The 57671-nt window shown below is 41.9% G+C and carries 49 protein-coding genes, 3 tRNA genes and 1 riboswitch (2 of these 53 running past the window's edge); of the genes, 30 read left to right on the top strand and 22 right to left on the bottom strand.

The features are described 5' to 3' along the window. The 5 genes from NVS78_RS04670 to NVS78_RS04690 form a co-directional block, all read left to right on the top strand. Positions 1-549, top strand: the 3' portion of a protein-coding gene (locus NVS78_RS04670) for a RagB/SusD family nutrient uptake outer membrane protein (RefSeq protein ID WP_286358127.1). The gene continues 912 nt to the left of window position 1, outside the view; the window shows 549 of its 1461 coding nt (coding positions 913-1461); its start codon lies off the left edge, out of view; its stop codon occupies positions 547-549. A 12-nt stretch (positions 550-561) separates the two neighbouring features. Continuing rightward, positions 562-1254 (top strand): DUF4843 domain-containing protein, encoded by a 693-nt coding sequence (locus NVS78_RS04675; protein WP_286358128.1) that lies wholly within the window; start codon positions 562-564, stop codon positions 1252-1254. A gap of 22 nt (positions 1255-1276) precedes the next feature. Next, the gene (locus NVS78_RS04680) at positions 1277-2632 is read left to right on the top strand and encodes a hypothetical protein (RefSeq protein WP_286358129.1); all 1356 of its coding nucleotides are present in this window, start codon (positions 1277-1279) and stop codon (positions 2630-2632) included. Positions 2633-2857: 225 nt separating this feature from the next. After that, positions 2858-5476, top strand: a complete 2619-nt coding sequence (locus NVS78_RS04685) for a zinc-dependent metalloprotease (protein WP_286358130.1) — start codon at positions 2858-2860, stop codon at positions 5474-5476. Positions 5477-5481: 5 nt separating this feature from the next. Then, a complete protein-coding gene (locus NVS78_RS04690; RefSeq protein WP_286358131.1) occupies positions 5482-6768 on the top strand; it encodes a thioredoxin family protein in 1287 nt (428 codons plus the stop codon). Positions 6769-6801: 33 nt separating this feature from the next. Here NVS78_RS04690 and NVS78_RS04695 read toward each other — a convergent pair whose 3' ends face one another. The 5 genes from NVS78_RS04695 to NVS78_RS04715 all read right to left on the bottom strand — a co-directional run bounded on the left by NVS78_RS04695 (position 6802) and on the right by NVS78_RS04715 (position 11032). After that, positions 6802-7353, bottom strand: coding sequence for a 2-oxoacid:ferredoxin oxidoreductase subunit gamma family protein (locus NVS78_RS04695; protein ID WP_041504130.1), 552 nt, complete (start codon positions 7351-7353; stop codon positions 6802-6804). 82 nt (positions 7354-7435) lie between these two features. After that, positions 7436-8203: a thiamine pyrophosphate-dependent enzyme gene (locus NVS78_RS04700; RefSeq protein WP_041504131.1), complete on the bottom strand. Its 768-nt coding sequence runs from the start codon at positions 8201-8203 to the stop codon at positions 7436-7438. Positions 8204-8206: 3 nt separating this feature from the next. Next, the gene (locus tag NVS78_RS04705) at positions 8207-9292 is read right to left on the bottom strand and encodes a 3-methyl-2-oxobutanoate dehydrogenase subunit VorB (protein ID WP_041504132.1); all 1086 of its coding nucleotides are present in this window, start codon (positions 9290-9292) and stop codon (positions 8207-8209) included. Positions 9293-9311: 19 nt separating this feature from the next. After that, positions 9312-9539 carry a 4Fe-4S binding protein gene (locus NVS78_RS04710; protein WP_041504133.1) on the bottom strand — a complete coding sequence of 76 codons (228 nt, stop codon included), beginning with the start codon at positions 9537-9539 and terminating at the stop codon, positions 9312-9314. Positions 9540-9712: 173 nt separating this feature from the next. Then, a complete protein-coding gene (locus NVS78_RS04715) occupies positions 9713-11032 on the bottom strand; it encodes a pyridoxal phosphate-dependent aminotransferase (protein WP_286358132.1) in 1320 nt (439 codons plus the stop codon). A gap of 253 nt (positions 11033-11285) precedes the next feature. On the opposite strand from NVS78_RS04715, the gene NVS78_RS04720 reads away from it, so the two are divergent. The 9 genes from NVS78_RS04720 (at position 11286) to NVS78_RS04760 (ending at position 22971) form a co-directional block, all read left to right on the top strand. Then, on the top strand, positions 11286-12503 hold the full coding sequence (locus NVS78_RS04720) for an ABC transporter permease (protein WP_286358133.1): 1218 nt from the start codon (positions 11286-11288) through the stop codon (positions 12501-12503). Beyond that, positions 12500-13264 (top strand): energy transducer TonB, encoded by a 765-nt coding sequence (locus NVS78_RS04725; RefSeq protein ID WP_286358134.1) that lies wholly within the window; start codon positions 12500-12502, stop codon positions 13262-13264. Before NVS78_RS04720 ends, NVS78_RS04725 begins: the two co-directional genes overlap by 4 nt. 64 nt (positions 13265-13328) lie before the next feature. Further along, entirely contained in the window at positions 13329-14009 is a 681-nt protein-coding gene (locus NVS78_RS04730; protein WP_286358135.1) for a ComF family protein, read from the top strand. 312 nt (positions 14010-14321) lie between these two features. After that, positions 14322-14726: an MSCRAMM family protein gene (locus NVS78_RS04735; protein ID WP_286358136.1), complete on the top strand. Its 405-nt coding sequence runs from the start codon at positions 14322-14324 to the stop codon at positions 14724-14726. 193 nt (positions 14727-14919) lie between these two features. Continuing rightward, complete coding sequence (locus tag NVS78_RS04740; protein ID WP_286358137.1) at positions 14920-16845, top strand: Ig-like domain-containing protein; 1926 nt, start codon at positions 14920-14922, stop codon at positions 16843-16845. Next, positions 16846-17607, top strand: coding sequence for a DUF3108 domain-containing protein (locus tag NVS78_RS04745; protein ID WP_286358138.1), 762 nt, complete (start codon positions 16846-16848; stop codon positions 17605-17607). Between the two features lie 46 nt (positions 17608-17653). Then, entirely contained in the window at positions 17654-18655 is a 1002-nt protein-coding gene (locus NVS78_RS04750) for a DUF4837 family protein (protein ID WP_286358139.1), read from the top strand. Between the two features lie 19 nt (positions 18656-18674). Beyond that, on the top strand, positions 18675-19817 hold the full coding sequence (locus NVS78_RS04755; protein WP_286358140.1) for an exo-beta-N-acetylmuramidase NamZ family protein: 1143 nt from the start codon (positions 18675-18677) through the stop codon (positions 19815-19817). A 46-nt stretch (positions 19818-19863) separates the two neighbouring features. Then, positions 19864-22971 carry an AsmA family protein gene (locus NVS78_RS04760; RefSeq protein WP_286358141.1) on the top strand — a complete coding sequence of 1036 codons (3108 nt, stop codon included), beginning with the start codon at positions 19864-19866 and terminating at the stop codon, positions 22969-22971. 8 nt (positions 22972-22979) lie between these two features. On the opposite strand, the gene NVS78_RS04765 is transcribed toward NVS78_RS04760, so the two are convergent. The 10 genes from NVS78_RS04765 to NVS78_RS04810 all read right to left on the bottom strand — a co-directional run bounded on the left by NVS78_RS04765 (position 22980) and on the right by NVS78_RS04810 (position 32571). After that, positions 22980-23822: a hypothetical protein gene (locus NVS78_RS04765; RefSeq protein ID WP_286358142.1), complete on the bottom strand. Its 843-nt coding sequence runs from the start codon at positions 23820-23822 to the stop codon at positions 22980-22982. Next, positions 23812-24546, bottom strand: a complete 735-nt coding sequence (locus NVS78_RS04770; protein WP_059026494.1) for a hypothetical protein — start codon at positions 24544-24546, stop codon at positions 23812-23814. The genes NVS78_RS04765 and NVS78_RS04770 overlap by 11 nt, the downstream gene beginning before the upstream one ends. A 45-nt stretch (positions 24547-24591) precedes the next feature. Further along, positions 24592-25770: an AIR synthase related protein gene (locus NVS78_RS04775; protein WP_286358143.1), complete on the bottom strand. Its 1179-nt coding sequence runs from the start codon at positions 25768-25770 to the stop codon at positions 24592-24594. A gap of 171 nt (positions 25771-25941) precedes the next feature. Next, positions 25942-26655, bottom strand: a complete 714-nt coding sequence (locus NVS78_RS04780) for a LytR/AlgR family response regulator transcription factor (protein ID WP_286358144.1) — start codon at positions 26653-26655, stop codon at positions 25942-25944. A 12-nt stretch (positions 26656-26667) separates the two neighbouring features. Further along, on the bottom strand, positions 26668-27753 hold the full coding sequence (locus tag NVS78_RS04785; RefSeq protein ID WP_286358145.1) for a sensor histidine kinase: 1086 nt from the start codon (positions 27751-27753) through the stop codon (positions 26668-26670). 66 nt (positions 27754-27819) lie between these two features. Further along, positions 27820-29040, bottom strand: coding sequence for an ABC transporter permease (locus NVS78_RS04790; protein WP_286358146.1), 1221 nt, complete (start codon positions 29038-29040; stop codon positions 27820-27822). A gap of 17 nt (positions 29041-29057) precedes the next feature. Further along, a complete protein-coding gene (locus NVS78_RS04795; protein ID WP_286358147.1) occupies positions 29058-29798 on the bottom strand; it encodes an ABC transporter ATP-binding protein in 741 nt (246 codons plus the stop codon). A 20-nt stretch (positions 29799-29818) separates the two neighbouring features. Beyond that, positions 29819-30997 carry an efflux RND transporter periplasmic adaptor subunit gene (locus NVS78_RS04800; protein ID WP_286358148.1) on the bottom strand — a complete coding sequence of 393 codons (1179 nt, stop codon included), beginning with the start codon at positions 30995-30997 and terminating at the stop codon, positions 29819-29821. A 17-nt stretch (positions 30998-31014) separates the two neighbouring features. After that, positions 31015-32340 (bottom strand): TolC family protein, encoded by a 1326-nt coding sequence (locus tag NVS78_RS04805; protein WP_286358149.1) that lies wholly within the window; start codon positions 32338-32340, stop codon positions 31015-31017. Positions 32341-32497: 157 nt separating this feature from the next. Then, positions 32498-32571 (bottom strand) — tRNA-Asn (locus NVS78_RS04810). 395 nt (positions 32572-32966) lie between these two features. Between NVS78_RS04810 and NVS78_RS04815 the strand changes: the two genes are divergently transcribed. The 9 genes from NVS78_RS04815 to ribH all read left to right on the top strand — a co-directional run bounded on the left by NVS78_RS04815 (position 32967) and on the right by ribH (position 44286). Then, positions 32967-35063: an alpha-L-fucosidase gene (locus tag NVS78_RS04815; protein WP_286358150.1), complete on the top strand. Its 2097-nt coding sequence runs from the start codon at positions 32967-32969 to the stop codon at positions 35061-35063. A gap of 17 nt (positions 35064-35080) precedes the next feature. Further along, positions 35081-35398, top strand: coding sequence for a YggL family protein (locus NVS78_RS04820; protein WP_286358151.1), 318 nt, complete (start codon positions 35081-35083; stop codon positions 35396-35398). A gap of 149 nt (positions 35399-35547) precedes the next feature. Next, positions 35548-37584, top strand: a complete 2037-nt coding sequence (locus NVS78_RS04825) for a M13 family metallopeptidase (RefSeq protein ID WP_286358152.1) — start codon at positions 35548-35550, stop codon at positions 37582-37584. Positions 37585-37895: 311 nt separating this feature from the next. Next, positions 37896-38636 carry a DUF169 domain-containing protein gene (locus tag NVS78_RS04830; protein ID WP_286358153.1) on the top strand — a complete coding sequence of 247 codons (741 nt, stop codon included), beginning with the start codon at positions 37896-37898 and terminating at the stop codon, positions 38634-38636. 6 nt (positions 38637-38642) lie between these two features. Continuing rightward, positions 38643-40454: a DUF3810 domain-containing protein gene (locus NVS78_RS04835; RefSeq protein ID WP_286358154.1), complete on the top strand. Its 1812-nt coding sequence runs from the start codon at positions 38643-38645 to the stop codon at positions 40452-40454. A 54-nt stretch (positions 40455-40508) separates the two neighbouring features. Next, positions 40509-40630, top strand: a riboswitch (FMN riboswitch). A gap of 69 nt (positions 40631-40699) precedes the next feature. After that, positions 40700-41815 (top strand): bifunctional diaminohydroxyphosphoribosylaminopyrimidine deaminase/5-amino-6-(5-phosphoribosylamino)uracil reductase RibD, encoded by a 1116-nt coding sequence (ribD, locus tag NVS78_RS04840; RefSeq protein ID WP_286358155.1) that lies wholly within the window; start codon positions 40700-40702, stop codon positions 41813-41815. 53 nt (positions 41816-41868) lie between these two features. Next, positions 41869-42519, top strand: a complete 651-nt coding sequence (ribE, locus tag NVS78_RS04845; protein WP_286358156.1) for a riboflavin synthase — start codon at positions 41869-41871, stop codon at positions 42517-42519. Positions 42520-42546: 27 nt separating this feature from the next. Then, positions 42547-43809, top strand: coding sequence for a bifunctional 3,4-dihydroxy-2-butanone-4-phosphate synthase/GTP cyclohydrolase II (locus tag NVS78_RS04850; RefSeq protein WP_286358157.1), 1263 nt, complete (start codon positions 42547-42549; stop codon positions 43807-43809). A 15-nt stretch (positions 43810-43824) separates the two neighbouring features. Further along, positions 43825-44286 (top strand): 6,7-dimethyl-8-ribityllumazine synthase, encoded by a 462-nt coding sequence (gene ribH, locus NVS78_RS04855; protein WP_041504155.1) that lies wholly within the window; start codon positions 43825-43827, stop codon positions 44284-44286. 79 nt (positions 44287-44365) lie between these two features. On the opposite strand, the gene tpx is transcribed toward ribH, so the two are convergent. The 4 genes from tpx to NVS78_RS04875 all read right to left on the bottom strand — a co-directional run bounded on the left by tpx (position 44366) and on the right by NVS78_RS04875 (position 50550). Beyond that, on the bottom strand, positions 44366-44875 hold the full coding sequence (gene tpx / locus NVS78_RS04860) for a thiol peroxidase (RefSeq protein ID WP_286358158.1): 510 nt from the start codon (positions 44873-44875) through the stop codon (positions 44366-44368). Between the two features lie 137 nt (positions 44876-45012). Beyond that, positions 45013-46857, bottom strand: coding sequence for a membrane protein insertase YidC (gene yidC / locus NVS78_RS04865; protein WP_286358159.1), 1845 nt, complete (start codon positions 46855-46857; stop codon positions 45013-45015). A 55-nt stretch (positions 46858-46912) separates the two neighbouring features. After that, positions 46913-48508 (bottom strand): CTP synthase, encoded by a 1596-nt coding sequence (pyrG, locus tag NVS78_RS04870; protein ID WP_286358160.1) that lies wholly within the window; start codon positions 48506-48508, stop codon positions 46913-46915. Positions 48509-48690: 182 nt separating this feature from the next. Further along, entirely contained in the window at positions 48691-50550 is a 1860-nt protein-coding gene (locus tag NVS78_RS04875) for a DUF349 domain-containing protein (RefSeq protein WP_286358161.1), read from the bottom strand. Positions 50551-50762: 212 nt separating this feature from the next. Here NVS78_RS04875 and NVS78_RS04880 point away from each other — a divergent pair, with 212 nt between their 5' ends. The 7 genes from NVS78_RS04880 to NVS78_RS04910 all read left to right on the top strand — a co-directional run bounded on the left by NVS78_RS04880 (position 50763) and on the right by NVS78_RS04910 (position 54599). Then, positions 50763-51671, top strand: coding sequence for a lysophospholipid acyltransferase family protein (locus NVS78_RS04880; protein WP_286358162.1), 909 nt, complete (start codon positions 50763-50765; stop codon positions 51669-51671). 37 nt (positions 51672-51708) lie between these two features. Continuing rightward, a complete protein-coding gene (locus NVS78_RS04885) occupies positions 51709-52713 on the top strand; it encodes a glycosyltransferase family 2 protein (protein WP_286358464.1) in 1005 nt (334 codons plus the stop codon). 76 nt (positions 52714-52789) lie between these two features. Beyond that, a complete protein-coding gene (locus NVS78_RS04890) occupies positions 52790-53353 on the top strand; it encodes an RNA polymerase sigma factor (RefSeq protein ID WP_059026470.1) in 564 nt (187 codons plus the stop codon). A gap of 21 nt (positions 53354-53374) precedes the next feature. Next, complete coding sequence (locus NVS78_RS04895) at positions 53375-53770, top strand: hypothetical protein (RefSeq protein WP_286358163.1); 396 nt, start codon at positions 53375-53377, stop codon at positions 53768-53770. 12 nt (positions 53771-53782) lie between these two features. Then, positions 53783-54244, top strand: a complete 462-nt coding sequence (locus NVS78_RS04900) for a hypothetical protein (RefSeq protein ID WP_286358164.1) — start codon at positions 53783-53785, stop codon at positions 54242-54244. 90 nt (positions 54245-54334) lie between these two features. Then, positions 54335-54425, top strand: a tRNA-Ser gene (locus NVS78_RS04905). 100 nt (positions 54426-54525) lie between these two features. Beyond that, positions 54526-54599: transfer RNA gene (locus tag NVS78_RS04910), tRNA-Pro, on the top strand. Between the two features lie 693 nt (positions 54600-55292). On the opposite strand, the gene NVS78_RS04915 is transcribed toward NVS78_RS04910, so the two are convergent. From NVS78_RS04915 to NVS78_RS04925, 3 genes are all read right to left on the bottom strand, one after another. Further along, a complete protein-coding gene (locus NVS78_RS04915; RefSeq protein WP_286358165.1) occupies positions 55293-55817 on the bottom strand; it encodes a hypothetical protein in 525 nt (174 codons plus the stop codon). An 11-nt stretch (positions 55818-55828) separates the two neighbouring features. Then, complete coding sequence (gene yidD / locus NVS78_RS04920) at positions 55829-56983, bottom strand: membrane protein insertion efficiency factor YidD (protein WP_353620713.1); 1155 nt, start codon at positions 56981-56983, stop codon at positions 55829-55831. Positions 56984-57385: 402 nt separating this feature from the next. Continuing rightward, on the bottom strand, positions 57386-57671 hold the end of the coding sequence (locus NVS78_RS04925; protein WP_286358166.1) for a DUF3871 family protein. Its footprint extends 764 nt past the window's final position; only the last 286 of its 1050 coding nucleotides appear in the window; its start codon lies beyond the right edge, outside the window; the stop codon is at positions 57386-57388.

A 57671-nucleotide genomic window follows, 5' to 3' on the forward strand; every position in this document is an offset into this window, starting at 1 on the left:
AATTTGTTTTTAGCGAGTGAATTGGGAGCGGGAGATGTTTTATGGATAAAAAAAGGAATAAAAGATTTTTATGAGATAGGAAGTGCTTCTGCAGATGATAAAGACAAACGTTTTAATGCATTTTTTACGGAAGAGAAAAAAGACGGAGGTAATTATATTTTTACAAGGTTGTTAGGAAAAGAAGAGAAGGCTTATAATTTCACGGGGGTATGCCTGATTCGTCTACCTGAGATGTACTATATATTAGCTGAAGTAAACTATGAAAAAGATAAAGTTAAGGCATTAGGATATTTGAATACGGTTCGGAGAACGCGAGGTATAAAAGATATTCCATTGTCTCAAATATCTTCGTCTAAAGAGTTTCAGGCTATACTTGTAAAAGAGAGATGTAAAGAATTTTGGGGAGAAGGGCAGGTGTTTTTTTCGTATAAACGAGATCATATGCCTTTTATGAATGCGACTAACGATTCTGAGGTTGCCCCTTCTTCTGCTATTTTTAATCTGCCTTGGCCGAAGAACGAACAAGAATATGGAACTACTAATCAATAACGCGAATAAGTGATGAAAGTGATATTTTATACTTTATTAGTAACGTTCGGCATGGCTGCTGCTGGATGTAGTGACAACGGAGATAGCGGTTTTTACGATAACGTGTACCGTGTTTACTTTCCGGAAGACAGTATCCTGTATAGTTTTGGAGATAAGCCCGTGGAGATGACCTCTTACACGGTAAATGTACCCGTAAAGATATTGGGATTACCTGCGCGGGAAGGGATGAAGATTAGAATCTCTGTTGATGGAAAAGCGACGACGGCTCCTGCGGAGGCTTATCGTGCCATACCTACGGAGCTATCGGTAAAAAAAGATTCCGTGATGGCTTATGTGCCTGTGGAGTTGATCCGGGCGAATATTCCCTCCGAATCCGATACCACTTTTCGAATCGTGTTAAGATTGGAGCCAAACGAAGATTTCGGGTTGGGTGTGAAAGAGAGCTTACAAACAGTGGTCGTATTCGGTGGTTTTCTTGCTGAACCGGAATGGTGGCGCGGTATGCAAGACTATTTTTGGGGACCATTCCAAAAAGAGAAGTATCAAAAGATGATGGAGATATGGGGCGGCCCGATTTCGAATGATGATTTTATGAGAAAGATGGCGAAAGTTGTAACTGTCGCGAAAGAGATGTATGACTATTTTCAGGCACATCCCGAGTATGGAATGGAGTTTCCTCCCTTTATTTCCTGGCCTTATGAATGATAATTATTAAAATAAATAATTTATGAAAAAGTTTATATATATCATATTAAGTATGCTTGCAATGGTCTCTTGTATTCATGACGAATCCGGTTTGGGTGGAAAGTCCATTTCTCGTCTGTCATTCGTACAGGCCTTGCCGAAAGAGTATCTTGCCGAAAAATTGAGTCAGTTTGTATTAGAGGCTCCCGAAGTAAAACAGGAAAGTCAGGATAAACCCTTGTCTTACGAGTGGCAGATTGACTATGAGGTCGTATCCACGGAAAAAACTTTATCTTACGATTGTAATACAGCCGGGGAGTTCCCGTGCCGTTTGAAGGTATATAATGAGGATGGTGCACTTTTCTACGAGTTTGCCTTAAAAGTACCCTATCCTTATGAGGAAGGAGTTGCTGTTTTAAGTGCTTATAAAGGTGAATCGATGGTCTCTTTTCGTAATGTAATTCAAGGTAAGAAAGTCTTTCAGAAAAATGTTTATCGTTTGAATAGTCCGCTTGTCGCTTTGGGAAAAGAGCCGAAATCCATATTATATAATGCTGATTACGCCTCGATCTATATCGCCACGGAAAATCCGGTGAGAGTAGTGAGGGCGGACGCCAGAACGATGGAGGTCCAAAATGTTTTGAAATACCCGGAGCCTCGGGTCGAGCGGATGATTGAAAAGGGGAAAAACGAAATCTATTTCGTTGGAGGCGGACGTTTTTTAAGTATGGATTGTAAGTCGGAGAATTATGTTAATACGTTTCAACAATTCCTGACTCATCCGATGATGGGGATGTTGCCCGGTGCGTATGTAGCTAATCATATCTTGTATTATGCCGGATCTTGGTCTTCGAAGGAGATCATTTTTGACCAGACCAGTAAATCTTTTATTCAGGAAGATTACATGATGATGCAAGTATATGATGATATTTCTTGCGAAATATTATTGGATGCCTTACCGGCCAAAAACTTCGGAGAGGGCGTTATTATTTTTAAAGATGATGCCGGGCAGATCAGGGTTGCTGATGTCGGGATTGAAGATCCGAATGTTTATAAACAATACCCGGAAATGTTCGGAAATATGACGGAAAATAGTCGTTTCCTGACCAGTAAGAAGGAAACTCACCTTTATTATTCACACGAGAATGAAATATATATTTACGATTATCAATCAAATGGGAATTTTCCTACTCATTCAGCTTATTCGGTAGGAGAGGTCGGGGATGTGATTAAGGATATGGTATTCGATCCGGATGAAGAGAAACTTTACGTGGCCTTGGATGCTGTATCGGGCGATTATAAGGGATGTGTCTATTGTTATGATGTAAAAACCAGAGAGCTTTTGTGGCATGAAAGAGGGGTGGCAGGAGCGATCGTTCAGATGATTTACAAAAAATAAAGTTTTAAGAGAAGATTTTTAATGTAATAATATTCTGAAAACCAGTGATTCAGTGATTTTGGAGATTTATCTCGAATCACTGAATCATGGAATCTCTTAATCAAAAACTGGTGTTTTTTTTAACTTTTGTTGTGTCGACTGTATGAAGTTCCATATGGAGAGGGTTTTATGTGTTTGAATGGGAGGATTAACCTTTGGATGTTTAATAAAATAAATTGTATTTATATGAAAAAATGGATTTTGGTAATGGCTGTTTTGATGACGATTACCTCGGTTGGTGATGTGTATGCATTGGGACGAAAGAAGAAAAAAAAGAGATTGGCGGAGACAGAGGTAAAACAGGCAAAGCCATTAACGCCTTACGAGAAATTATTTGAGGATAAAAAAATCGAGAAGGCCGGAGATAAGTTTTTGCGGTTGTATAAGATGGAAGATAAGTTGTATGTAGAGATTCCGCTTCTATATCTGAATCGAGAGATGTTGATTGCCTCCACTTTATCGGAAACAACGAGTACCTTGGGTGGAAAAATAAGTATCGGGTATAAAAATTATGATCCATTGCTTGTGAAATTTACGATGGAGGACAGTACGGTATATTTGCGTAAAGTGAATGCTTTGACAACTTACGACCAGGATTTGAAGAAAGCGGTCGAACGAAATTTCGGGGATCCGATACTTTATGCTTACAAAGTTTTGGCTTATAAGCCTGATAGTACGGCTGTTGTGGTCGATATGACGGATGTGTTCGGCAAAGAGGGGCGTTTACAGGAGTTGAAACCATTGCCTTATTCTTCAGGGATGGTAATGTTGCAAGGCTTTTTGCGCGAGGATGCTTCCAAGATAGCAGAGATTAAGTCGTTTGACGATAATCTATGTGTGAAGTCTTATTTCACGTATGATGTCACTCAAATGGAGATGGGAATGCCCGTGTCAGAGAAAGAGCCGGTTACGGTAAAAGTTACCCGTTCGCTATTGTTGCTTCCCGAACAAAAGATGCGTCCCCGGATTAGCGATGCTCGGATAGGGATATTTTTGACGGAAAAACAACGCATTTCAACCCGGGAAGATCACATCCAAAACTATACGCTGGCGAATCGCTGGCGTATAGAACCCAAGGATAAAGAAGCTTGGAAAAGAGGAGAACTGGTGGAGCCCGTGAAGCCGATTGTTTTTTACGTGGATGATGCCTTCCCCGAATTGTGGAAAGGGCCTCTGAAAGAAGGGATTATGCGTTGGAATCAGGCTTTTGAAAAAATTGGTTTGAAGAATGTGGTTCGGGCTGTTGATTTTCCGAAAGATGATCCCGAGTTTGATCCGGATAATTTGAAGTATTCCTGTGTACGTTATCTTCCTTCTACGGTGGAAAATGCCATGGGGCCTTCTTGGGTAGACCCGAGAACCGGGGAGATTATCAATGCTTCGGTTATCGTGTGGAATGATATTGTGAAAGTAATTAATAATTGGCGTTTTATTCAAACAGCTCAGCTTGATGAATCGGTGCGGAATAAAAAAATGCCGGACCATATTATCAAAGAGTCTATCGCTTATGTCGTTTCACATGAGATTGGCCATTGTTTGGGATTTATGCATAATATGGGAGCTTCTTCAGCCTATCCGGTTGATTCGTTGCGTTCCGTGTCTTTCACGCAAAAATATGGAACTACGCCTTCTATAATGGATTACGCCCGATTCGATTACGTGGCTCAGCCTGAGGACAAAGGAGTTCGTTTAACATCTGTTGATTTGGGAGCTTATGATGAGTTTTTGATAAAATGGAATTATCAACCGGTTCTGGAGGCAAAAACGGCTTTGGAAGAGATGCCTATCGTGGAAAAGTGGGTGGATGAAAAAGTGGGAAATCCTGTTTATCGTTATGGTATACAACAAATGGCTTCATGGGGAATTTGGGACCCGAGAGCATTGTCTGAAGATTTAGGAGATAATGCCATGAAGGCCGGAGAGTATGGTATTAAAAATTTGAAATTTATCTTGTCTAATTTGGGTACATGGATCAAAGACGATGAGGATTTTGCACATCGGGAAATGCTTTATCAAGGGATTGTCAGCCAATATATGGGTTATTTAATGAATGTTGTGTACAATATCGGAGGTATCTGTTTGGAACACGTGAAAGAAGGAACCCCGGGCAAACCGCATCTTTCTGTGCCTACCGATATACAACGATCGGCGCTTCGTTGGGTGATTCGACAAATTAAGCATTCGGACTGGTTGACTCGTCCGGAACTGAAGCAACGGATGAAACTTCAGGTAGATTTAGCTGCTTACGTGCGTACGGCGGCCATTCGTCAGTTATTGAATCGTTATCGTAACGTGTTATTGTCCGCTCATGTGGCGGAGAGGGACCCGTATACTGTAAAACGTTTTTTGGATGATTTTTATCAGGAAGCGTGGAGTAGTACGTTGAACGGTCGTCTATTGACCGAAACGGACCGGTTGATGCAAAAAGAGTTGACTTATATGGTTATCGGTCAACTTGCCTCTCAGACAGGTGGCGGCGGAAAGATGAGAGGAGCGGTGTCTGCCTCTGTGAAAGGAGGTGGAGCTTGTTGTGTGAAGGAGTTGTATCCTGATAAGGCTTGTTTTGCTCCACGGGGATCGACTGTGGAAAGGGATTGGCCGTTGAAGCGTTTCGGGTCCGGATACGGCTGGGTACTTCCTATTGAGACAGAAGTGATTGACAATTCGAAGATTTATTTTTACGATTTAGCTCTGCGCGTGCAGAAATTATTAATAAGTCAAGTGAATCAGGTATCCGGGAGTGCTAAATTGCACTATCAGTCTTTATTATTCGAGTTGAACCGTTCTTTAAAAACAACTAAATAGAAGGTATGCGAGTTATTTTAATATTTTCGATGTTACTCCTTATTCCTTGGGTATCCAAGGGGCAAGGAATACGTTTCTTCGAGGGAACGTACGATGAGGCGTTGGCCGAGGCGAAGAAACAAAATAAACTTTTGTTTGTGGATGCTTATGCCGATTGGTGTGGCCCTTGTAAACAGATGGCTGAGAAGGTATTCACCTTAAAAACTGCCGGAGATTATTTTAACAGGCATTTTATCTGTTATAAATTAAATATCGATCATCCGGAAAATAAGTCTTTTGTTAGAGCTCAGCAGATAAAGTCCGTGCCTGTCCTGTTTTTCGTCAATGGGGGCGGAAAGGTAGTGAAACAACAATTGGGCGGGTTGAACTTGTCCATGCTGCTTCATTTGGGGCAAGAGGTTTTGCACGAGCAAAAAACACCGGAAGAACTTTATGAGGCTGTTCGAAAAGATCCTAAGGATTTTGTCTCTCAGCAAGCTTTACTTTTGGATTATTCACGTTTTATGTGGGGATTGGAAGAAGGGAAGAAAGAGATGTGGAATGATCGCGTGAATATGTTATTTACGGAATATTGTAAACGTAAAGGATTGGAAAATATGATAAATGAAACGGATTTTCTGATTATTTCCCAGTATCATAAAAAGGCTGTAAAATCCGATCTTTTTATGAATTTTATGGTAAAACACTGGGAGCCTTATAAGCAGGTAATGGATTCGTCTCTTCTGGCTCGTTACCTGGTAGGTATACATCGGGAATATTTGCACGCGTTGGCTCGTGCGGGAGATACAGATTATCAAAAGGAGGCCAAGCGCATATTAGGGGATATGATGCCAATGTATCGTAGTCAGGGAATTCCGGCAGAAATGATGTATGAAGGGATGAAGCATGTACTCGATATGGATTATGCAATCTATTTTGAGAAAGATGTAGTCCGATACGTTCGAGAAGTAGAGGATTATGTAAAACAGTACGGAATGACATCCGCTTCGGATTATTTGAGGTTTACCGAGTCGATGTTTGAGGGATTGGGGGACATAACGAGTGAGGTAGCTTATAAACAAGGGTTAAATTGGTTGAATATTGCCGGAAAAGAGCCAATTATAGATAATCAACTCCCCGTGCGGATCGTGTTGTTAAAAGGCGATTGTTATAAAGGGCTGGGTGAATACAAAAAGGCAAGAATATGTTATAATCAGGCTGAATCCTTGATTCGTCAAATCAAGAATGAAGAAACGGCCAAAAGTTATAGGAATAAGGTTGTACAGAAGTTGAAGGATTTAGGTATTAGGTAATAAAAAACCTCGCCGACCGGCGAGGTTTTTTATTTACAGTTGATTTACGACTTCAACGTGTTGCATTCCCGTTTGGATAGCCTCGATATTCATCGGGATCATCTTGTGATGACGGGGAGGAAGCGATTTTTGTAGCCCTTTTTCAACATTGTCCAACTTCACGATGGGTTTTACTTTTAAGAAACCGCCTAAGACGATCATGTTGAAGATTTTCGGATTACCGGCTTCAACGGCAAGAGCAGTACCTTCGATTTTGTAGATGTTGATGTCTTTTCTTGTCGGTTCGTGAGTAATTCCGTTCGGGTCATAAATCAGGGTTCCGCCGGGTTTTACCATCGCCTCGAACTTATCCATGGATTGTTGGTTAAGAACGATGGCGGTATCGTATTTGGTCAAGATCGGGGAACTGATGCGCTCGTCGCTCAGGATCACGGTCACGTTGGCAGTACCTCCGCGCATTTCCGGACCATAGGAAGGCATCCAGGCAACTTCCTGATCTTGCATAATTCCGGAGTAAGCTAAAATCTTTCCCATGGAAAGAACTCCCTGACCTCCGAATCCTGCTATAATAATTTCTTCTGTCATAGTTTTAAAATTTACGATTTGCGATTTATGATTTGCGATTCAGACAAGTAATCTACAACCGTCGATCTAAAATCTACAATTATTAAATGTCTTTCATGTCTCCTAACGGATATTTGGGGAACATGTTCTCCACCATCCATTTGTTAGCCTGAATCGGATCCATCTTCCAACCGGAGTTACAAGTACTTACTACTTCCACGAAAGAAGTTCCTTTGTCTTTCTTCGTGTTTTCGAAGGCTTTTCGGATGGCAGCTTTTGCTTTTCTAACAGCAGCAGGAGTATGAACAGCCTGACGAGTTACATAGCAGGTTCCGTCTAATTGAGCGATCAATTCGGTAATTTTCAAGGGGAAACCGTTCAATTTGGCATCGCGTCCGTAAGGAGTGGTAGCGGTTACTTGACCCAATAGCGTCGTGGGAGCCATTTGTCCTCCGGTCATACCGTAAATGGCATTGTTGATAAAGATAACGACGATGTTTTCTCCCCGGTTACAAGCGTGCATGATTTCACCGCAACCGATGGAAGCCAAGTCTCCGTCTCCCTGATACGTGAACACGTATTTTTCAGGGTGGACGCGACTGATCCCGGTAGCGACGGCCGGAGCCCGTCCGTGAGCAGCTTCAGCCCAATCGATATCCAAATAGTTGTACGCGAGTACCGAACAACCTACCGGGGATACACCGATGGTTTTGTCCTGAATACCCATTTCCTCGATTACCTCCGCAACAAGCTTATGAACTACCCCGTGTAAACAACCCGGGCAATAGTGCATAATGTTATCGGTAAGTACAGGAGTCTTCTTGTAAACAAGATTCTCTTCCTTAATTATATCTTTTAATTCTATTGACATAGCTTATGCTCCTATAATTTGTTTTTCAAGTGCTTCAACGATCTCTTCAGGTGTCGGGATCACTCCACCGAAACGGCCGAAGTGTTCAACCGGGATTAATCCGTTCACGGCCAAACGAACGTCTTCTACCATTTGTCCGGCGCTCATCTCGACCGTAAGAATTCCTTTCACTTGTTTTGCCAGTCTGGCGATCTCTTTCGTCGGGAAAGGATACAGGGTGATCGGGCGAAGAATACCTACTTTGATACCTTTGGCTCTGGCCAATTGAACGGCCTTCTGACAGATACGGGAACTGGAGCCGTAGGCCACGAACAGATATTCTGCATCTTCTGTGCTTATCTCTTCGAAACGTACCTCGTTTTCTTCCATCTCTCTGTATTTAGCCTGGAGTTTGTGGTTGAATACCTCTTGTTTGTAAGAATCCAGCTCCAAAGAAGTGATGATGTTATGCTTGCGATTCGGTTTTTTACCGGTCAAAGCCCATCCTTCAGACATTTTGGAAATTTCTTCTTCGGTCCAACGGGGTTTATATTCGCTTAACTCGACTTTTTCCATCATCTGACCGATAACACCGTCAGCAAGGATCATGGCCGGGTTACGATATTTGAATGCCAAGTCGAAGCCAAGACCTACGAAATCGTTCATCTCCTGTACGGATGCCGGAGCCAATACGATGAGACGATAGTCTCCATGTCCACCGCCCTTGGTTGCTTGGAAATAGTCACTTTGTGCCGGTTGGATGGTTCCCAATCCTGGGCCTCCGCGTACAACATCCACAAGAAGGCAAGGAATTTCGGCTCCTGCCAGATAGGTTACACCTTCTTGCATTAACGATACTCCGGGGCTGGATGACGAAGTCATCGCTTTTTTACCGCATGCTGCGGCTCCGTATACCATGTTGATAGAGGCCAATTCACTTTCGGCCTGCAATACGACCATTCCTGTCTCCTCCCATGGTTTTCTTAACATGAGAGTCTCCATGACTTCGGATTGCGGGGTAATAGGGTATCCATAATAAGCGTCACATCCGCAACGAATGGCTGCTTCGGCTATTACCTCATTACCTTTCATTAATTTTACTTCTGCCATTTTCGGTAGTTTTTATTCTTTATTGTACATTCATTTTGTAAACGGTGATTACTGCATCAGGACATACCATACCACAACTGGCACAACCGATACATGCTTCCGGGTTTACCATCTCAGAGTAATGGTATCCTTTACCATTCACTTCTTTGGCAAGTCCAAGTGTCTTCGTGGGGCACGCCTCCACGCATAGGCCACATCCCTTGCATTTTTCTGTATCTACGACTACAGCGCCTCTAAATTTTGCCATAACTGAATAGATTATGATTTATAAATTATTTCGGTGTTTATCTTTGATTTTGTAACAAATTTTCGGGTATAAAATTAAAAACTAAAATCGAATAGTAAAAATAGTTTGCCATAAATTTAACGTTGTTTTGAGTTTATTTAATGAATGTCTTTTATACCTGATTCTCTGGGGGCCTATTTTATCGCGTGATCGGCTTGAAAGGCCTTTAAACGTTCTTCCAATGCCGGCATTCTGTCCAAAGCTGTTTGAGAAACACATGCTCTTAGTCCTTGTTTTTTTGAACCCGTGTCTCTTAAAGGAATAGCCGATATCCCGTAGTACAGAATCTCTTTGGTTAACTCGGCTCCGGTCATTCCCGGATAGATGATGGTGAAGTAGAAGCCGTCGGCAATAGGTTGATCGATGTCTTTGTCATAAACGATTTCGAATCCGTATTGGGTGAAGAGGGTTTTCATGGCATGTGCCCGCTCCGCGTATTCGCGAACCCCGTCCAAAATATTTATTCGGCCTTCATTAGCGGCTTTTAAGATGGCACTCATGGCGTATTGACAGGAGTGCGTCGTCCCGGAAGAGAGGGTATAGATAATCCGGTTGACAAGAGTATAACCTAACGTTCCCAGCCCTCCGAAACGCTGTTGTAAGTTTTCGAATTTACGATTGTAAAGTGCATCGGATATACACATGATTCCCAAACGTTGTCCGGCGTAACTGAATAACTTCGAACCTGAGATCATGACGATATAGTTCGAGGTATATTTCGCGACGGTAGCCTGGAACGGCGGAACGCCCGGTTTGGAAAGATCCTTGCGGAAGTCCATGGCAAAATAGGCTAAATCCTCCAAAACGATTACATCGTATTTATCGGCTAATTGTCCGATGATCTGCAACTCTTTTTCCGTAAAACAGATCCAGGCGGGATTGTTCGGGTTGCTGTATAGGATGGCTGCGATATTGCCTTTTGAAAGATGTTCCTCTAATTTTTCCCGTAATTTATCCCCTCTGTAATTATAGACATCAAACGATTCGAACGGTTTACCGATTACTTGCATCTGCGTTTTCTGAACAGGAAATCCCGGATCGATAAATAATACGGTATCTTTGCCTTTTTGACATTCGGTCACCGCCATGAATGATGCGTAGCACGCTTGCATGGATCCTACGGTGGGAACAATACCTTCCGGTTTGATCTCTATATCCATGAAATTTTTCACGAATTTGGAACCCTCTTCTTTGAATTCTTTATGCCCTTCGAGCATGGGATAGAATTGGGCTACACCTTGCCGGAGAGCGTCGATTTCGGCCTGAATGCCGATTGACGAGGGAGGAAGACCCGGTACTCCCATCTCCATGCGAATGAATTTTTCTCCGCTTTCGTTTTCGACCATATTTACTACTTTTACGATATCCCGGATCGTTGCGTCTTCCATGTTCCGGATTCCGCAGAGTTCCAGTTTCTGGTCGACAATTTTCGTGTCTATTAGATTGTTCTGCATACGATATTTGATATTTATCTGGATTTTATTTTCATCTTTTCGCGTAGGTGCAAGTTTAATAAAAATTTATCAGGATAATTCTCGAAATCGTTTTAAATTTGAAGCGAGAATGACTAAAATAATTTAATTTTAAATTATAGATTCTGTTAAGGTGTCAATGCGACCAATAGGAAGATGTTCGGGGAAAGCTTCTCTTTCTTTTGTAGGCCGTAGAAATTTGTTTACTTTTGTCTGAACGTTAAAACGATATTTCGTGAATATAGAGTGGTTTATTGCACGCAGGTTATTAAAAGGAGACGCGGAGAAATCCGTGTCCGTTCCCATCGTTAAGATCGCGATCGGCGGGATTGCCTTGGGGCTGTGCGTGATGTTGCTTTCTGTATTTATCATCATCGGCTTCAAGCATGAAATAACGTGGAAATTATCCGGTTTTACGTCGCATTTGAATATCGTGCCTTATGAAACGTCGAACGGGGCGATTTTGCGGGCTGATTCCCTGATGGCAAGATTGAAGCGGATGGACGGGGTAAAAGAGGTGTACGGTTATATCGAGAAACCCGCGATATTGAAAAGCAAATCGGAAATTCACGGAGTGGTCTTGAAAGGTGTGGATTCTACCTACGACCAAGTTTTTTTTCAACGGAATTTGAAAGAGGGTAAAATGCCTGATTTTTCAACGTCTAAAGCTTCTGAGGAAATATTGATCTCGGCTTTTGTCGCGGATTATTTGAACGTGAGCGCGGGGGATAAGATTATCGCTCATTTTGTGCAGGAACCTCCTCGCGCGAGGGCTTTTAGGGTGTCGGGAATTTATGATACCGGGTTCAAGGAATACGACGACGTATCGGTATTGGCGGATCGGAGGCATCTTGCTAAATTGAATGGCTGGGAGCCGGGACAGTTGGGGGGAGTTGCGGTGGAGTTATTCGATGTGGAGAGGGTAAACGAGTATGGGGACCGGGTGGACGATTTGCTTTATGATATGAACGAGAGTTGTGAGGTGAAAACATTAGGAGATATTGCACCGCAGATATTCGATTGGCTGAACCTGTTGAATGTGAATGTTTGGGTTATTTTGGTTCTGCTCGTGACCGTGGCGGGGTTTAATATGGTGTCCGGCTTGTTGATTTTGATTTTGGATAAGACAACCTTAATCGGCATATTGAAAGCTCTCGGTTGTAAAAATATATCCTTGAGGCGTTTATTTTTATACATTTCTGCCGGATTGATCGTGAAAGGTATGATTTGGGGAAATTTGCTGGCTTTTTTATTGGCGGGCATACAATATTATTTTGAAGTGGTGAAATTGGATCCGGTCACGTACTACATGAGTACCGTGCCGATCTATTTTAACGGATGGTATATCTTGTTTTTGAATATAGGTGTAATTGTGGTAACATTGCTTATGCTGGTTGTGCCGACGATGCTGATATCTAAGATTAATCCGATAAAATCAATCCGGTTCGAATGAAAATAGAAAGTTGGGATACGTATTTGGGAAAATGGAAAGAGTTTATTTATATCCATAAACACGGTTTGATGGGGACTCTTATTTTCCATTTGTTGCTGGCGATCGGGCTGTTGAGCATGGGAATATCTAAAATGAACGTGCATAAGGAGGTCGAGATTGTACTGGAGATGCCGGAACCGGAAGTCGTTCAACAGATGATAGAAGAGAAAAAAGAGCTCGTTCGTCAACGGGCTAATGATGAAGTGGAGGAGATGTTGCGTTCGATTGCCGTAAACGAGGACGTGAAAAATGAAAAGCGATCCGATAGCGATCCGGTAGAAAACGTGCAGGAGTATATCAAAGAGATACAGGAGGAGTTGAAAGGAAGCTACGGTAATCGTTATCGGGCTAAAAAAGATAAACATTATAAGACGGATAGCTTGCAACACGCGAAAGACGAACGACAACGAAAATTGGATTCCTTGCAATCGATCGTTTACGTGGGAAAGAGCAGTGTTTCGTATAAGTTGGAAAAACGATATAAAGTTTTTTTACCCATACCCATTTTTAAATGCGAATACGGGGGAAAGGTGGTTGTGGCTATTGTCGTAAACCGAAAGGGACGCGTGGTGAAGGCGGAAATCATAGACAAGGAGTCTAAACAAGATGATTGCCTGAGGGAAGTGGCAGCGGATGCTGCCTTGCGCTCCCGGTTTAATCAAGATGACAAAGCTCCTGAACATCAGTCGGGAACAATCACGTATAATTTTGTAAAACAATAGTACGGATAAAACCAAAAGGAAACCGGAGGGGAAGAAATAAAAATGTGATTTAACAAGATAAAGTATGACTCTCGTTTCCTATTTTTCAGCTTTCGTGGATCTGTTTTATCCCCGGATGTGCGAAGTTTGTAAAGAGGTGTTGGTTACAGGGGAAAAACATATTTGCTCCGCGTGTCTGTATGATTTCCCGTACAGTTACGGTTTGCATGACGATCTGTTTCTGCAATTCGATCAGGTATGCCGGATGAAATCGGTCTACTCTTTGTTTTATTATAGTCGATACAGTGACTATCGAAATTTGATTTTTGCCGTAAAATATCGTTCCAAGCGAAAGGTCGGGTGTTTTCTGGGAGCCATGCTGGGAGAACGAATCGTCGGAGGAGAGGAGTTCGACGGGATTATTCCTTTACCTCTTCATCCGAAACGGGAAAAGAGGCGAGGTTTCAATCAGGCCAGGGAGATCGCGGTCGGAATCGCGGAGGTGTTACAAGTACCCGTGATGGATCATGTTGTTTCCCGGGTTGTCAATAATCCCTCCCAAACGGGGTTGACGGTTGAGCAACGGGCTGAAAACGTGAAACGGATTTTCCGGTTGAACGAAGTTGCCCTGTTGTGCGGGAAGCATATTTTAGTAGTCGATGATGTGATCACGACAGGATCAACCTTAACCTCGTTTCTTAAAGTATTAAATGAAATTCCCGGTTTGACGGTAAGTGTGGCCTGTCTTGCCGTGGCAAAGGAGTAATTGTGTTAATTTTTTATATTTATTGTTTTGATTTCTGGATTTAATTTTTTATTTTTGAACAACTGATAAACCAAAGGGGGGATAAAAATTGTTTTCTGGTCATCTCATCTATTTTTTATTGTCCGTGGATGCAAGTTTTTCTCTCCTGATAAATTAAAAAACATGCGGGTGGCATCCTGATTCGCGAATGCATACGCGTGCGATAGGGACAGCGAGCCCCGTGCGGATCGTGTTCATTGATGTTTATTATTAGGGGATGTAAAATAGAAATATAATATGGAATCTTATTTTATTAATCTAAATTTTGCAGCCATGAGAACGATGATTTTGAAAGCAACTTGTATCTTATTTTTCCTTTCCGTTTTCGGTCTTTATACTTTAGCGAATAATGCGGTGGAGAAGAAAGGTGTAATCGTGGTGGAGGTGATGGATAGTAATTTGAAATTTCCGATATCTGGAGCGGAAGTGAAGCTCTATGAACATACGGATAAGGGTTGGGTTGAGGTCGGTAAAATGACGACCGGGCGGGGCGGCGAGGTTGTGTTCGCTAATTTGAAGGTAGGAGGTAAATACAAGGTGGAAGTCTCTAATGCCGGTTATAATTCGCAGGCTCATGAATTCTTGCGATTAAGTGAAAAGGAGAATGTCTATTTCTTTTTGACCGAAAAAAGTAACGAGTTCTGTTTGGGAAATTTGATTGTTTTATCTATTTTTTAAAGAGACTTGGTGGGGTGCTCGGTGGGAGCATATCGTGAGTAGTACTGGAGGGGGGAAAGAGTGGGATATCTTCTGTTTTCTTAAATAGAAATACCATGTCGTAAAAAAAGCGATTAATTTTAAGGTTTATAGGAATGGAGGAAAGGTAGTCCGAACTTTTTTATAAATTTGTAGAATTAATTTTAGGAGGATTATGAGTAAGTTTTTTTGGAATGCTTTTTGTTTTGCGGCTATTGGCGTGTCGTTGATCATATATGCTTGTGCTAACAGGGGTTATCCGGAAGGTGGAATAAAGGATGAAATTCCTCCCAAGGTGATTAAAGAAGAACCTGCCTCTTTTACTGTCGATTTTAATGCGAAGCGGGTAAGTATTTACTTCGATGAATTTGTACAATTGAAGGAGATCAATAACAAGTTTGTAATGTCTCCCCCTGCTAAAAAGAATCCAAAGGTTAGTTTACGCGGAAAGTATATCGTTGTGGATCTGAGTGCCGACACGCTGAAGCCGAATACTACTTATACATTGGACTTTGCAGACGCCATCGTGGATAATAATGAAGGAAACCCGTTAGGGTATTATCGTTATGTTTTTTCCACGGGTAGTACCATTGATTCTATGGAATTAAGCGGGAAGGTAATTGATGCTCAGACTCAGTTGCCTTTGCTCAATGCCATGGTGTTGTTTTATGAAAACCATGCCGATTCCGCGGCTATATTGGAATTACCCAGTTACCTGGCGCGTACGGATAGCGCCGGAATGTTCCGGGTAACGAATATAAAGGATGCCGTGTACCGGGTGTTGGCTATCGAGGATGCCAATCGGGATAATAAATTTACGCCTGAGAATGACCGGGTCGCTTTCGTGGATACATTGGTAAGACCCGTGATGAGCCGGGTGATGAGATGGGATACGATACGGCCCGATACGACCAAAATAGAAGTAAGGCATTCGAGAAAAGGCGAGCTGAGTGTTAAGCCGTTGACCAGGGATACGGTCGTGCAACGGGAATACATATTGTATGGCCCTTCTAATTTGTTTATGAGCATGTTCGAGGAGGAACCTACCCAATTGTATTTGGATAACGAACTTCGGGAGGAACGGGAGCGATTGGAGTTTTTGTTTAGTATTCCGGGGGATAATCGGTTAAAAGCTAAATTATTGGGTTTGCATTTGCTGGATGGTGTGGATGAGGATTGGTATATTACGGAACGTTCGGCAGGTAACGATACCTTAAAGTTATGGATAAAGGATTCCTCTGTTTATAAAATCGATTCATTGGTGGTGGAGTTGACCTACATGAGGACGGATTCTTTGCGTCGTATGGCCTGGACAAAGGATACGGTCAAATTGAACTATAAGGATAAGGTATTATCCAAGAAAAAGAAGAAAAAAGACGATGAAGAGGAAGATAAACCGGAGTTGAAATTTATAGAATTTACTTCGAATATAGCTCCGGTCTTTGATTTGAACCGAAATATCGTGTTGGATTTTGATAAGCCGATTCGGCCTTCCGAAATGGAGAAAATAAAACTTTTTGAGAAAGTGGATTCGAATTGGGTGGCTATTCCTTTTGAGGTAAGACAGGATAGTTTAAAAATCCGTCGGTTTTACTTGGATCATAAGTGGAAGCCGGAGACGGAATATCAGCTGACAATCGATTCCATGGCCATGCATAACATGTATGGATTGTATAACAAAAAAGTTGAAAAGACGTTTAAGACAAAAGCAGAAGAGGATTATGGAAAGATCTTTTTGAATGTTACGGGAGTTGAGATGCCTGTCGTTGTACAACTTTATCAAGGAAGCGATAAAGATTTGAAGATATTGCAGGAGAAGCAGGTCTTTGAAGATGGTAGAGTGACGTTCGATTATTTGAACGAGGGGACCTATATGATTCGGGCGATCATGGATAGAAATGGAAATGGAAAATGGGATACCGGAAATTATTTAAAGCGAATTCAGCCTGAGGAGATAAAATATTTCCCCTTGGACTTTAAGATAAAACGGAATTTTGACGTGGAGCAGGAGTTCGATGTAAAGAAGACCTACGTGAGGGAGGACCCGAGCAAGAAGAACAACGAAGATGAAAAAAATAACAAGAGAGGTAGGAACAGATAAATGAAGACAACATTATTGATCGGTGTATTATTCTTTAGTTTGTCTCTTTTTTCACAGGAGAAGGATAAGCCATTGGAAAAACTGACTTATACCGGGTATTATAATTGGGGGTTCGTATGGATCAAGGCCGGTTCTGTCGAGTTTACTCTGACTCCTTCCGATAAGTATCCCAATGCCCAGCGACTGTTTGCCGTGGGAAGTTCCAATCCTTCTTGGGATTGGGTTTTCAAATTACGGGATACGTTGATTTCTTATCACGATAGTCTTACTTTTATGCCCTATGAATTTTCGAGGAAGGCGCATGAAGGAAATTACCATAAAACATTCGATTATGTTTGGAATTATGACAATGATGTTATCTATTCGGAGATAGAACGGATCGGAAAATATGTCCGGAAGGATACGATCCCCTTACAGGAAGGAACCTATGATATGCTTTCCGTGGCTTGGTTAGCCCGTAACTTGGATTTTGCGAAGTATAAAAAAAACGACATGATCCCGATACGTATTTTGATCGATGAAAAAATTTATGAACTTTATGTGCGCTATTTGGGACGGGATAAGGTAAAGACAGGAAAGGGAAAGCGGTCGTGTCATGTTTTTTCTCCTTTGTTGGTGGAAGGAGAAGTATTTAAAGGGGGAGAAAATATGAAAATTTGGGTGAGTGACGATGAGTATCGGGTACCGGTAATGGTAGAGGCGAAGATTTTGGTCGGTTCGGTGAAAGGGATTTTAGATGAAGCGAATAGTGTTTATTGGTAACTGGCGTTTTTTGTTTTGGAAGAATCGGAAATTAACAATTTGACATATGAAGAAATTTATAATTATTCTGGTATCCGTCGTACTTTTTGCAAGTTGTAAAAACGCGATGAAGAACATGTCTCCAGCGGTCTCCGGAAAGGTAAACGAGATCTTGGTGATAGCTGATAAAAACGTTTGGGATGGACAGGTCGGGGATTCCATTCGCGCATGGTTTCAACAGGATCAGGAAGGATTACCGCAAGTAGAACCGCTTTTTGATATGCTGAATTTGCCGGAATTGCATTTTGATAAAAATATAAAGGGACATCGTAATATCCTGAAAGTAGAGATTTCTCCTTCTATTGATTCTGCTTCTATTCAATATATGAATAGTCCGTGGGCCAAAAGTCAGGTGTATTTTAAAATAAAAGCTCCTAATAATAAGGAGTTCATGGATATTTTTGAAGCGAATAAGAGAAGAATGTTAGGGGTATATACGAAGGCGGAAAAGGATCGGCTGGTTTCTATTTACAAGCGGACGGCCGATTCCCGTATATTCAATCTTTTTAAAAAGAAGTACGATATTTTATTGTATTGCCCTACCGGATACTATGTCAATAAGGATACTACCGGATTTGTCTGGATATCCAGCGAGACGACCCGGGATAGTAAGGGGATTTGTTTCTTTACCGAGGAGTATAGAGATCAGAATCAGTTCAACGACCGTGTGATTATCGAAACGGTAAATGAAAAATTGAAGCAATTTATACCCGGTCCCCTGAAAGGTTCTTATATGGCAATTGATACGGATATACGCTATACCGCGGTGCAATACGATTATCAGGGGAATTACGCGATAATGATTCGGGGGTTGTGGACTGTGATAAATGATTTTATGGCAGGGCCTTTCGTGTTAAATGTTGTTTTGGATCAGGAGCATAACCGCATAATCTATCTGATGGGGTATGTATATTATCCTAATGAGAATAAGCGGAATATGGTTAAACAGGTTGAAGCCATTCTGAATACGATGGAGATTAACTACGAAGAACCGAAAAAAGAGAAATAAGCACATGAAATTTTTGATTATGTTGTTAATAATAGCATCCGTCGGTACGGATGCTATTTGCGTAAATATTCGAAACGGGATAGAGCGGTATGAACTCTATCGCGAAACATTAGAAGGAAAGCGGGTAGGGATCGTGGCCAATCACACTTCCATGGTAAAAGAACAACATAGTGTTGACTTTTTGCGGGATAAAGGGGTTGAATTGGTTCGGATCTTTTCGCCGGAACACGGTTTTCGGGGGGAGGCGGAAGCGGGTCGACTGACGGGGGATTATACGGATGCTAAAAGTCATTTGAAGGTTATATCGTTATATGGTAAAAAGAAAAAACCTACCGCAAAAGATCTGCAAGGAATAGATTTGATGGTATTTGACATTCAGGACGTAGGTGTCCGTTTTTATACTTATATCTCTACGCTTCATTACGTTATGGAGGCTTGTGCCGAGAATGGAATACCTTTGCTCGTAATGGATCGGCCGAACCCGAATGCTTTTTACGTGGATGGCCCGGTATTGCAAGAGCCGTATGCTTCTTTCGTGGGTATGCATCCGGTTCCTGTCGTGTACGGGATGACGATAGGGGAGTATGCGCTTATGATTAATGGGGAGGGATGGTTGAACGGAAAACGAAATTGTCGGTTGACGGTTGTGCCTTGTGAAAACTGGAACCGGGAAGAGGCGGTGGATCTATCGCGAAAACCTTCTCCGAATTTGCCGGATTCTGTTTCTGTTATCTTGTATCCTTCGATCTGTTTTTTTGAAGGTACGGTTGTAAATGAGGGTAGGGGAACTCTGACCCCTTTTCAGGTTTTCGGGCATCCGGATTTGAAAAACATGTCATATTCTTATATTCCTCGCTCCATAAAAGGAATGAGTGAATCTCCTAAGTGTGAAGGACAATTGTGTTATGGTATGGATTTGAGAAATGAGTATCGTACTATTTGGGAACAAAAAAGGATCAATTTGGCTTGGTTGTTGTTAGCCTACCGGAATTACGAAGGAGAAGAGTCTTTTTTTACGTCGTTTTTTGATAAATTGGCAGGAAACGATTCGCTCCGAAAAGCGATATTATCGGGAGAGAGCGAAGAGGAGATTCGGGATTCTTGGCAGACGGATTTGCAAGCATTCCGTGAGATACGGGTAAAATATTTACTTTATAGATGATTGAAATAGTTGTAAAGGTCATTGTAAATTAAGTTAGTGGAAGGTTATGAAAGAGAAAAAGAGAAAGAGTATCGTATGGCGTTTGGTAAAATGGACGGTTATTACCTTGTTTTCTTTGTTGATATTAGTAAGTATCGGAGTAGGTATACTTATTCATTTTATTTTCACTCCGCAAAAATTGACTCCTGTTGTCGAGAGGATTGCTAATGACATGTTAAACGCGAAGGTACATTTCGATTCGATCGAACTTACTTTTTTCTCTACGTTTCCCAATTTTGGTTTGGATGTTCGGCATGGAGAGGTGGTAACGAAGGTTTTTCAAGATAGTGTATCGATGTATGTCTCTACCGATTCGTTGATGAGCTTCCAACGTTGTTTGATGACGGTAGATCCTATGGCTTATCTGTCTCGTAAGGATGTTGTGATAAAAGAGCTATTGATCGAGAAACCCCGGATATACGCTTACGTGAATGAAGAGGGAGTGCCCGGTTGGGATGTAATGAAAATAGCGAATACTGATTCTTTACCGGAAGTGACTCCCGATACCTCTTCCGTGAAGACGATAAATTCCATTGATATAAAGAACGTGCGTATTAAGGAAGGTATGTTGATATTCGACGATCGGGCGAATCAGGTATACGCGAGGATGGAGAATCTCGGGGTCGGAATAGACGGCGCCTTTGCCCGCCGTAAGTCTCGTCTGGATGTCGAGATACAAATGGAGAACCTTTTGTTCTGGCAACAGGGAGAACTGTTGGTCAAAAACGTTACTTTGGGTCTCAAGAGCGGAATGAGTATTGACAGGGATTCATTGTTGTACACGTTGGATCGGGCTGTTATGAATATCAACGGATTGAAGTTCGGTTTGGGAGGTGAGTGCCGGGGAGATTCCGTTACCCGCACGTTAGATGTGGATATGAAATTCGGTATGCAGGTTCCTTCTCTGAAAACGGTACTGGATCTGGTCCCTCCCGCGATCTTAAAGCGGGATAAAAAAGCGGAGGTCGAAGGAAGCGTGTTATGCAACGGAACGATAAAGGGAATATACGGGAAGGATCGGATTCCTATTATTACGAGCCGTATAAGAATTAATGATGGAGCGGTTCGTTACGAGGGAATGCCTTATGCCTTAGAGAAGTTGGAGTTAGATGTGGAGGGGCAGGTGGATTTGCAACGTCAGCAACCTTCGTATGTCAAAGTGAGCCGGCTCTATTTGAAAGGTGCTTCCACTGAAGTGGATTTGAGCGCGGAGATACAGGACTTGATTACGGCGCCCCGGTTGCTGTCGAACATAAATGCCGTGGTCGATTTTACTTCTTTGACTCAGATATTTCCGTTGGAGGAAGGAGTCTCTATGAAAGGAGAATTGAATTCGGTATTGAAGGTGAATATACTGTTGTCGGATATAAAGTCCGCAAATTACGGAAGAATGGATATTCGGGGAGGATGCCGCTTGAAGGATGTGGTGTTGAAGAGTGAGAGGGATAGTTTTCTGTTCCGTTCGAAATCCATCGGGTTGGGTTTCGGTACGAACATGAAAGACGATACGATATGGCAGGGAAAAAATCTGCTTAACGGTATCTTCGGTTTTGATAGCGTGGACATCAATATGAAAGAGCGGTTGGTGTTTCATATGGATACTTCTTACGTGCACGTGAAAACCTCTCCCTTGCGAGATACGACGGCGGTAGCTTCCATGTCCGCGAACATACGTTTCGGTCGGATCAGACTTACGGTGGATGATACGCTTTCCCTGATGATGGGTAACAGCAAGGCGAAGCTCTCTTTAGGTCCTTCTCCGTCGGATAAAAAGGTCCCTCAGGCAAAGGCGAGTGTGGAGATGGATAGTTTGCGAATTCGGGCGTTAGGCAATCGGTTGAGGATGGAGAAGGCCGGTTTCGATTTGACGAGCGTTATGAATAAAGAGGATAAGCGGATCTGGAAGACTTCCGGTGTAATCGGTTTTCGAAATTTAGGCGTGTATACGCCCATGTTTCCGTTACGGATGAGGATGCCCGCTACGAAAATCACTCTGGCTCCCGGTCGTATCGAATTGAATGGAGCCCAATTGAGAATAGGACATTCGGATGTTTTGCTGACAGGAGCCGTCTATAATCTTGCCGATGCTTTTTTGCATAAAGGTGAATTAAAGGCTGAGCTGGCCGTACGATCAAAAATGATAGACTGTAATCAATTGATGAAAGCGATGGAGGTCGGAGAGGCGAATCGATCTAAAATCTGGGGGATAAACGAGGAAGAGATGAGTGAGGAGGAGTTGGAGGAGTTGGATCTTTCGGCCGATTCTACTTACGTGGCTGATAGTACGATGGCTGTTTTTGTCGTTCCTCCCGGTATCGATTTTAAGTTCGAAACGCAGATCAATAAGGTTTTGTATGGTAAATTGGAGTTGGACAGTATCCATGGAGAGATGATCATGCGCAATCAGTGTATTGAATTGTCCGACCTGAGTTTGCGTTCTATGGCGGCTGATATGAAGACGACGATGTTGTATAAAGCTTCCACTCCGGAACGGGCTTATGCCGGTTTTGATTTGCGGATGGATGATATTCATGTCGCTTCGTTGATTAACTTCATGCCTTCTCTGGATACCTTATTCCCGATGTTGCGATCTTTCGAGGGAATGGTTGATTTTCATATTGCGGCGGAAGCGGATTTGGACTCCACGATGATGATCGATCTGCCTACTTTGCGTGCAGCGGCTTATTTGGACGGGAAGGATTTGGTGTTGTTGGATGGTGAAACTTTTGCCGAAATATCCAAAATGTTGATGTTTAAGAATAAAAATCGGAATATGATCGATAGTGTTTCGGTCGATTTTTTGATTAAGAACGGGGTCATAGAGATATTCCCTTTTATGATAGAGATGGACCGATATAAAGTGGCTGTCGGAGGGGAGCATCATATTGACATGACTTTTAAATATCATGTTTCTCTATTGAAATCTCCCATACCTTTCAGAGCGGGGGTCGATATTTCCGGTTCTTTGGAAAAGATGAAGTTCCGGATTACGAAAGCGAAGTACAAAGATATTTTTATTCCTTCACGAAGGGCGAAAGTGGACAGTACGCAACTTAACCTGCGTAAACAGATCCGGCAATTGCTGCAATCCGTCAAACAGGCGGCTGACGAATAAACTTGTTGTTAAGGGAGTCGTTCGATCTTAATAAAGGCTCTGTCGTCGAAGGAATTATTCCCTTTTTTCAGTCCTTTGGTGGACTTGAAGAGATGGTAGCATAGCGGGTCGTTCTTCAGGATATATTCCAGGTATGCTTCCGATTCGGATAAGGAGGGAAAGAGTTTGGGGTAGCCGTCTGTGGCCAAAATCAAGTATGGGGAGTCCGAACCGGTCAGAGAGATGTTTTCCACTTGCGTGGGAGCAATGGGAGAACCGTCCAGAACACCATAAGAATACATGCTATCGGGGAAATGGTTTTGAAACAGGGTTTGCTCTTTTAAGTATTCGAGAATCTTTTCGCGTCCTCTATCTTTAATCAGTAGCTCTTCCGTACTCATGCCTTGCCTGATGCAACTTTCTGTTATGAAAGCTCTTAAGTCGGAAAGGATCGTATCGATGATTTTAGTTTTTCTGAAAAAGGTATTATCAATGATGGCCTGACAATCTCCGACAGACCATACTTCGTTATGGTGATCCGAATAGATGATGAGGGAGGCGTTGAGTTTATCTACCGGATGTTTTTCCATGTGGTCCGTCATGCCGACTCCGGCGTAGAAAGAGTGAAATTGCTTATTAATTTCAGAAATAAAAGAAGGGAGTGTGATATCGTTCGGCATGGAACGAACGACTTTTTCGATCAATTCTCCGGCAATCACGCCCTGGGTTTTAGAGTCGAAATCGATATCGGATTTACTGGTTGCACCATCGATCAAACACGCGAAATGATCGGTGACGACTATTCTGTCTTCACATTTTGAGATATCCCGTGATTTCCCAAGGATAAATTTTTCGATTACTTTAAAACTCATATTCCTTAATCTTTTTAATACAAACGGGGAATCCGTCCAATACGTCGCATTCGACTAAAAGTACAATGTTTTTTTTGCCTTTCGATATTATTTTTTGTGAGTTGACGTGTATCTCGGTAAAATAATTGGCAGCGGCAATTGTGCCATAGGTATGACATCCCGTGAACAGGCAGAAGGTACTTTTTGAGGCCGGGGAAGAGAACGGATTGATACCCCGGATAACTACCCCGTAGTCTTTGATGACTTTTTGATCTTCTTCTATACCGTTGTATTCCTCTACCCCCTGATCGGTTTTCCAAGAGATCGTATTTTCTGTTTGATAAACGATATCTTTTGCCTCCCGGAACTTATCCAAAAACAGTTTGGAGATGATGTTGTTTTTGGGACCGCCTAAGATAATGATGTCTTTTTCTATTTTCTTTTGAACCTGATCGTCGGAGAAAAGGATATTGTCTATTTTGATATTATAGGCTTTACTTAAGGATTCGACAGCGTGTCCCAATGCCCTGACTTGTCCGATACCGGTCGCCGGTCTGAGGTATTTTCCCGTGTTCGTTTTGGTGGATGTTGCCGTACAAATAATCAGCTCTTGCGGATGCGAGATCCGCCAGAGTTTTTTAACCGGTCTGACGGTGTTGACCGTACGATATACCCAGGAAGCAAGGCTTCCCAAAAAAACAAATGCAATGCTTGAACCGAAGTTGACCAAAAAATCTTCTATCATTACGCGTCGGTTTTATGATACAAGATCACGTTTTATGCCCCGTGTTTATAAACCATCATAGTAAAATTTTCCGAATTCACTGATAATGGTAAGCTCATTCTTTTCACTGTCGTAACAACGTCCTACGATTTGCGCGTCGATATTGAAACGTTGGGAAATAGCGATGATTTCATCCGCAATCTCTTCATTTACATATATTTCCATCCGGTGACCCATGTTGAATACCTTGTACATCTCCTCCCATGGCGTGCCGGATTGTTCCTGTATCAATTTGAATAGAGGCGGAACGGGGAAAAGATGATCTTTTACGATATGCATTTTTTCGACAAAGTTCATCACTTTGGTCTGGGCTCCGCCGGAACAATGCACCATGCCGTGTATCTCTTTCCGGTATCTATCCAATACCTGCTTTATGACCGGAATATAAGTCCGCGTCGGGGATAATACCAGTTTTCCGGCATCTATTCCTAATTCCGCTATTTTATCCGTTAGTTTGCATTTCCCGGCGTATACCAGCTCTTCGGGAACGGCATTGTCATAACTTTCAGGGTACTTGACGGCCAGGTATTTGGCAAAAACATCGTGTCGGGCGGAAGTAAGTCCGTTAGACCCCATACCGCCATTGTACTCGCTTTCGTAAGTCGCTTGGCCGTAAGAGGAGAGGCCTATAATGACATCTCCGGCTTTTATCCGGTCATTCGAAATAACATCTTTCCGCTTCATCCGGCAGGTAACCGTGGAATCCACGATGATAGTCCGTACGAGATCTCCCACATCGGCGGTCTCTCCCCCCGTGGAGTAAATATTTACTCCTAATTTTCGGTACTCTTCGATTAATTCTTCCGTTCCGTTGATGATAGCGGCGATGACTTCACCGGGGATCCGGTTTTTATTTCTTCCGATGGTAGAGGATAACAAGATATTGTCCACGGCTCCAACGCAGAGAAGATCATCGATATTCATGATTAAAGCATCCTGCGCGATACCTTTCCATACCGAAATATCTCCGGTCTCCTTCCAATAGAGGTAAGCCAAAGAGGATTTCGTACCGGCTCCGTCCGCGTGCATGATATTGCAATAGCTTTTTAAACCGCCTAAATAGTCGGGGACAATTTTACAGAATGCCTTTGGAAATAGGCCTTTATCCAAATTTTTGATAGCATTATGGACATCTTCCTTAGAAGCTGAAACTCCCCTCTTATTGTATCTTTCGTCTTTTCTCATAACGGACAGAATCGATAATTTGTGATGTTAATGATATTATTGTCAGGAAATTAATTCTCCTTGCTTGCACGTGCGTACACTCTTTTTGTCTTTTGCAAAGTTAGGATAATTTTCAATAATAATCGAAACTATGTTTAGAATTTACTCGGTGGATACTTCCGGGAATTGCTCTTAATTTAAGGCTCTTCGTTCCAATAATTCCGTAAAATGATCTTTATATGAATCCGATACGGGAATATAGAGTTTACCGAAAACGATCCGATTGCGTTCGATCGTTTTGATCTTGTTTATATTGACGATATAAGAGCGATGTACCCGGATAAAAGTATCGGAGGGAAGGTATTCTTCGATTGTTTTCATGCTCATCAGGGTAAGAATACTTTTTTCCGAATCGTCGGTTTGTATTTTAATGTAGTCTTTCACTCCCTCGATGTACAAAATGTGTTGTAGTTCTATTTGGATGAGTTTATAGTCGCTTTTTACAAATATACTTTCCGGATTTTTGCGGGGTGCGGAGCCTCGTGTCATTTCATACCAGTGCAATGCTTTCGTGGCGGCTTTAAAAAATTCGGCATAGTTGAAAGGTTTTAACAGGTAATCCAACGCATCGACCTTGAAGCCTTCTATGGCATATTGCTCGAAGGCGGTAGTGAAAATGACTTTTGTTTTATTTCCGATCATACGGGAGAGTTCCAGGCCGTTCAAGTCGGGCATCTGTATATCCAGAAAGGCTACTTCTATCGATTCCTTCTCCAGTAAAGAGATGACATCCAAAGCATTATCGCATCGTCCGACAAGGTGCAGGAAAGGGGTTTTCCGGACATAACTTTCCAACAGATCCAAAGCTAAAGGTTCATCGTCTACGATAATACAATTTAATGTCATATCAGTTGAATATTAGAAGTTAATAATGAGTCGGGCCATGAAACGGTCGTCTGCTTTTTCGATTTTTAAAATGTATTTTCCCGGATAGAGTAGTTGCAAACGTCGTTGTAAATTTGGGATTCCGATTCCGGAACCGCTTCTGTCTTCGTCATTTTTAGGAAAATAACTGTTTTCCACGATACAACTTACTCTTTGTGGTTCCTGCAATTCCATTCGTATACGGATAAAAGAATCTTGAGTATTGCTTATCCCGTGTTTGAAGGCATTCTCGATCAATGTGATAAAAAGTAACGGGGCAATCATGACGCCTTTCCCCTCTTCCGGTATGTTTACTTCCAGGCGAGTGTGTTTGGGGAGGCGCAGGCTCATCAGTTCGATATAGCTTTTCATGAATATGAATTCCCGGTCTATGGGAACGAGATTTTGGTTGTTATCATACAACACGTGACGTAACAATCGGCTCAGATCGTGAATTGCGAGCTGGGCCCGTTCCGGGTCGATGGCAATCAACGAGTAGATGTTATTAAGCGTATTGAATAAAAAATGAGGATTTAATTGACTCTTCAGGTTTTTTAGTTCCGCTTCTGCCTTTGCTTTTTCCAACTCTCTTTTTTCACCCTCTGTTTTATACCAGTTACTGGTCATTTTGATGGCCATGCTTAGGGCAACCGTGAGCCCCATTAATAGCATGTCCCGACTTAAAAAAAGAATGCGGGGTGGTTTGGGAAGTACTTTTCGTAAGGCTACTACTTCTTCCGGTTCGGGAGGGCTGATGTAGGTACGATAAAACTCTTGCCAAAAATGTAAAAGTAGTCCGAGTAGTATGATAACTAACAGGTTGATCACGATAAAACGGAAAATCTTTTTAGGGAAAAGAATATGATCGATAAAACAGAAATAGTTGGCATAGAAAACGATCATGCAGGATAGCGGTAAAAGAAAATATCCTAAATACCATCTTAACGTGACGATGAACTGATGATCGTTTCTGGTAAAGAATAAGGGAAAAGCGAAGAAGATTCCCCAGCCGATCACGTGAATGGCTACTAATAAATGCTTCCGGTTACCGATTTTCTGCATATCGTCTTTATTGAACATAAGCAAAGCTACTGATTTACGCTATATGTTTTGCTATTTACGGTAAAAACTTTCGTTTTGCCCTTATTATTCGTATCGAATGGCATCTATGGGATCCAAGTTAGAAGCTTTCTCTGCCGGATACCATCCGAAAAATATTCCGGTGGCCGTACAAACCAAAAAGGATAAGACGACCGAATAGATTTGAATATAAACGGGCCATCCGATGACGTATTTAATGACCATGGAAGAGCCGATACCGAGGATGACGCCGATAATTCCTCCGGTAACGCTAATGATAACTGCTTCTATGAGGAATTGGAAAAGGATATGTCGTCCTTTGGCCCCTATGGACATCCGGAGGCCGATCTCCCGCGTGCGTTCGGTAACGGAGACGTACATGATATTCATAATGCCAATACCTCCCACTAACAGGGATATCCCCGCGATACAGGCCAGAAGTACGGTCATTAAATCGGTCGTCGTGCTAAGCATAGAGCTGAGTTCTTCCTGTGAACGGACATGAAAATCGTCCTCTTCTCCGGTAGGAATCTTGTGATTTTGACGGAGAACTGCCCCAATCTCTTCTATGGCCTCTTCCGAGTCTTCTTCCGTAAGTGCGGAGGCGAATATACCGTGTATGTATGTAATGGCCAACAGTCGTTTTTGAATGGTGGTATAAGGGGCTATAATCATGTCGTCCTGGTCTTGTCCCATGGAGTTATAACCCTTGGGTGTCAATACTCCGATGATCCTGAACGGTGTTTTATTGAAACGGATGGTCTTGCCTAACGGGTCTTCTCCTTTCGTAAAAAGATTATTGACAACCGTTTTTCCTACGACACATACTTTTGCCGAGGTTTTTATGTCATGGTCGGTAAACATCTCCCCTTCTCCGATAGAAAATTTCCGGATATCTAAATAGTCCTGGTTGACGCCGTATATGGTTGTCGGCGCATTGTTCGCACCGTAGATAACCTGTCCGCCGGTATTGACCGTAGGAGTACATTTGCTGATGAGATCGACGTCTCTTACAATACTTTGATAGTCTTCCAGCTTTAAGGTTTGCATATCGCTGGCACTTTGGCGTACGCCTCCGAATTTTCCGTTACCCGGGTGGATCATGATCATGTTGGAACCCATTTCGGATATTTGGGCTCGGATACTGCGTTTGGAACCTTGGCCGATGGCCAGCATGGAGATCACCGAGGCAACCCCGATGATGATTCCCAACATGGTTAAAAATCCTCTGAACTTGTTGTTATTCAGTGCTCTGAGAGCAATTTGTATCAGATTACCGTAATTCATCGTGAGCTATTATTAAATTAGTCGTTTTCTTTAGGAAGAGCTTCCAATGCTTCTTTGGCGGAAGCGACATGTCGGTTTGTCTTGTCTTCGATGATATGACCGTCGCGTAATACGATATTTCTACTGCTGAATTGGGCAATCTCGGGGTTGTGGGTGACGAAGATAATCGTTCTTCCTTCCGAATGAAGTCGTTGAAACAGGGTCAATATCTCGTAAGAAGTCCTGCTGTCCAAATTTCCGGTAGCCTCGTCGGCCAGCAAAATGACCGGATCGTTTACGATGGCGCGTGCGATGGCGACACGTTGTTGCTGCCCTCCGGACATTTGATTGGAGCGGTGATTGAGACGATCCGACAATCCTACGTCTTCCAATGCCCTGATCGCTTTTTCCTTACGCACTTTAGAGGATACGGCCGGATTGTACAGCAACGGAAGTTCCACGTTTTCCCATGCCGTGGTTTTGGGTAATAAGTTGTAAGATTGAAAAACGAATCCGATTTTACGATTTCGTAATGTGGCCCTTTCGTTTTTGCCCATTTCGCGAGCAGATATGCCGTCTAAAAAATAGTTTCCTGAGGTGGGAGTGTCGAGGCATCCCAAGATATTGAGTAGAGTGGATTTCCCCGAACCGCTCGTTCCCATTATCGTGACGAATTCCCCTTCCTGGATGGAAAACGAAATTCCCCGTAAGGCGTGTACCGTTTCCGATCCTACTTTAAAATCCCTCCTCAGGTTTTCTATTTTTATTATTGTATTCATGAGATCCTATTTTGTTGTATTTATTTCTTTTTACTGCCTGGGCGTTGTGGCATAAACGGATTGGAAGAGTTATCTCCGGGGGCTCCCATGGCGGTTTTGCCTCGGTTTATTCCGACGACTACTTTATCGCCCTCTTGTATACCCTCTTTTATCTCCATATTGATGCCATCCGAAACACCGGTTTTTACGACTTTGGGAGTGATCCCTCCGTCCGTTTGTATCCATACCGTTTTTTCTCCTCCTTTGGCTACAACCGGGGCGGCAGTCATCGGGGCGGCAGCGGCCGGGTTAGCCGGCTCGGGAGTAAAACGGAAGGCTTTTAAGGGGACGAGCATAACGTCGTGTTTCTCCATCGTGTAGACCGTAATATTGGCTGTTAGGCCCGGTTTCAGTTTTAAATCCGGATTCGGCGCATCGATAACGACTTCGTAGGTAACAACGTTGTTGGTCGTGGTAGATTGTAGCCGGACCTGGGTAACATCCCCTTCGAATATATCGTCCGGAAAGGCATCTACGGTAAAAGTTACGCGTTGCCCCTCTTCGACCTGGCCGATATCGGCTTCATCTACATCCGCGATCACTTGCATCTTGCGTAGATCGTTGGCAATGGTAAACATGGTGGGTGTTTCGAAACTTGCGGCAACGGTTTGTCCTTCTTCTACTTCTCTGGAAAGAACGACGCCGTCGATCGGGGAATAGATGGTTGCATAACTTAGGTTGGATTTTGCTTTTACAAGATCGGCGATGGCTTTCTCGTAGGATAGTTTTGCTTTTTCATACTCGTACTGGGCTGTTTCGAATTCCGTATCACTGATCAATCTCTTTTCATGCAAACCGGATAGTCTGGCGAAATTCTTTTTCTGGTATTCGTATTCGCTCTTGCTGGATTCCATGTTGGCTGAGTCGGAAGCCATGGCCGCTTCCAGTAACGTACGATCGAGCTCTGCAATCAGTTGCCCTTTTTTTACGACGGAATTATAATCCACGTAAAGGCGGGAAATCGTGCCGGATACCTGCGTACCTACATCTACTTTCGTAATGGGTTCGATGGTTCCGGTAGCCGTTACTGTCGTGTTGATGGAACCCTTTTTTATCGTGGTCGTTTCGTATGTGACTGTTTTATTTTCTCTTGAACGGAAGATAAAAAAAAGGCCCGCGATAACAGCCAAGACAATGATGATGATCGCTATTTTTTTCATTCTATTTCGGTTTTACGTTATAATTCAATCGGTTGATTTTGGTAGAAATTCAGTAATTTGATGGATAATATCGCATCGTATTTAGCCTGTATCTGTTCTTGTATTGCTGATAAAAAATTATTTTTTTCCGTTAATAATTCAACGGTATTTTTCATTCCTGCATCGAATTGTGCTTGTACCAGACGGTAACTTTCAGAAGCTGATTTTACGCTATTCGTTGCCGCTATGTACCGGCTTTGTGCCGAAATAGCATTTTGGTATAAAGTTTCGATGGTTTTCAGTAGTGTTTTACGGGTATTCATCTCCTCTAACTGGGCCGTTTCTGTTTGGAGTTTTGCTTTTTCTACTGCTGATTTTACCTGTCGGTTTTGCGCAATCGGAATGCTGATGTTGATTCCGATATTTTCATTTAACCGGTTATTCAGCTGTTTCCTGAAAGAGTAATCCGAGTCGGAATCGTGGTCGGTTCCCACCGAAGCATTAAACGTGATGCTGGGCAGGCGGTCTGCCGCCGCGATCTTTTCATCCAGAAGAGCCGCATCAACGTTTAATTTGCTGCTTTTCATCTCCGGCATAACTTTCAAAGCCGTTTCGTACACCTCTTTCAAAGAGGGAACGAGTGTAAGCACATCGGCATCGGACAGCTCCGGAAAATGGATTTCAAAAGATTCATCCAATTCTAATTCCAGTAATTGTTTTAATTGTAATTTCGCTAATGCTAACGTGTTTTCCGCTAACGTGACTTGGTATTGATCGTTGCTGTATTGAGCCTTGATCTGAGAGCGGTCGCTGACAGCGATAGAGCCAGCCTTGTATAATTCCTCGGCTCTGTCTAACTGTGCCTTGGACGTTTCGAGTGTCTGTCTGTTGGTTTTGAGAGCCTCGTTGGCGTATAGAATCTGTAAATAACCTTCGGTTACGGAGATTTCAATATCGTTTTCGACAACGGAAGTTTCATATTCCAATGCTTCTACCGAAATCTTTTGTTTTTTTACGGAACGAGTCAGTTTACTTCCGTTATACAGGGTCATACCGGCATTTAATGAATAGCTTCCGGTATAAGCACTTCGGGAATTGAATTTATTATCGGTGTCTTGTGTTTTTTGATGAGACCAACCTTGTGTGCTGGAAAAAACCAATGACGGGAATAATTGGGCTTTGGACTCTAACAGGTTGACAACTCCTGTTTGATTGTTGATGCGGGATGATTGCACCTGAATATTATTTTTTCTAGCATAGTCAATGCATTCCCGGAGGGTCCAGAGGGCCGGCTTTTTTTGGGTAAAGCCGGCCGAAGATGAAATGACTATGAAAAAAGTGATAAATAATCGTATGTAATTCATGTTGTTCATACCTTAATTGTTTATTTCTGAGACGAATTTAGGTATGTCCGGGAAACGAAACAACTGAATTAGACCGATGGGACGGTTTTGTCGACCATCAGACGTTATTTGTCGACGAAATAAAAAAGCCTTACAGCAGAACTGTAAGGCTTGGGAGCTCCTCAGGTAGGACTTGAACCTACGACCTACGGATTAACAGTCCGCCGCTCTAACCAACTGAGCTACTAAGGAATTTTTCAAAAGCGATGCAAATATAGAAGTTAGTTCGAATTATACCAAATAAAAATGAAAGTTTTTCTTGAAAAACTATTATTGAACGAGGATGGATAAATCCATTCATTGGATTACGGCGCGCTGAAAATCTCAAAGTAGGATATGGGCGGAACAGATACCTGGGTGTACCGTTTATACATGCGCTTACCGTTGGAAAAGGCGATCGGGGAGATAAGAAAAGCCTCGGAATGAGGTAAATTTGCGATTTAAATTGCATAGACAGGAAAAATCGGGAAGATTCTATGCTTTGTCTCTATTGGCATGCAAATGGAGGTCAATAAAAATAATTTGTACAATCGATTTATATCCTGTATATTTATATGCCTAAAAATGTTGTAAATATTTGGGGGATTATGTATAGATGTTTGTTGCTGTTATTGTTTGGTTTTCAGGTTGTTTGTGCGCAAGAGAAGCCGAATCCTGAATGGTTGAATCAGAAATTTTCCATGTTTATTCACTGGGGATTGTATTCTGAACTGGGAGGCGTGTGGAAGGAGAAGCCGATCATGACCGGATATAGCGAGCAAATTCAATCTTTCGCCTCTATTCCGGCGGATGAATACGAAGCTGTCGCCGCCCGTTTTAATCCTGAAAAATGGGATGCGGAGGCTGTTGTGCGGTTAGCCCGGTTGGCCGGGATGAAGTCTGTTATTTTTACTTCGAAGCATCATGACGGATTTTGCATGTATCATTCGAATTATACGGACTATAACGTGGTAGATGCCACTCCTTTCAAGCGGGATGTCATGAAGGAGTTGTCTGAAGCTTGTAGGAAATTCGGGATAAAGTTCGGTGTGTATTATTCATTGATAGATTGGCATTTTCCCGGTACGAAAATAACTTCGCATAACGCGGATCCGGTTTCACCGGAGCATCATGCTTTCAATATGAAGCAAGTGGAAGAGATTTTGACCAACTACGGCCCCGTCTCGGAGCTTTGGTTCGATATGGGATCCTTGACGTCGGAACAGAGTAAGGAGTTATATGATTTGGTCAACCGTTTACAACCGGAATGTATGGTTAGCGGGCGTTTGGGAAATAATCAAGGCGATTTCTGCGTGATGGGAGATAATCAGTATCCGGATTATAAAATCGGGATTCCATGGCAAACTCCTGCATCTTTTTTTCCGGAAACATGGGGATACCGTTCCTGGCAGGAGAGGGGAGATCTGGAGCAAAAGGTAAATGAAAAGTTACTCGGATTGGTAAAAGTGGTCAGCCGGGGAGGAAATTATTTGTTAAATATCGGTCCCCGGGGGGATGGCTCTATCGTGGAGTACGAGCGGGATGCTTTGTTGAAGATGGGAAGATGGTTGAATAGATACGGTAGAGCTGTTTACAATACGCGAGCCAATCCTTTTGAACATGCCGGAGAGTGGGGAGATATGACGATGAAAGGGAATAGGCTCTATTTATTCATCGAACGAATGCCGGACGATCGTTTGATTCGTTTGTCCGGAATTCAGGGAGAGGCCGCAAGGGCTGTTCTTGTCGGAAGGGAAGATCCGTTGCGATTGGATCAGCACGGGAATGACATAACTCTTTATATTCCGGAGACGGTATATCCCGACCGGCATATGATTGTGGCCGAAATCGCATTTGCGGAACCGTTTCAGGTTCTTCCTGTCCGTATAGTCCCTTCGGAGCGCTTAAGCGCCTCGAATGCCGTTCCCGCGTACGGGTATTCCAGCATGGATTATTATTCCAGTTTCAGATGTATTGTCGGAAGGTCATGGGGATTTCTGTTTGATAAACCATACGCGGAACCGGTTGTCGTTTATACCGATAACGATCGATATAAGACGATAAAATTAACGATCGACAATATAGAGCAAGAGCTCCTTTTGCAAGGAGGAGAGGTAAAACATTTACAGGTTCAGCCGGGTTCGGTACGCTGGGAATCCGTTTATCAAACCAAAATTTCCGATGATCGTTTCGGGAGTTTTTGTTTGGGAGAAAATCATCGTGTTGATCCTGCCCGGGAAGAGAATGGGGTGATTTGGAAAAAAAGACCTCGTTTCGGTTTCGGTACTCATTATGTTGTCGCGATGACTCCGAAACAATCTCTTTATTTGTTGTGTTCGATTGAGAGCGATACTGCTCAGTCGATTTTAGTTGAATTGTCTAACCCGGAAGGATTACAGGTCGTGTTAAATGGAAAAACGCTTCGTAAACAAATTTCTGTGGGGGATAAATTCAAGGAGCGGGAAATCGTGATGTTGCCTTTGGATAAGGGTGATAATCAGTTAATCGTGAGGTATTATAATCGTAGTGGGGAGACCATGGAATATGGAGTTAATCCGGATGTTCCTCAAATAGTTTATCAGCTTCGGTTGAAGCCGGTTCCCCTGTTGCCAAGGGAGGTGCACTCCTGTGAACTCAGGTTGCTTAAACCGGAAAACCGGAATTGCGATATGGGATTACAGGATGTATGGGTCAGCATGGATTAAATTGTAATGATAAAGAGATGAAAAAGAGATTGCGGAAAAAATTGCATAAAGCAGAATTTCAAGAGTTAGGATTTTCGTTTGAGATAAAATTTAAAGAGAAGGGAGAAGATGCGGAAACTTTTTTGAAGGAGTTCATCGAATTGTTGCGCAGCCATCATCTGGAAATGAGCGGCGGTTGGAATGCGGAAGTCTGCGGCGGATTTGTTACGAGGGAAAAAGGTAGTGTTACCTTGGAGGAATACCATGCGGTAAAGAGTTGGTTGGAGGCTAAAAGCTCCGATATTTACGGCTTTACGATAGGTGAACTGAGGGACGCCTGGTATGGATGGGCATAAACATAGAAGTAAAAGACAGATTCGTGTTCGTTTGAAAAAGATATTTTCTATTTCCGTTTTATGTAAGGGGTAAAATATTAATTTTGCCGGTCTTCGCGCAAATAGAGTTCGACGGGAGCGAGTTATTTTAAAGAATTGATATATTACGTATGAGAACAAAATGTTATTTATCTTTTATTGCTTTAGCATTGATGATTACGGGTTGCAATAGTAAAAAAGAGACCGTACAAAAAGGAGGTATCGTTATCGCCAATCTTGATACGGCAGCAACGCCTAATGCTGATTTTTATCAGTATGCATGTGGCGGCTGGATGAAAAATCATCCTTTGACCGATGAATACGCCAGATTCGGTTCTTTTGACCTTTTGGCGGAGAATAACAGGCAGCAGATAAAAGGTTTGATTGAAGAGTTGGCTGTACAGAAATCTGCTCCCGGAAGTATAGCCCAAAAGATAGGTGATTTATACAATATGGCGATGGATAGTACGCGGCGGAATGCAGACGGAATGAAACCGATTAAAGCCGAATTGGAAAGAATCGCTGCTATTAAGGACAGGGGAGAGTTATCGAAAACGATTGCCGAAATGCGTCGTAACGGTTTTGATCCCTTTTTCGGGCTTTACGTGGGTTCCGACGATATGAACAGTGCCATGAATTTGATTATCCTGTATCAAAGCGGTATCAGTTTGGGAGAACGCGAGTATTATTTGGATGATGACGATCACACGAAAGAGACACGGGAAAAGTATCGGCAGCACGTTGCCAAGATGTTTCAGTTAGCCGGTTTTTCTGCATCGGAGGCGAATAAGGCGGCTTCCAACGTTATGATCGTGGAAACGCGCTTGGCCGAGAGTGCCAAGAGTGCTGTCGAATTGCGCGATCCGCATGCCAATTATAATAAGATGTCGTTAGCGGATTTGAAAAGAGAGGTTCCCGGTATTCAATGGGATCTTTATTTCTCGACATTGGGACCGAAGGAGGTGCAGGAGCTGAATGTGGCGCAGATGGCTGCGGTTAGGGAGAGTGCCGATCTGATGAACGAGATGGATATGAATGTATTGAAGTCTTATTTGGAATGGAAGGTGATTGATGCGGCGGCAGCTTATTTGAGTGACGATTTTGTGGCCCAGAACTTTGAATTTTACGGGAAGACGCTTTCCGGTAAAAAAGAGATGCAACCTCGTTGGAAGAGTGCGGTAAGTGCGGTCAATGGCGTACTGGGAGAAGCCGTGGGACAAATGTACGTGGAGAAATATTTTCCGGCAGAGGCTAAAGAACGTATGTTGAAGTTGATTTCCAATTTGCAAAGTGCTTTAGGAGAACGGATTCAAAATCTGTCATGGATGAGTGATGAAACAAAAACGAAGGCCTTGGAAAAATTATCTACTATATACGTGAAAGTCGGTTATCCCGACAAGTGGAGGGATTATTCCGGTTTGGAGATTAAGAATGATTCCTATTGGGATAATATTGTACGTTCCAATAATTTTGATTACGATTACCTGCTTGCGAAAGCCGGAAAACCGGTCGACAAGGACGAATGGCATATGACCCCTCAAACGGTAAATGCCTATTATAATCCGACGACGAATGAGATATGCTTTCCAGCCGGGATTCTTCAATATCCTTTCTTTGACATGAATGCTGACGATGCCTGCAATTATGGAGCTATCGGTGTGGTTATCGGTCATGAAATGACGCACGGGTTTGATGATCAGGGGCGTCAATTTGATAAAGATGGAAATCTAAAAGATTGGTGGACGGAAGAGGATGCTAAAAACTTTGAAGAGCGTGCTCAGGTTTTAGTGGATTATTTCGATCGTATCCAAGTATTACCCGATTTGAAAGGTAACGGGAAATTGACGTTAGGAGAAAATATTGCCGATCACGGAGGGCTACAAGTGGCCTATGCGGCTTTACAAAAAGCGATGAAAACCAACCCTCTTGGAGTAGATGCATATGGTTTCACTCCGGCGCAACGTTTCTTCCTGTCTTACGCAAATGTTTGGGCGGGTAATATCCGCGACGAGCAGGTCCGTTTGCAGACAAAGTCTGATCCTCATTCTCTGGGACGTTGGAGAGTGAATGGGGCTCTTCCTCATATCTCGGCCTGGTACGAGGCTTTTAATGTGAAAGAGGGAGATCCTTTGTTCCTTCCGGTAGAAAAACGGGCTTCTATTTGGTAAAAAAGAGTTGTATTGTCATAAAAGGGCTGTCCGTCGATTTCGAGGATAGCCCTTTTTACTGTAAATTGCGGATCAATAGGATTTAGTGATTTAGTGATTCTGTGATTTAGTGATTCAATTTTAATCCTACAATCGTCAATCTTTCTATTGTAAATTTTAAATTGGACGTAGTTTTTTAATTTACAATCTACAATTTACAATCTACAATCGTCAATCCCTTTAATCTTTTAATCTCAAAATCATTTCACCCGTGCTATTGCTTTAATCGAAATAATCTGTAACTTTCGGAAAAATGGAGTAGAAATTGACCTATGGATGTTGTTAAGCGAGACCGATTTATAGCTCTTTGGCGTCGTTTTTTTAATGACGCGGAGTTACCGATTACTTTTTATTATTCGAAGGATGATTGCCGGATACCCTTAGTGCGGGAGGCAAAAGGACACACGTGTATCATTGCCCAGTTGTTGAAAGTCCGTCGGGGAGAATCGCTCTGTTTCTCGGAGTCTTCTATCGGCTGTGGCGGGGGAAAACATTATTTGGGATATACGGAGGTTGTAAATGAACGGTTTAATTATTTTTTATCCCATGGAGAGGAGGGGGAATATGGAGAGCGCTACAAGCGTACTCCGGGGCAAGTCGAGGCAATCATGAAAGAATTACCCTTGCTTCCTCGAGAAGGAGATTTTATAGTGTTTAAGCGATGGGATCGATTGGAAGAGGAAGATCGTCCGGAAGTCGTTGTTTTTATGGGTAAGCCGGATGTGATTTCGGGGCTTTTTACCTGGGTAAACTTTGATAGTACGGTGTCAGATGCTGTTATTGCTCCTTTCGGAGCCGGGTGTGCTTCCATGATATACCACCCGTATCGGGAACAGATAGAGGGGCGTAAACGGGCGGTGATCGGAATGTTTGACCCTTCGGCTCGAAAATGTATGGATGCCGATTTGCTCTCGTTAGCTATTCCGATGAACAAGTTTATGGAGATGATCGATCAGATGGATGAGAGTTTTTTGATTACGGATACTTGGACGAAAATACAGCGGCGTATTTAATATCGTATGATAAGAAAAAGTGTGAAAAAAAAACGGATTATTAGATGGTCCGTGTTGGTTTTACTTATTGCCGGAATCGGATTAGTACGCGGAAATCCTTCTTGGGGGGAGTGGTATGCTCTTCATTTATATCCTGTTGTTTCGGCTTTTTTCTCTTTCTTTTCTTCATTCGTCCCGTTTTCTTTGGGGGATCTTTTTATTTTGCTGATTGTTTCGGGAGGGGTCGGTTATGCGGTATACGGTTTGTGGAAACGCAAGTCTGTAAAACTTATGTTTGTGCACTTACTTGAGGGGGCGGGGTGGATATACGTGTGGTTTTATATGGCATGGGGAATGAATTATTTTCGTGAGGATTTTTATGCTCGATCGGGGGTAGAGCAAGTGCGTTATAAGCCTGAGAATTTTCAACAGTTTTTGGAAGACTACCTGACGGGTTTGAATGCGGCGTATGAATCGGCCGGAGATACGGTGACTCTTTTTTATCCGGCGATAGAATTGCAAGAGGTGGCGGCAGAGATAAAGAAGGGTTATAGCGAGGTAGATTCTTGCTTCGGGTTACTTTCTCCTCGAGAGGAAATGCTACCTAAACCGATGTTGTTTAGCCGTTCCATGTCAAAGATGTCGATTCTGGGGTATATGGGACCTTTTTTCTCTGAATTTAACCTGAATACCGAATTGCCTTTTATACAATACCCTTCGTGTTATGCTCATGAATTGGCCCATCGATTGGGGATCGCGAGCGAAGCGGAAGCAAATTTATATGCTTATATGATCTGTATACGTTCATCTTCCCCGGTAGTACGTTTTAGCGGGTATTTCTCTCTATTGGGTTATGTGATGCAGAATGCCCGGAGTCTATTGCCGGAATCAGAATTTAAAAAAGTGGTAAAGCAATTGAATCCCGGTATTGTCGCTTTATACAAAGAGGAGAGTGCTTATTGGCGTTTTCGGTATAGTGCCTGGATCGGAAATGCGCAGCAATATCTGTATAATCTTTTTTTAAAGGGAAATCGAGTTCGAAGCGGGGTAAAGAATTATTCGGAAGTCATAGGATTATTAATCTCTTACGAGCAATATCGAATCCGGGAAACCGGATATACGGATCTGAAAAGGTTAGAGAAGGAGTATTTGAAAGCAGTTGAGGATGCCCGGATTGTCGATTCTACAAAATTGTGGAACGGTTTGATTCCTATTATAAGAAAACAGGGCGACTCTCGGATTCAATGGCGGGATCTGGATACGAATCAGATGTTACTGGTCGTATCTATGATGGGGAAGAACGAATTGAAGTACTGGCCCGAGGGGGATGAATTTAAGACCTCGTCTCATGTTAGCTGGGTCGTATTGCCTTTTGAATTGAAGCAGAGAATGGGGGCTCGGTTACTGAAAGATTCTTTGGAGGTTCGGATGCGAATGCTTCAACTTTTGGGGTTGCCACCGACCCGTTCGTACGATATGCTGGTTTTCTTTTGGGTAAAAAAGGAGGGACTTCGCCGACCTTCCCGGGATCCAGAGATTGACGATACCGTGGCTTCTCTGGATTATACGATTCGTGCCGATAAAAATTACAGGGAATTGTTCGAGCAAAATAGGCTTCGTTCCTATACGGGTAACCCTCCTTATCCCTGGACACAGATGGGATATACGTATGATTGGAATCGTTCTGCCGGTCGTTATGGAGTAAGCGAGTTTATTGTATGGCCGGGATCATTGGTGAAGGTCGAGCAGATTTTAGGCTGCTGGCAATACTATAAACGATTGAGGCAGGAGGAGAGGGATAATTTGGGTGTTGTTGAAATTGCAGAAAAAAATCATTAATTACATCCGGTAAGTTTGTTATTTTTCTGAATAATCTGTACTTTTGTAAAGTAAATGTTTCTTCGGGGCAGGGTGCAATTCCCTACCGGCGGTAAAAGTCCGCGACTCTCCTTTAGGAGACTGATTTGGTGCGATTCCAAAACCGACGGTTAAAGTCCGGATGATAGAAGGAATGTAAATTAGGATTGTAATAAATTATATAATAATGATATGTGCCCCGAATATACGATATTCGGGGCTTTTGTATGATGGGAAAAGAGGATTTGATTTATATGGGGCGGGCCATTGAGCTTGCGGATCGAGGATGCGGATTTGTGAACCCGAACCCGTTGGTAGGTGCTGTCATTGTAAAAAACGGAAAAGTGATAGGAGAAGGATGGCATGAGCGATTCGGACAGTGGCATGCCGAACGAAATGCACTGCATGCCGCCGAAGAAGACACGACAGGAGCAACGATGTATGTAACACTTGAACCCTGTTGTCATTACGGGAAAACTCCTCCTTGCACGGAAGCGATTATAGAACATAAGATTGCCAAAGTTGTTGTGGGCATTGCCGATCCCAATCCTTTGGTTGCGGGAAAGGGAATAGCGCTTCTCCGAGAAGCCGGTATCGAGGTCGTTTGTGGTGTGGAGGAAGAGCGTATTCGGGAACAGAACCGGATATTTTTGAAATATATTGAAACAGGAATGCCTTGGGTCGTTTTGAAGACGGCATCGACTTTAGACGGGAAAATTGCTACCTATACAGGAGATTCAAAGTGGATCACGGGGGAGGAATCCCGGGCGAAAGTGCAGGAGATGCGGGCTTGCCTGATGGCTGTTGTGGTAGGTATCGGTACGGTTTTGGCGGATGACCCCATGTTAAATTGCCGGATCGTCGACCGGGAGGTGCGGCAACCCATCCGGATTATCGTGGATAGTAATGCCCGTATTCCGTTGAGTAGTAGGATTGTACGAACGGCAACGATTTATCGGACTGTCGTAGCTCATACCCGATTTGCAAAGGAAGAGCGATTGCGGCAATTGAGAGAGTGTGGTGTGGAGACTTTGTTGTGTAACGAAGAGAAAGGATTGATACGGATAGGGGATTTATGTAGAAAATTGGGAAAATCGGGTATTGACTCTGTCCTGCTGGAAGGAGGCGGTTCGTTGAATTTTTCTTTTTTAGACGAGGGACTTGTAGATGAGGTTTATGCTTTTATCGCTCCGAAAATGATAGGAGGAATGAATGCCAAAACAGGGGTCGAGGGAGAGGGATTTCCCAAGATGGCCGATGCGATCGATTTGAAGCTAACCGATATGCTGCATGTGGGGCAGGATGTACTTTTGAAATTGAGAATAAACGGGAAAATAAGATAATTGTAAAGGTGGTTATGATGCACCTTAGGTGCTAAATATAAATTGAAACTGCTATGTTTACTGGAATTATAGAAGAAATAGGCACGATAAAAGGAATGAAAAGAGGAGATCGTAGCGTCGTGCTCGAGGTGGAGGCACGGAAGATATTGGAGGATGTAAAGATCGGGGATAGCATCGCTACGAACGGAGTTTGTTTGACAGTGGCTGCCATAAAGGGAGATCGTTTTTTTGCAGATGTTATGCCGGAGACCGTTACGAGGAGTAATCTGGGGAGTTTACGGGCCGGAGACCGGGTAAATCTGGAGCGGGCATTATGCGCGAATGGTCGTTTGGGAGGGCATATTGTATCCGGACACATAGACGGCACCGGAAAGATTGTAAACCGGGAGAAGGATGAGAATGCGATCTGGATAACGATAGAGGCTTCCGCGGCTTTGTTGCGATATGTCGTGGATAAAGGTTCGATAACGATAGACGGGATCAGCTTGACGGTTGCCGGTGTGTCTGAAGACCGTTTTCAAGTGTCGATCATTCCTCATACGCAGCATGAGACTACTTTGGTCCAAAAGGCAATAGGCGAGGTCGTTAATTTAGAAAATGATATTGTTGCGAAATATATTGAGAAATTGTTAAAGCCGATCTCTCCCTCGGATGAAAGGAAACCGGGATTGACATTGGACTTTTTGTTGGCTAATGGTTTTTAAAGGTGTAGTTTATTTACAGATAAAGATATGAAAGAATTTGAATTTAGTACGATTGAAGAGGCTGTCGCAGACCTGAGAGCCGGAAAGATGATTATTGCTGTTGATGATCCCGATCGGGAAAACGAAGGGGATTTGATATGTGCGGCTGAACATGCTACGTTGGAGAATGTAAATTTTATGGCTTCCTATGCCAAGGGACTGATATGTATGCCGATGAGTCGTGAGTTAACGACCAAGCTGGGGTTAGAGCAGATGGTGGCTACGAACACGGACAATCACTGTACGGCTTTCACTGTTTCGATAGATCATGTTTCTACAACAACGGGAATTTCCGCTTTGGAGCGTTCCGTGACGGCGATGAAATGTGTGGAGGAGGGGGCGAAACCGACTGATTTCCGTCGTCCCGGCCATATGTTCCCTTTGGAGGCAAAACCCGGAGGAGTGTTGGAACGTATGGGACACACGGAAGCGACAGTCGATCTGATGCGTATCGCCGGGTTGAAAGAGTGTGGATTGTGTTGCGAGATTATGCGGGAAGACGGGACGATGATGCGGACTCCCGAATTAAAAGAATTTGCCCGCAGGCATGATATGAGGATGATTACGGTATCGGATTTGATTACCTATCGCCGCCAGACTGAAATTTTGGTAGAACGGGTAACGGAAGCGGAAATGCCCACAAAATACGGTTACTTTAAGGCGTACGGTTACGTGAATAAAATCAATGGAGAACATCATGTCGCCTTGGTTAAAGGAGACGTGACGGATGGCGAACCCGTGTTGTGCCGAGTACATTCGGAGTGTTTGACGGGAGACGTTTTCGGTTCTCTGCGTTGTGATTGTGGAGATCAGTTGGCGGAAGCTATGAGAAGAATAGCCGAGAATGGGCGCGGAATTTTGTTATACATGCGACAAGAAGGAAGGGGTATAGGTTTGATCAATAAATTGAGAGCCTACCATCTGCAGGATGAGGGAATGGATACGGTAGAGGCAAATCTGGCGCTCGGTTTCAAGGCCGATTTACGGGAGTATGGTACAGGTGCGGAGATTTTAGCCGATTTAGGTGTGAAAAAAATGATATTAATGACCAATAACCCGCAGAAAATTAGCGGACTGAAAGGATATGGTATTGAGATCGTCGGACGCGAGCCTATTGAGATGACTTGTAACGAGAAAAATGAATTTTACATGTACACGAAGTACAAGAAGATGGGACATATACTTCATGTCCGCGGACGTGAAGAGGTAGAGAAATTGATACAGGAAAAGGAAAACGAAGTAAATAAATAATAAAAAATAGAGACAATGAACTTATTGGAAGGAAAATTATTGGCAGAAGGACAACGTATCGGTATCGTGGCCGGACGTTTTAATGAGTTTATCACCAGTAAATTGCTCGGTGGTGCGATTGATGCTTTTAATCGTCATGGCGGTGATGAGAAGAATATCGATTTGGCTTGGGTTCCCGGGGCGTTTGAGATTCCGTTAGTAGCTAAAAAAATGGCTGAAACTCACCGGTACGATGCCGTTGTATGCATTGGAGCCGTCATACGCGGAGCTACGCCGCATTTTGATATGGTCGCCAATGAAGCGACCAAAGGTATTGCTAACGTGGGACTTCAAACGGGAGTACCTGTTATTTTCGGAGTTTTAACGACAGACTCGATAGAACAAGCCGTTGAACGGGCCGGGACGAAAGCGGGAAATAAAGGTTTTGAAGCTATGACAACAGCTATTGAAATGATCAATTTATTAAAGCAACTATAAGCTATCGAAAATTTTAAAACAATAGGGTTTGAAAAGAGAGATCGTTTTAAACCCTATTGTTCATGAGGGAAGTGAATCGTCACTCTAAAGATTCAAGGACTGCCAACAGTTTGTCGTAAGAGAGTTCCTGTGTGACCTCCGGAACGTATTCAACGTATTTTATTTTCCTGTCTTTACTAATGATAACGATCCCCTGGGTAAGTAAACGTAATTCGTCAATGAGAAAACCGTATTTCAAGCCGAAATCAATGTCTCTGTAATCGGATATCATGGTGATATTACGGATTCCTTCTATTTCACAAAAGCGTTCCAGTGCATACGGGAGATCGCAGGAGATCGCTACTATCATGAGATCTTTGCCTAAACTTTTCGCTATGTTATCCAATCGATGTAACTGAGCAGCACAAGCAGGAATATCAACCGACAGGAAAGAGGTAATAAGGACGTTTTTGTTTTTGAAATCTTCTAAACTAATGGTTTCCAATTGGCGTCCCATTCCGTAAAACCTCAATGCTTCTTCTCCTTTTCGGGTTGTTTTGCCGATTAAAGTAATTGGTTTTCCTTTCATTGTAACTGCTATTCTTTTCATATCTTTTTTGTAGACATACGATAAGATAGGTTAGGGGGTTAACGTTTTTTACTATTTTCTACAAAAAAAGTTGTTCCTGATAACAGAAACAACTTTTTAGCATAGAAAGCCTCTTTTTAAAAGGGTACTGTAATCTTTTATTTTTTGTTTTGCCTCATGCGTTGTTCTTGCTGCCGTTGCATTTCTTCTAATTTTTGTTGGAACCTGGATTTTTTCACAGGTTTTGCTTTGGCCGTTTCGATTTGTTTTAAAAGCTTTTCGTCATTGACGAATTTGCGGATAACCCACGTTTGAACAATGGTGATCAAGGTCGCAATGAAATAATAGTAACTCAATCCGGAGGAGTAGCTGTTAAAGATGAAAAGGAACATAACGGGCATAATGTACATCATCACCTGCATACCTTTCATCTGATCGTTTTGGGGCTGATTTTTTTGATTCATGATCATGTAGATGATGTTTGTGACAGTCATCAGTAAACAAAACAAGCTGACATGATTCCCGTAGAAGGGGATGGTAAAGGGTAATGTCGCGATGGAATCATAGGAAGCTAAGTCCGTAGCCCACAAAAAGCTTTTTTGTCTCAATTCGATTGCGCCGGGGAAAAAGTAGAAAAGAGCGATCAAAATAGGCATTTGTAATAACATGGGTAAACATCCTCCCATAGGATTCACTCCCGCCCGTTTATATAATTTCATCATGGCCTGTTGCCGTTCCATAGCCTTGTCTGCCGGAATCTTTTTATTGATCTCGTCGATTTGAGGTTTCAATACCCTCATCTTGGCTTGTGACATATAGGATTTATAGGTCAACGGGAAAAGAACCAATTTGATAATAAGAGTCAGTAAAAAGATAATTAATCCGTAATTGAGGGTTACGTGTGTTTCTAAAAAGTTGAAAATAGGAATAACCACGTAACGGTTGAACCAAGCGATCCATTTCCAGCCCAAGTCTACTAATTCGGGTAAGTCGATCTCTTTTCCGTATTCTCTTAAAATAGGATAAGAGTTGGGTCCGAAGAAGAAACGCATGTCGTATGCTTCGATAGCCTTGCCGGAATAAGGGAGAGGAATCTCCGCGTAAGCTGTTTTAAGGTATCCAGGTGTGTTGTTGATGTTGGAGGATAACATTACGTTAGCGAATGCATCGTCAGCAATAAGTACCGATGAAAAGAACTGTTGCTTGTAAGCGACCCATTTGATCTTGGTCGGTAATTCCGTTTTTTCGTCACTCGAGGGAGAAAGGTGTTCCACGTCGTCGTCGGAGAAATTGTAATAAACTCCCGTATATCTGTTCTCGAAATCTTTACTTTTTTCTAATTGAGGCATATCAACACCCCAGTATAAGGTCAGAAATGACGTATTTTGTGCGATAACCTCATTTAAGTTGTGCGTGTTGATGCTGAAATTCACCATGTAGGTATCCGGGGCTAATTTGTAAACAAATTCGAGGTATTTGTTATCGTCGATGTAAGCCCTCATGCTTAATACTTGTTCTTGCCGGTCGGCAACCAATTTCTTTTGATCCGTGTCGGGAATAAAGATCAGCTCTTCCGTGTTGATCTGATGATTTTTTATATAGAAATTTAGACCCAACGAGCTGGTTTGTGCCTGCCACAAGACCAGAGGTAAAGAATCGTGTGTACGATATCCTTTTAAATCGACGTAAGTGATTCGTCCTCCTTTACTGTCGATGTGGAGTTTGATTTTATTATTTTCCAGGGTGAATTCTTCCGGAGTCAGAGAATCCTGTTTGAATAAAGAAAATGGAGTTTCGGTTTTTGAACTGCTGTCCTGCCGGGAAAGAGCGAAGTCTTCTTTTTGCTGTTTTTCAATAGCTGCTAACCTTTGAGCTTCAACCCTTGCAATGGAATCCCGGACATGCATTTCCCGTAACTCCTCTTTTGACGGGCTCATAAAATAGGAATACCCAACTAATATTAAGGCAATGATAATTAAACCTGAGATTGAATTTTTATCCATAGGGTGATTTTAATTTTAATTTCGATTTCAAATTGATATTTCCAGGTTATTTATATTAAGATAAACAAGCTTTAATGAATGCGACGAATAGAGGATGGGGATTGGTTACCGTACTCTTGTATTCCGGATGGAATTGAGTTCCCACGAACCATTTCAGGAACGGAATCTCGATGATCTCCGTTAGTCCTGTTTCCGGGTTTATACCTGTGGTGATCATGCCGGCTTTTTCGAACTGTTCGGTAAATTGTCCGTTGAATTCGTACCGGTGCCTATGTCTCTCTTCTATCTCTTTCACTCCATATGCCTCAAATGCTTTCGAGTTTTCTTTCAATACGCATTTGTAAGCTCCTAAACGCATGGTTCCTCCTTTGTTCGTAATCTCTTTTTGAGATTCCATCAGGTCGATTACGGGGTATTTAGTTTTGGGAGACATTTCGACAGAGTCTGCTCCTTCCAAATGGAGAACATTACGGGCGTATTCTATGACTGCCATTTGCATTCCCAGACATATGCCGAAGAACGGGATATCGTTGGTCCGGGCATATTCTATGGCTATTAATTTTCCTGTAATACCCCTGTTGCCGAAACCGGGAGCGACCAGAATGCCGTCTACCCCTTTCATGGTCTCTTCTATATTTTCTTTGGTTAGATTTTCACTATGTACCCATTTTACGTTGACTTTACAGTCATTGACTGCTCCCGCGTGTATAAAAGATTCCACGATAGATTTGTAGGCATCGTGCAGTTCAACGTATTTTCCTACCAAGGCGACGGTAATCTGGTGATTGTAGTTTTTGAACTTATATAGAAAACGCTCCCAAGATTCGAGATCCGGTTCGTGTTTCAGTGGTAATCCCAGTTGAGATAATACGATTTCATCTAATTTTTCGTCTCTCATTTTAATGGGCACCTCGTATATCGTATCTACATCTATGGATTGAATGACGGCTTTCGGGTCTACGTTACAGAAAAGAGCTACTTTTCTCCTGAGATCGCTACTTAACTCGTGTTCCGTGCGTAATACTAAGATATCGGGTTGTACCCCTATTTCCAATAACGATTTTACGGAGTGCTGAGTCGGTTTGGTCTTTAATTCGCCGGATGCCGTTAAATAAGGAACTAATGTCAGGTGAATGAAAACGGATTTTTCTCCTAATTCCCAACGAAGTTGGCGAACGGCCTCGATAAACGGGAGAGATTCGATGTCTCCTACCGTTCCTCCGATTTCGGTAATAACTACGTCGTAATCACCTTCTGCTCCCAGCAATTTGATATTACGCTTGATCTCATCCGTAATATGAGGAATGATTTGGACCGTTTTCCCTAAATAATCCCCCCGACGCTCTTTATTAATAACATTTTGATATATTCTTCCGGTGGTTATGTTATTGGCTTGCGAGGTCGGACAGTTGGTGAAACGCTCGTAATGTCCCAGATCGAGGTCCGTTTCGGCTCCATCGTTTGTTACATAACATTCCCCGTGTTCATATGGGTTAAGAGTACCCGGATCGATATTAATGTACGGATCGAGTTTTTGATTCGCCACCTTATAACCTCTCGCTTGCAAAAGCTTTGCTAAAGAAGAAGCAATAATACCTTTTCCTAAAGAGGAGGCCACTCCTCCCGTAACGAAAACATATTTTGTTGACACGATATGTATAGTTTTATAATTATTTTTATTCTTTATTACAAATACCGAAAATCATTGTTACACAGGACGAAACAAAAATCTCCCCGGCAAATTAAAACTTAGACGCAAAAGTAAGAAAAAATATAATGTATCGCATAAAAAGAGGCGCTTTTTACGGCGCCTCTATATCATTTGCGTGCATGTCAGATCATGCTGTCTATTACTTTCAGTTTCTCGTACATCAGGGATAACTTATGACGGGTAGCTTCTATTTTATTCGAAAATTCTTTAATTAATGAATCCGAGTTGCTTGATTTGGAGAAGAAACCGATGTTGTTTTCCCAAACATGCAGATCCGTTTCGAGCTGTTTAATCTTGTTCACCAATTTTTCTCTTTCCTGGATGATTTTAGTGTCTTTATCTTCGCTGTTGTCGAACGTATTGACTTTCGACTTGAATTTCTCCAGGTTTTTATCAAATTCATTAATATCAAGTTGATCAAAATGGGAATTCAGCAAATTTCTGAATTCAGCCTGTATGGCATCCTTCTCTTTTATGGGAACGAAGCCGATCTCTACCCAACGGGCCTGGAAATTTTTAAGGGTTTCGATATTTTCTTCGTTATTGTCACTTAACGTGAAATTGCGAACTTCTTCTATCAACGCTTTTTTCATCTCCAGATTTTTTTGCTGGTCGGAGTCTAAATTCTTTAAATGAGCATTTTTATTGTTGAAGAAAAAGTCGCAGGCTGTTCTGAAACGATTCCATACCTTGTTCGAGTATTTCTTGGGTGCGGGACCTATTTTTTTCCATTCCCGTTGATAAGCAATGATTTTATCGGTTGTAGTCCTCCATTCCGTGCTGTTCTGGATAGCTTCGACTTTTTCGCATAGAGCGATTTTTAATTCCAGATTCTTCTGTTGAATTTCCTGGGTCTGTTGATAAAATTTGCGTTTCTTTTCAAAAAAGGCATCACAGGCTGTTCTGAAACGTTTATAGATTTTGTTTCTCTCTTTTTGAGGAATGGTTCCCGAATGCCTCCACTCTTCTTGTAATTCGAGAATTGCTTTCGTCGCATCGTTCCAAGAGGATAAATTATTGTATTCCCCCGTTGAAATATTTTCAGCCTTGATACATATTTCCTCTTTGATCTTCAGGTTGTTTTCCTGCTCTTTCTTTAAAGACTCGAAGAAGTTGTGATAGGCATCGTTTATTTTATTGGTAGCCTCTTTGAAACGATCCCAGATGGTCTCTTTTTGATCATTGGGGACGGGACCTATTTCCTTCCATTGCTGGTGGAGCTGTTGTAATTGTTTGAATGCGTTTCCTATATTATTCTCTTCGAGCAGCTTCTCTGCTTGTTCGCATAAATTGATCTTGCTGTCTAAGTTCTTTTTGAGATCCAGATCCCTGAGCTCTTTGTTGATTTTTATGTAGTTGTAGAAATTCTCCACGTGCAGATGATAGGTCTCCAATAAGTCATTTACACTGGCTTGAGGAACCATTCCCGTGTTTCTCCATTTTTCCTGTAAAGATCTGAATTCTTGAAACGTTTTATTCAATGACTCTTCTTTCTGGACCAATTCCTTTAATTCTTCAATGATTTGAAGCTTGATTTTCAAATTCTCCTCTTTCTCCTCTTCCGTTTTTTTGTAGTATGCCGTTTTCTTTTCCCGATATTGTCGGTATACGCCATAAAAACGTTCTTTAGAGTCATTCGTGTAATCGAATTCTTCAACGGGATGTCCTGCCTGAACAAATTCATTCCGAGCTTTTTCTTGCTCTTTTTCGTATTGCGTTTCGAATATCTGGGGAAGAGTTTCTAAAACTTTCAATTGGTATACGGGAAAGTTCGTGATCAGTTCTTTGGCATGGGAAATGATCTCTTCGGTGTTAAAACTGGAAAAATCCCATACCGGAGGTTCCTTTACGGTGATTTTCTCTATCGGTGCGGGTTGCCCCTGAACTGAAACCTCGTTTTCTGTTTCGATGTTCGAAGTTTCCGAGGATACGTTATCGTTAACGTTTAATTCCTCGGATTGTTGTAAGTTATCTTGCTCCATATCTATTCGTGTTTTTAACGCATTCAACTCACGAAAATAATTATTAATTCTGAGAATCACAATTAATAATTGAAAATTGAACGTGAGAAGTTTAAAAATAGGGTAAGATTTGAATGTTGGATAAGGTATTCCCGAAATAGGGATGCGTAATAAATTCTTTTTTGGAATTCATGTCGAAAGGATTTATCTTTGGCAAGTAATAAAATGCAGCCATGTTTTCATATATCCTGTATGGTGTCCTTTGGATCGTGAGTTTTTTACCTTTTCCTATTTTGTATCTGATAGCGGATATGAACTACGGATTGCTTTATTATGTTTTTCATTACAGGCGTTCCGTGGTCAGAAAAAACCTTTGTCGTTCTTTTCCGGAGAAAACCGAAAAAGAGATCAGGCAGATAGAACGTAAATTTTATAGACACTTGTCGGATCTGTCCATAGAGTTGTATAAATTATGGCATATGTCGGAAAAAACGATCCGGAAACGCTGTGTATTTCGTCATACCTCTATTCCTCGGAGGTATTTTCAGGAAGGTCGTAGTGTTATCGGTGTTTTGGGACATTACGGAAATTGGGAGTGGATGTCCTCGTATAGTTTATGGAGTGATGGCGTCGATTTTTTACCTTTGTACAAACCGATTCATGATCGGGTAATGAACAAAATGACCCTTCGGATCCGTTCTCATTTTGGAGCCAAGCCGATTCCCAGAGAGGAAGTTTTGCGGGTAATTAATCGTTATCGTTCGGAGAAGCGTCTGTTTTTGGCTGGTTTTATAGGTGATCAGACACCTAATCGACGTAATTTGAATTTTTGGATGAACTTTTTAAATCAAGATACTCCTATTTTATTAGGGACGGAAAAGATTGCCCGAAAGTATGATTTTCCGGTTGTTTCCGTGCATATGAGGAAGATTAAACGGGGATATTACGAGGTCGATTTTGTCGATTTGTGTAGTCATCCGGCCAATTTGGCTCCCGGAGAATTGACCGAGATGCATACTCGTTTGTTGGAATCTTTTATTCGGGAAACACCTGAGTATTGGCTTTGGTCGCATAAGAGATGGAAGCATGCGAGACCTGAAGGTGCAGGAGAAGACAAGCAGGATTCGGGACAGATGCGTTAATGACAGATGAAGATCAATGAATTTTAAAACATGCCGGATGTATAAGGTCGCTGTTATCATATTGAACTGGAACGGGGAAAAATTATTGCGGGAATTTCTTCCTTCCGTTATTCGTAATACCGACTTGGCGCTGGGAGAGGTCATCGTCGCGGATAATTGTTCGACCGACGCCTCCGTGGAGTTACTGAAACGGGAGTTCCCTCGGGTGAAACGGATTTTGTTGGATCGTAATTATGGTTTCGCTGGGGGATATAACCGGGTCATCGAAAAGGTGGAGTCGGAATACGTCGTTCTATTGAATAGTGACGTGGCGGTTACAGAAGGATGGTTAGAGCCTTTGATTGACGTGTTGGATAAAGAACCGAATGTTGTCGGTGTTCAACCGAAAATTCGTTCCTATCGCCAAAAAGATCGGTTTGAATATGCCGGGGCTTGTGGCGGTTTTATCGATTGGTTAGGGTTTCCGTTTTGTCGGGGCCGTATATTAGATAGTGTAGAAGCTGATACCGGACAATACGATAAGGCGATGGAGGTTTTTTGGGCCTCGGGTGCCGCTTTGTGTATTCGGCGGCAAGAGTATTTGGATGCAGGCGGATTGGACGAAACGTTCTTTGCCCATATGGAAGAGATCGATCTTTGCTGGCGTTTGAAAAACAAAGGATATCAGTTGAAAGTGATTCCAGATTCTGTCGTTTTTCATTTAGGCGGAGGGTCCTTACCTATGAATCATCCCCGGAAATTGTTCCTGAATTACCGCAATAATTTATTAATGCTGTATAAGAATCTGGGAAGCGGGCATAGATTAAAGGTTTTTACCGTTCGTTTTCTGTTCGATCTATTAGCTGCTTTTCTTTTTTTATTAAAAGGAGAATTTGCCAATGCCCGGTCGGTGTATCGGGCTTATATCGCTTACTATGGACTAAAATCGAAATATGTTCCGGAAGGAAAAAATGTAGTTTGTAAAGGCGTATACGGGAAAAGTATCGTGATAGACTACTTCTTGTTCGGGAAAAAGAAATTTTCGGATTTGAGGTTAAAATAATCGGGAGATATAATAAACCTTCGAAGGTATCTGTTGTCTCAAATAAAAAAGCATATAGATAATATAGTGTAGATTAATGAGTGATGAAGAGATAATAGAATTGTTCCATTCCGAGCGTGGAGAGGATCAGGCATTTCGGATGCTGATAAAAGAGTACGGGGAAAGACTGTATTGGCATATCCGAAAAATCGTGATCAGCCATGAGGATAGCAATGATATTTTGCAAAATGTTTTTGTGAAAATCTGGAAAGGGATTGAGGAATTTCGTTACGAAGCTAAATTATTTACATGGATGTATAAGGTGGCTACCAATGAAGCGATTAATTTTTTAAATGAAAAACGAAGAAAACCTTACGGGAATTCCGAAGAGATAACAGTAATGCTGGAAAATCGGTTGGAAAGCGATCCTTATTTTGACGGAGATGATATACAACGGGAATTGCAGAAAGCCGTTTTAAGGTTGTCGGAACGCCAGCGTCTGATCTTTAATATGAAATATTATGATGATATGAAGTATGAAGACATGGCAGAGATTTTAAATGTTGCTGTCGGGACGTTGAAAGCGACCTACCATATGGCGGTAAAGAAAATAGAAGAGAGTCTGAAAATTTCAGATACATTGCAGGAATTTGAATATTGAAACGACTTAAAATGAACGATCATGGATGATTTGAATGATAAATATAAGAAAAAGAATCCTTTTGCGGTTCCGGAGGGATACTTCGATTCGTTGGAATCCCGGATCATGGATCGGGTGGAGGAAGAGAAACGTCCGGTGAAAGCGAGTTATATACAGATGGTAAAACCTTACTTAGGGTTGACGGCAACATTCCTGTTTGCCATTTTCGTTGTCCAATGGATTTTTCCTCATTTTGTGGATGAAAATAAAAGGTTGCTGAAGGAGGGAAACAGCATTGTAAAGACCGATGAAAGCAGTTTGCACGAAACAGAATTGGACGAAGACTTTAATCCGACCCAGGAAGAAATTATAGAATATTTGGCACAAGAGGTGGATATGGGTAAATATTTTTTTGACGGTATCAGATTGAGTAACTAAAGAGAATGTTTTATGAAAAAAATAGGTTTGATTATAGGAATGTTGGGAATTGCGTTCTCTCTTTTTGCGCAAGGAAAGCTAAGTGAGGAGAAAAGGAAGGAATTCGAGGCTCAGAAAGTGGCTTTTTTTACGCAAGAGATGAACCTGACTCCGGAAGAGGCCGTTAAGTTTTGGCCTTTGTATAACGAGATGCAAAAGAAAATTCGAGAAGCGGGAAATGTCATTCGTGATTTGGCAACGAAGTTTTCCGAGGATATAACGGAAAAAGAGGCACAAACCAATATTGAAACGATCTTGAAAGCGGAAGAGCGAATGCAAAGTCTTAAAAGGGACTATTATCAAAAAATCGTAAAAGAGCTATCTGCCCGTAAATTGTGGTTAATGATGGAAGCAGAGCGGAAATTCCATCGTCAGTTGTGGAAAAAGTTGGGAAAATGTCCGGGGGATAAACCGGAAAAAACGACTTTGAAGTGAAATATTTAGCGATTGAACCGAAAAATATATAAAAAAATCCCGTAAAAACTTGCGGGAACGGTAAAAAACGCTACTTTTGTCTCCGCAAATGGAGAGATGGGTGAGTGGCTGAAACCAACAGTTTGCTAAACTGTCGTACGGGATTACTGTACCGGGGGTTCGAATCCCCCTCTCTCCGCCACTGATTTTGAAATCGAATCTTAAGTAATTAAGATTTCTATCCGGGAAGGTCAGGGGACAATCCTCAGAGGATTTTATTTAGGGGCTACCCAAAATTGATTCGGGGCGTAGCGCAGTCCGGTAGCGCATCTGCTTTGGGAGCAGAGGGTCGCAGGTTCGAATCCTGTCACCCCGACAGTTGAAAAACAGGCAGTTACATGTGGATGTGGCTGCTTTTTTAGTTGAAAATACCAAACGTATGCTTTATAATTACAAATGCCGGCAATGCGGTCATACTTGGAAAGTACGTTATAGGGGGGAGAGGATCGATAGTTTCGGAAAAATGTACGTTGGGGGAGCCGGAAGAGAAACGTTTTAAATAGATGTTAAGGTACGAACTGTTCTAAAAATAAAAAGCACTTACAAAAGTAAGTGCTTTTTTGTAGAGCGGAAAACGGGACTCAAACCCGCGACCCCCAGCTTGGAAGGCTGTGACTCTCTTCGGCAATGAAAAGCTGCGCTTTCCCTTGCTTCGACTGAGCTATCACCGCTTTACACTTACTTAAAATGCTTTTGTTTTTTTCTATGGTTGACGTGTGGGTTGACAATTAGTATTGTGAGGCATTGATTAATAATGTTATCTAACTCTTTAATTACAAATATTATATCTCAAGGGGCGTGTTTGGTGGAAAATTATCAACTTCCATATACAAGTCAGTTTTTTCAAATTTATCACCATGTATAAAAATGGGTGACAAGCATAAGCCTATCACCCCTTACATCTATTTAACGCACATGATAAATCAACTCGAAAATCATATTAATCAAATATGTGATTATTTGTGATGATGAACAAGACGTTTTAGATTAATAATCAACCCTTTGTGCGTTATAATTTGATATAAGTATCTGTTGCTACAGTTGCAGAAATAGCTGTTCCTGCGGGAATTATAGCTTGTTTTCCTTTTAATAACAAGAATAGAGGACAAACAAATATGGCGAGAACAATGGAAAGAGCTAATTTATCATTTCCTTCTTCTGACATATTTCCTCCTGTCAACATAATTTCTGTTCCATCCTTAGCTGTTACACTTTTAATCTGAATTTGCATAGAAGCACCTTTACCTAGTCCTTTACGTTTTTCAAATCTTGTAACTTGTCCTTTCGCTATTGCACCATATGGAATAACAACATTTCTATCGACACTAATCTCTCTTGTTACTTTGAGATCAATTATTTGTCCTGTCGTGATATTTTTGGTGTTAATTTCACTTAGAACTTCTAAAGGAATTAAAGTTCCCGCTTTTAAGATAACTTCCTTATCTGCAAGGGTAAAAGAAAGATTCATGAAAGCCAATATCATGATTGCAACAATAGGCTTTACAACTAACGATTTACTCAATAATGTTCTCATAATTCAAAAATTTAGTTAATGGATTTATTATTTTGGTATAGGGTTGATTGTATCTTTTGTAGTTTACGTTGATTATATTGTGAAGCACTTTTTTTAGAGCCAGATATATTACCAATGTAGAAACTCAAATTGAAAACGCCTAATAAAGCTGCTGTTCCATAATTCTTTTGTTTTATGCTTGTAAATACCGCATATCCAAGTAAAGAATTCATAACAAAAGAGGTTAACGCACTTTTGGGACGTTGTGTATAAACATATCCAAGACCAGGGATTAACGATAATGATGCAGCAACCCAAGGCTTTTTCTTTTTAAAAGTAGCCGCTTCTTGGATAAGTTGAAAATTCTCTTTATCTCTCTTGGGTTCTGTATTATAACTTGCCAATAAATTGAAAAATTTACTCGCTTCATTCCAATTTTCTTGGTATGCACTAAAAATTCCTTGCCAAGCATATTTTTGGGATATTATCGAATTGATATTGTTATCAGGTATTTCTGCAAGAAGTTTGCGTGCCATATCATAATTCTCCACTGACAAGAGAATATCTAACATTTCAAATTTTATTTTTGGAGAGTTTTTTATAGATTCAGGAAAATGAACCTCGTAATCGAATATCGCATTTTCAACTTGTCCCAAACCTTTATAGCAAATCAACTTGTTTGTGAATAATTGTGTTGTTAATAACCTCTTTTGAAATTGTGTTTTTTCGATCTCTACTAGAGCTTCTTGGTACATTTGTTTATTTATTAAATGATTAATGAATAATAATGTACTATCAGGCTTAATATCCCAGTCTGTATAAGAGTAATATTGTTTATTATTATGAATGTAAGTTCTAGAAATTTCTGCATATGGAGGGAAATCAAGCAAAAGCAATTGTCCTTTATTTAAAGTTAGATCATAACAATTGAAATCATGTCCGCATCTAATAAGGCGATCTGCCATATACATCATCGCTTTAGGGAAATAACAATCCTCAAAAACGATCAATCCATATTGGGAACAAGAAGGGTACATGGCACAAGTACCGCTTCCTTCATCCCTATGTAGATATTTCTTATAGATATTCACGTAATCAGATAAAGCTGACATTTCTGTTTGTGCGTGAAGACATGGTGAATTTGTGACACAAACAATAATGATTAAAACATTCTTCAACAAGTGCATAATATTGCAATCTATGTAACCTTGAAGATTCCCAGAAAGGTTGATTTTTATAAATACAAGAAAGCGTGGGATCTAAATTGCTTATCTTGTAGAAGGCATCGCCAAACGCCTATGCAGAAATAAACAATCAGCCCACGCTAAACCATGTATATAGTAGATATATATACGGCAAGCATAGACGTTTGTGCTGTTTATCCCTCTGCATTTAAAAGTTGGCGATTTTTCTACAAAGGATGAAACAAAAACGCTTCCATTAATTCAATATGTCTGTCATGAGAAAATGATTTTCCGCATAACGTTACAAATGTAAATAATTTTCAGCATTCAACAAACGTCGAGGACTGATTGTAATGGCAAAATTAGACTAATCGGTGGAATAAAAAGAATTTATTTACAACGGTTTTACTCTATAAACCATTTATAAGTATTATCACCATGTAACGCCTTATCTATTCCCTCCGTTAATTGCGTGGAATTTAACGATCTATCTAGGAAGTTATCTATGTAACTGCTCTTGTTAGCACCAGTAAGCATGTTATAGAATTTCCATAAATTGATCTCGCTCGCACCATGTTCCTTTTTAAAGTTATCATCATGGTAATACGCTTTAGCGATAATGTTCACCTGTGAATCCGTTAATTCCATGTTGGGAAGTAACTTTTTCTCTTTTGCGGGCAAGCATTGATAT

This window comes from Gabonibacter chumensis (assembly GCF_024741215.1).
GTDB classification, from domain to species: Bacteria; Bacteroidota; Bacteroidia; order Bacteroidales; family Marinifilaceae; genus Gabonibacter; species Gabonibacter massiliensis.

Excerpts from the sequence above, each read along its gene's own strand:
- NVS78_RS04675 (WP_286358128.1), top strand. The coding sequence starts at position 562 with ATGAAAGTGATATTTTATACTTTATTAGTAACGTTCGGCATGGCTGCT.
- NVS78_RS04680 (WP_286358129.1), top strand. The coding sequence starts at position 1,277 with ATGAAAAAGTTTATATATATCATATTAAGTATGCTTGCAATGGTCTCT.
- NVS78_RS04685 (WP_286358130.1), top strand. The coding sequence starts at position 2,858 with ATGAAAAAATGGATTTTGGTAATGGCTGTTTTGATGACGATTACCTCG.
- NVS78_RS04690 (WP_286358131.1), top strand. The coding sequence starts at position 5,482 with ATGCGAGTTATTTTAATATTTTCGATGTTACTCCTTATTCCTTGGGTA.
- NVS78_RS04695 (WP_041504130.1), bottom strand. The coding sequence starts at position 7,353 with ATGACAGAAGAAATTATTATAGCAGGATTCGGAGGTCAGGGAGTTCTT.
- NVS78_RS04700 (WP_041504131.1), bottom strand. The coding sequence starts at position 8,203 with ATGTCAATAGAATTAAAAGATATAATTAAGGAAGAGAATCTTGTTTAC.
- NVS78_RS04705 (WP_041504132.1), bottom strand. The coding sequence starts at position 9,292 with ATGGCAGAAGTAAAATTAATGAAAGGTAATGAGGTAATAGCCGAAGCA.
- NVS78_RS04710 (WP_041504133.1), bottom strand. The coding sequence starts at position 9,539 with ATGGCAAAATTTAGAGGCGCTGTAGTCGTAGATACAGAAAAATGCAAG.
- NVS78_RS04715 (WP_286358132.1), bottom strand. The coding sequence starts at position 11,032 with ATGCAGAACAATCTAATAGACACGAAAATTGTCGACCAGAAACTGGAA.
- NVS78_RS04725 (WP_286358134.1), top strand. The coding sequence starts at position 12,500 with ATGAAAATAGAAAGTTGGGATACGTATTTGGGAAAATGGAAAGAGTTT.
- NVS78_RS04730 (WP_286358135.1), top strand. The coding sequence starts at position 13,329 with ATGACTCTCGTTTCCTATTTTTCAGCTTTCGTGGATCTGTTTTATCCC.
- NVS78_RS04735 (WP_286358136.1), top strand. The coding sequence starts at position 14,322 with ATGAGAACGATGATTTTGAAAGCAACTTGTATCTTATTTTTCCTTTCC.
- NVS78_RS04740 (WP_286358137.1), top strand. The coding sequence starts at position 14,920 with ATGAGTAAGTTTTTTTGGAATGCTTTTTGTTTTGCGGCTATTGGCGTG.
- NVS78_RS04745 (WP_286358138.1), top strand. The coding sequence starts at position 16,846 with ATGAAGACAACATTATTGATCGGTGTATTATTCTTTAGTTTGTCTCTT.
- NVS78_RS04750 (WP_286358139.1), top strand. The coding sequence starts at position 17,654 with ATGAAGAAATTTATAATTATTCTGGTATCCGTCGTACTTTTTGCAAGT.
- NVS78_RS04755 (WP_286358140.1), top strand. The coding sequence starts at position 18,675 with ATGTTGTTAATAATAGCATCCGTCGGTACGGATGCTATTTGCGTAAAT.
- NVS78_RS04760 (WP_286358141.1), top strand. The coding sequence starts at position 19,864 with ATGAAAGAGAAAAAGAGAAAGAGTATCGTATGGCGTTTGGTAAAATGG.
- NVS78_RS04765 (WP_286358142.1), bottom strand. The coding sequence starts at position 23,822 with ATGAGTTTTAAAGTAATCGAAAAATTTATCCTTGGGAAATCACGGGAT.
- NVS78_RS04770 (WP_059026494.1), bottom strand. The coding sequence starts at position 24,546 with ATGATAGAAGATTTTTTGGTCAACTTCGGTTCAAGCATTGCATTTGTT.
- NVS78_RS04775 (WP_286358143.1), bottom strand. The coding sequence starts at position 25,770 with ATGAGAAAAGACGAAAGATACAATAAGAGGGGAGTTTCAGCTTCTAAG.
- NVS78_RS04780 (WP_286358144.1), bottom strand. The coding sequence starts at position 26,655 with ATGACATTAAATTGTATTATCGTAGACGATGAACCTTTAGCTTTGGAT.
- NVS78_RS04785 (WP_286358145.1), bottom strand. The coding sequence starts at position 27,753 with ATGTTCAATAAAGACGATATGCAGAAAATCGGTAACCGGAAGCATTTA.
- NVS78_RS04790 (WP_286358146.1), bottom strand. The coding sequence starts at position 29,040 with ATGAATTACGGTAATCTGATACAAATTGCTCTCAGAGCACTGAATAAC.
- NVS78_RS04795 (WP_286358147.1), bottom strand. The coding sequence starts at position 29,798 with ATGAATACAATAATAAAAATAGAAAACCTGAGGAGGGATTTTAAAGTA.
- NVS78_RS04800 (WP_286358148.1), bottom strand. The coding sequence starts at position 30,997 with ATGAAAAAAATAGCGATCATCATCATTGTCTTGGCTGTTATCGCGGGC.
- NVS78_RS04805 (WP_286358149.1), bottom strand. The coding sequence starts at position 32,340 with ATGAATTACATACGATTATTTATCACTTTTTTCATAGTCATTTCATCT.
- NVS78_RS04815 (WP_286358150.1), top strand. The coding sequence starts at position 32,967 with ATGTATAGATGTTTGTTGCTGTTATTGTTTGGTTTTCAGGTTGTTTGT.
- NVS78_RS04820 (WP_286358151.1), top strand. The coding sequence starts at position 35,081 with ATGAAAAAGAGATTGCGGAAAAAATTGCATAAAGCAGAATTTCAAGAG.
- NVS78_RS04825 (WP_286358152.1), top strand. The coding sequence starts at position 35,548 with ATGAGAACAAAATGTTATTTATCTTTTATTGCTTTAGCATTGATGATT.
- NVS78_RS04830 (WP_286358153.1), top strand. The coding sequence starts at position 37,896 with ATGGATGTTGTTAAGCGAGACCGATTTATAGCTCTTTGGCGTCGTTTT.
- NVS78_RS04835 (WP_286358154.1), top strand. The coding sequence starts at position 38,643 with ATGATAAGAAAAAGTGTGAAAAAAAAACGGATTATTAGATGGTCCGTG.
- ribD (WP_286358155.1), top strand. The coding sequence starts at position 40,700 with ATGATGGGAAAAGAGGATTTGATTTATATGGGGCGGGCCATTGAGCTT.
- ribE (WP_286358156.1), top strand. The coding sequence starts at position 41,869 with ATGTTTACTGGAATTATAGAAGAAATAGGCACGATAAAAGGAATGAAA.
- NVS78_RS04850 (WP_286358157.1), top strand. The coding sequence starts at position 42,547 with ATGAAAGAATTTGAATTTAGTACGATTGAAGAGGCTGTCGCAGACCTG.
- ribH (WP_041504155.1), top strand. The coding sequence starts at position 43,825 with ATGAACTTATTGGAAGGAAAATTATTGGCAGAAGGACAACGTATCGGT.
- tpx (WP_286358158.1), bottom strand. The coding sequence starts at position 44,875 with ATGAAAAGAATAGCAGTTACAATGAAAGGAAAACCAATTACTTTAATC.
- yidC (WP_286358159.1), bottom strand. The coding sequence starts at position 46,857 with ATGGATAAAAATTCAATCTCAGGTTTAATTATCATTGCCTTAATATTA.
- NVS78_RS04875 (WP_286358161.1), bottom strand. The coding sequence starts at position 50,550 with ATGGAGCAAGATAACTTACAACAATCCGAGGAATTAAACGTTAACGAT.
- NVS78_RS04880 (WP_286358162.1), top strand. The coding sequence starts at position 50,763 with ATGTTTTCATATATCCTGTATGGTGTCCTTTGGATCGTGAGTTTTTTA.
- NVS78_RS04885 (WP_286358464.1), top strand. The coding sequence starts at position 51,709 with ATGTATAAGGTCGCTGTTATCATATTGAACTGGAACGGGGAAAAATTA.
- NVS78_RS04890 (WP_059026470.1), top strand. The coding sequence starts at position 52,790 with ATGAGTGATGAAGAGATAATAGAATTGTTCCATTCCGAGCGTGGAGAG.
- NVS78_RS04895 (WP_286358163.1), top strand. The coding sequence starts at position 53,375 with ATGGATGATTTGAATGATAAATATAAGAAAAAGAATCCTTTTGCGGTT.
- NVS78_RS04900 (WP_286358164.1), top strand. The coding sequence starts at position 53,783 with ATGAAAAAAATAGGTTTGATTATAGGAATGTTGGGAATTGCGTTCTCT.
- NVS78_RS04915 (WP_286358165.1), bottom strand. The coding sequence starts at position 55,817 with ATGAGAACATTATTGAGTAAATCGTTAGTTGTAAAGCCTATTGTTGCA.
- yidD (WP_353620713.1), bottom strand. The coding sequence starts at position 56,983 with ATGCACTTGTTGAAGAATGTTTTAATCATTATTGTTTGTGTCACAAAT.